This is a genomic window from Clostridioides sp. ZZV15-6597 (assembly GCF_020657815.1).
Lineage (GTDB): Bacteria > Bacillota > Clostridia > Peptostreptococcales > Peptostreptococcaceae > Clostridioides.
Genome location: NZ_JAGWCT010000026.1, coordinates 1 through 46,237, shown reverse-complemented (window position 1 = coordinate 46,237; position 46,237 = coordinate 1). Strand labels below are relative to the sequence as shown.

Genomic DNA, 46,237 nt, shown 5'->3' with positions numbered 1-46,237 from the left:
AAATTATATTGATTCTTCAACAAATAACTAATTTTATCTTTACTCATACCTTTTCCATCATCTTCAATAGTTATATAAAGTGTAGATGTCTAGATATGTTGAATTAAATTAGAGCTATAAAGAACTGTTGAGGAAAAGGTTTGGATTATAAAAGATACAAACGAATATTCAATAAACTAGCAAAATTTAATTGTATAAAGTGTAATTATTAAGACTGAGATTACAATATTTAAAATCGTAAATTAAGATTGAGATTACAGTATTTAAAATCGTAAATTAAAACTGATGTTGCAATATTTAAAATTACAAATTAAGATTGAGATTATAATATTTAAAATCGTAAATGATAGATTATTTTTTTAAAAGCTAGAGAAGCAATAAGTCAAAATTAAAAGAAGTAAGATTACTAAAATATAAATGCTTAAAATTAGAAAGAAAAATTTAAGAGAAGGGAGAGCTACTGAGACAAGTATCCAGAAGTATATAGCTGAGTACAAGACATTTCATAAAACTAAGCAATATAAAGTAATTTTGACACTATTTACATATGTTTATTATGTACAAATAGCTAACTTTAGAATTTAAGATTGAGAAAATCTTATAAAATCACAGTAATTTAAATGAATATAATATCAATTAAATTGATGAAAATTTTACTGTGGATATTGCTTGTCTATATTCTGAGTAGCAAAGGTTTATTATGCCGATAAAAAAGCTGCCACAATCAGAATTTAAGATAATGAAATTTATATGGAAAGTAGATTCCAAAATAACATCAAAAGATATTATTTTAGCTATGGAGCAAAAATATCAATGGAAGCAAACGACAACTTTAACTGTTTTATCTAGATTAGTAGTTAAAGGATTTTTAAATTCTAAAAAGATAAATAAACATACACAGTATGAGATTTTAATTGCTGAAAAAGATTACTTGAATTTTGAAACAAGAGAGTTTTTTAGTAATATTCACGATTCCTCTATAAAAAGTTTATTATTATCACTGCATGCAGATGATAATATAAGTGAAGAGGATATACTTTTTATTGAAGCGTGGTTAAGAAGTATTAAAGAAAAATAAGAAAAGAAGATTAAAGAAAAATAGTAGCTATTTGTAAAATAAAACATGATACCTAAAAATATGAAAACTTATTTTTAGAAATTTTTCGAGCTTGTATAATATAAACCTAAATCATATACAGTATATTTATGATATATAGTATATTTGACTTTGAAAATTATAAATGGTTTGTAATATGAACCAAAATAAAATTAAACATGAGTGTAAATTAATGATGGACAATTCTATTAATTCAATATAAAAAGCTACCTTTAGTTATCAATTAAATAACTATATTTAGGGTAGCTTTTTGTATGGAGATTGTAGTTGTGTAAAATACATAATCAAATAATTTTTGTAAATATGACATATAGCTTTCAAGTTTAAATTGATATAATAAAATAATAATAGAAATTAGGGGGTACATTTATGAAATATCAATGTTCATTATTGGCAGTAAATAATGTAGAAGTGTCAAAAAAGTTTTATGGAGAATTGTTTGACCAAAAAGTTGTGTTAGATTTAGGTAGAAATGTAACTTTTAGTGGGGGATTTGCAATACAAGAGGATTTTGCATGGTTAACAGGGCTAAATCCCGATACAGTTGTGCAAAAGTCACACAATATGGAACTTTATTTTGAAGCTGATGATTTTGATAAATTTATTGAAAAACTTAAATCATATAAAGATGTAGAGTATGTTCATCAACCACTAAAATATGAATGGCAACAGAGGGTAGTGCGTATTTATGACCCTGATAAACATATTATCGAGGTAGGAGAATCTATGGAAGTTATAGCTAGAAGATATTTAGATGAAGGGTATTCTGTAGAAGAAGTTTCTAAGATTATTCAACATCCAATTGAATTTGTGGAGGAATGTAAAAAAAGTGAATAATTTTGATACTAGTATTTTCAGATTAAAAATAAATCAAAAGTGGTGATTAAAATTGTATGAAAGAATGTTGAATAAAAGTGTCATGCCATCAGAAAAAGAGATTTCTGAGTATGTGGGCAAAAATCATTTTAACCTTATTTTGTATCTTGAGAATTTATTAGATAAAAAATATGATTTACGTAAAGAATTAAGATTTCCTTTTGGAAATAATTATGGCTGGGGATATAAGTATTCACATAAAACAATGCATCTATTTTATGTGTTTTTTGAGAAAGATTGCTTTACAGTAACTATTCAAATTGGAAGTAATGATGTAGATAAGCTATTAGATATACTGGATAACTTATTGCCAAAGACAAATGAATTTTGGGATAAGCGATACCCTTGTGGAAGTGGAGGATGGATAAATTATAGAGTGGAGAATGAGAAAGAGCTTGATGATATTTTAAAGATTATTGAAGTTAAAAAAAAGCCTCCTAAAAATTTAAAAAAAGTTTAGGTAGTTAGGAGCTTAATGATTAACAGGATTAGGATAATAAATGAGAGTAACTATAAGATAGTAAGTCAATAAGAATTAAGATAATAAGTAAATATAATTAGAATAATAAATAAATTGAGAATAGCTCATATAAAATAATAGTATTTGACAGGGTTAATAAAGTATATTAAAATAAACGGATATTTATAGGCAAGAGTATTGAGATAAAACGTATACTAGAAAAATAAACTATACTTTAAAATGAGTTAATACTCACAGTATTTTGAGATATAGTTGACTTTTAAAGTATAAGCATATTATAGAACTCTTGTATAAATATGTATCAGTTAAATATTATTATAAAGGAGTGATTAGTATTAAAGCAAAAGAACTTTATAAAAAGCTAGACATAGAATTTGATATTAAAAATATTGATGATGATTGGAGTTTTATGAATTTTGAAAATGATTTTATTACTCCAGAATTTAAGAAAAAATACATAGGATTAGTATTAGATAATGCTCAAGACATTAATAAAGTATATACAGCTACTTTTCCAGATAAAGAAATAGTTCAGCAAATCATAGATAAAGATGAAAGAGATATCTTACTTTTTTCACACCATGCAATGGGATATATAGCATCAGATGAAGATTTTCCATTTCATGATATTCCACTATCTTATATGTAAGACATCATTAAAGTCACTAGAAGAGATTAAGGAACTTGTTAAAAAAACAGTTGGACATGATGCGAAACTATATGATTATGGAGACTCTGTTTTAAAAGATGGTTTAGTAGCTATTGCAGCAGGTGGAGGAAGTTATCCATTTGTAGCAAGTGAAGTTGCTGAGCTTGGCATAAATTTATATATTACTGGATTTACCAAGCCTTTAAAACATTTTGAACCAGCATTAGAATTTCATAAAATTGCAAAAGAGAATTTAATTAATGTTATAGGTGCTACTCATTATTCTACAGAAAAATTTGCATGTATGTCTTTAGTTAATTATTTCAAAAATCTAGGTCTAGAATCAGAATTCTTGCAAGGAAAGTATTATTTAGAAGATTTATAATAGATATTAAACAAAAATAAGCAGTCAGTAAAAATTTATGTTTACTGACTGCTTATTTTATTGTTTTTAGAATAGTATCTTAATTAGCTTTATAATGTAGTATCGTAATGCTCTATGGAGAATTTAAAAAATTGTCTTGAAGTTAGATTCTTTTAGTTATTCTAAAGTTCATGTCTATTTGATTCTTTATTTGTTCATATTTTATAACTAACATATATCAAAGCTATTTTTACTATTCCTCTCTAGAATACTTATTTTTCGATGTTTTTTTATAGTATTATTATGATAAACTATATTTTATAAGTATTTATTTTAAATTATTATAAATATTTATTTTAAAATAATAGAATTATTATATTTATGAGAATAAATGGTATAATAAAAGGTAAAGTGTCAAATATCCGCTAAATTAAATAGATTAGTTAGTATATACATTAAAATAGGAACAATTTAAATAAATAATAATTTATAAGGAAAGGAAAGATAGAATGATATTTACGAAAAGTAATAAATATGACAAAGAGTTCCTCATGAAAAACATGATGGGGCCTAATTGTATAAAAATACTAGAGGAAATGACAAATAAGATAAAATTAGAAAAGGGAATGCGTATTTTAGATTTGGGATGTGGAAGAGGTATATCTTCTATATTTTTAGCAAATGAATTTGATGCAACTGTATTTGCAACAGATTTGTGGATAGAACCAACTGAGAATTATGAAAGATTTAAGGACTTTAACTTAGATAATAAAATATTTCCAATACAAGCAGAGGCACATGAATTACCTTACGCAGAAGGTTTCTTTGATGCAGTAATAAGTGTTCACTCTTATCACTACTTTGGAAACAAAGAAGGTTTTTTAGAAAATCATATATCGCCTCTTGTAAAAGAGGGCGGAATAATTGCAATGGCAATGCCAGGATTAAAACAAGATTTTGTAAATTGTATACCTGATGAACTTATTCCATTTTGGCAAGATAATATGAATTTTCATTCTCTTAAATGGTGGAATGAACTTTGGTCAGAATCCGAGTCTGTGATTTTAGAGAAATGTGAAGCTTTAAGTTGTCATGAAGAAGCATGGCAAGATTGGTTAAATTGCGAGAATTCTTATGCAAAAAATGATAAAAAAATGATGGAAGTAGAAGATGGTAAGTATTTTAATACAATTTCTCTAATAGCTAAAGTTAAATAAAGGTTGGAGTTAAATAAAAGTTGGAGTTAGATAAAGATTAGAGCTTGATAAATATTAGAATTAGATAAAGATTAGAGTTAGATAAAAATTCAAATACAAAGATAATTATTCAAATATAAAAATGATTATTTAAATACAAAATGATTTTTTAGAGGATTTATACCCAATTGGACTATTTAGGTTGATTGGGTATTTTTATTTTGTAATAATATACTGAAAATAAAAATTTTATGTCACAAAGTACTTTTTAAGTTGTCTAATTTAATAGGGGGTGAAATTATGAGTGAAAATACACAAAATAATGTAAAAAAAGATGAAATAGAAAATTTGATAGACAGAGCTATTTTAGGAGACAAAAAATCTCTTGAAATTTTGTTATTGGATGTACAGGATTTAGTATTTAATTTATCTTTAAGAATGTTAGGTACTGTACAGGATGCAGAGGATGCCAGTCAAGAAATTATGATACGTGTAATTACTCATCTATCTACATTTAGAAAAGAAAGTTCTTTTTCTACATGGGTATTTAGAATAGTATACAATCATTTACAAAATTATAAAAAAAGTATGTTTTCTAAACAGCATTTAAGTTTTGAATATTATGGAGCTGATATCAAAAATGGTAAATCAAAAGATATACCTGATTTATCTCAAAATGTTGAAACTTCTATTATTGAAGAAGAACTAAAATATTCATGTACAAATGTAATGTTACAATGCTTGGATGTAGAGAGTAGATGCATTTTTATTCTAGGTACAATGTTTAAGCTAAATAGTAAAGTTGCTGGTGATATTTTGGAGATATCTTCTGAAGCATATAGACAGAGGCTATCACGAACTAGGAAGAAAATGGCCTCATTTTTAGATGAGTATTGTGGATTAAGTGGAAAAGGGGTATGTCAGTGCAAGAAGCGTATTAATTATGCAATAGTTAATCACCGTATAAATCCTAAAAATTTGGAGTATTCTAGTCTAGAAAAAGATGATGATAATACTATATTTAAATTTAAATCTGCTATGGAAGAAGCTGAAAATTTTTCAACAGTATTTTCAAGACTTCCATCATATTATTCTAGTGAAAAATTAAAAAAATTTCTAACAGATTTTTTACAGTCAGACTGCTACTCAATAATTAAAAATTTATAAATACTTAAAAAGTTTTTGAAATATGATGAAAAACTTTAATAAGTATTAAGTATGGATATTAGAAGCTATTTAGATATGTAATTTTAAAAATAAATTAATGAGTATTTTAAAATAGCTATATGGTATTTGAGTATCAATCAAGTATTTAAATAATTTTTAAAAATATTAATAAAATTAATATAAAAGGGAGAGAAAATTATGAAAACAAATTGTATATTAGAGTTTTTAAATGCATTGAAAAAAAATAATTCAAGAGAGTGGATGATGGAAAATAAAGAATGGAAAAAGGAAGCTACATTACAATTTGAACAGTTGGTACAAGATATAATCAATGCTTTAGCTTATGAAGATAAATCTATTGCACATCTAAATGCAAAAGATTTAATATTTAGGTTGAACAGAGATACTCGTTTTAGTAATGATAAATCACCTTATAACCCATCATTTAGAGCACATATTTCATATGCTGGACGAGTACCAATCCCAGTAGGGTATTACATAGATATTTCTCCACAAAATATATTTTTAGGAGCAGGACTTTTTACACCACAGCTTTCAGATGCAACAACAAGAGTGAGGGATTATATACTTAAACATTCAGATGAATTAGAATCTATTTTGTATAATCACAAATTTTCAGAGAATTTTACTTTAGATGGCGAAAAACTAAAAAATATTCCAAGAGGATATCCAAAAGATTTTACTAAAGGAGAGTATTTAAAACACAAAAGCTGGTATATTGAATATCACTTACAGGATAGTGACTTAGACAATTTATATGAATTTTGTAAAGTGGTTACTGATAAATTCTTACTTATGAAACCTTTTAATGATTATATTAATAAAGCTTTAGAAGGCTACAAAATGCCTGAGAGAAAAGCTTAAACATAAGAAATATGAGTAGAGTATAATTGGGGCATAATATTAGTAAAAGTTTAAAATATAGTACAGTTAAAATTAATTAAATTATATAGAATTAATTGAATATGTTTATGTATAGTTGTAGTGGACTTAGAAGATAGTCCTAATAAGTAGAATATAGTACTAATAAATAAGAAAATAAAATAGATAATTTACTTAGTAACTTTAATAAGGGATAGAGTTTTATTAGTATAGATATTGGATTTTTTAGTTTGAAAAATTAAACTTAATTATTTATTTAAAGATATAATACAAGGATTTTATTATGATGCATAAAAAGAGTAATAAAGTGTTAAAATATTTGACAAATCTAAGGCTTGCTCTTATACTCAATACAAGTAAGGTACCTTTTTAAAGGACCTATTTGAAAAAAATTATATAATTAGTAAAGTGCATGATTACAAAATTAATAATTAATTTAGGAGGTAAAAATCATGAATGAAACTCAAGATGAAAATTTATTAGAGCAATTTTTTAAAGTACAATCATTACTACATAAATTTCACCTTCAAAATCATAAATCACATGGTTTTTTTAGAGGAACGCATAGAGGTCAAGGAAGAGTATTATCTATGCTAAAAATAAAGCCAGAAATTACTCAAAAAGAACTATCATATTTGCTTGATATGAGACCTCAATCTTTAGGTGAATTGCTTTCAAAACTAGAAAATCAAGGATTTATTACTCGTACCCCTTCAGAAAAAGACCGTAGAGTAATGGTAGTAAGACTAACATCAAAAGGTATGGATGAAATTAATAAAATTGAGCAGGAAGAAGACCCAACTAATAAAATATTCGATATTTTAGAAAAAGAAGAAAAAAGCATTCTAAGTGATATTCTTATTAAGATTACTAATGAGTTGGAGAGAACTATAAAAAATGATGATAATATTAATTTTGATGGGTCGCATATGGGACCACACTCAAGACCACATCCTGGTCAACGCTTAGGTTTTAATGGAAGAGAAGGTTTTGGAATGGGACATATGGATTCACATCCAAATCCACATGAGGAACCACATCCAAGTTCTCAAGAAGAAAAAGAATTTTACAATCCACGTATGGAAGCATTTCAAGAATTTTTTAATAGAGAAGAATTTTTTAATAGAGAAGAATTTTTTGAACAAATGACGAAACAGCATCCGGGATTTTTTGAACAGATAGTAAAACAACATCCAGAGTTTTTTAAGAATAAGAGATTTGATGAACAGAATGTATCTAAGGATGAAAAGTATAGCGAAAAGGATATTAATGAAGATTAGAAACTATTTATCTTTCTACTATAAAAATATGTAATCATAGATGAAGTACAGGATTACACTCCATTACAATATGAAATATTTTATAAACTCTTTAATTCTGCAAATATGACTATATAAAAGATTATAAACAGAAAAATTATAAATCTATTGGTATCATAACAAAGACAGTTCGTGAAACTAGAGAAGTATACGAGTTTTTAAAAGAGAATGATGTTGATGTACAATGTATAACAAAAGATGATGACGAGTATATAAACAGTGTGTTAATAATGCCTTCATATCTATCTAAAGGGCTTGAATTTGATGCGGTTATTATATATAATGCAAGCAATAAAAATTATAATAATGAAGATGAAAGGTTGCTCCTTTACACTTGTTGTACAAGAGCTCTTTATGTGCTAAACATATATTATTTAGACGAGATAAGTTCTTTATTAAAACATATTAAAGTAAGATTAAAGTAATACTAAAACGATATTAAAACAACATTAAAACAATATTAAAATAATGTTGAAGTAATATTAAAACAATGAAATTTTAATTCTTATATAATTTTTTTAGCTTATTATATATTTATTATATATTTATTATGTATTTGTAATGAATATTTAGATGAGTATTTTATGATAAAGTTAAAGCCCTTAAAATCCAAAATACATGGTTTTTAAGGGCTTTTTAGTAGTATTATTTAACTAGAATTTGTATAGCAGTTAAATAGCTAGAATCTGATATATAAATTCTAAAAAAAATATTAATATAAAAGAGATGGTTATGTTTACTAATAAATAAATTAAAGTCACAAATAATAGACTCATAAATAATTCAATCGTTAGCTATGTTTTATATTACTTATCTTTATTTTGTATCTATTACTTCATGAGCCATCTCTACTAAATCATTCATAGATAAACCTGAGTCTTCAACTATAAATGAGTAATAAACTCCATTTTGTTTCCAGCTTAAATATTTATATTCATTAACTTCCACTTTATCTGACCCTGTATTAAATGAATATTTACCTGATTTTTCATCAAGTTTATCCTGTTCTGTCATTTTATAACCTTCTGGTACATATTTTTGCTTGAACTCCTCATAAGAAATATTTATATCTTTGTACGTATCTACAACTTTTACGTTTTCAGAATTTTCTCCAAGTATATTATTTGCTGTCTTAAGAGATATTACATCACTACCATTTTCATACTCGATATCAAGTGATTTTAATTCTCCTAAAATATTACCTTGTTTATCAAGTCCTTTTTCCTTTTCAATATATCCTCCTTTAAATTTATATCCATTACTAAATTCAGAAACTATATTAGGAGAAAATTTAAAGTCTTTTTTTACTTGTTCTGTAGTTGGGACAGATGTATAGGTAGCCTTATTACTTGTACTTGAAAATAGACTAGATATTTCTCCTACTGCAAGAGCTGTTGTACTTAACAGTAGAGTAACAGCCAAAGTTGCGACTAAGCTCTTTTTGAATGAGAATTTAAATGGTGATTTATGTGTTTTATTATTAATCATGTTATAATTTTCCTCTCTTTCTGGTAGACTATTTAATGTTTTATTTAATCTATTATGAAAGCTTTCTGGAGCTTTCGGGAATGAATTATTTAACTTGTCTTTGTTCATACTTTACCTCCATATCTTCTAATTTAGTTTTTAATAATTTTCTACCTCTTGATAATCTGCTTTTTACAGTTCCTTGAGGTATATCTAATATTTCTTTAATCTCATCTATTGAATATCCCTCGATATAATAAAGAACTATTGGAATCTTAATTTTTTTAGATAAACCTTGAATAGCAATATATAAATCACTGTAATCATCTTTTTCTTCTACTTTTTTGTTATTGAGAATTTCTTCAAATGGTAGAATATTAAACTGTTTACGCCTTAATGAATTACATTCATTTATGACTATTCTAATCAACCAAGTTTTAAAATATTGTTGTTCTTTCAGTGAGTCTAGTTTTTCATATGCTTTTAAAATAGCATTGTTAACAGCATCCTCACAATCTTGGTCGTTTCCTAAAATAGACTTAGATACGCGATACAAAGTCTGTTCTGACTCAAGAATATTATTAATAAATGTAGTTTTATCCAATTGTATTCCTACCTTTCTATGCAAATCGTAGCGCTACTTTTTTACTTTATACTCATTAGATAAAATTTTACTATAAATGGTTCACTTTTTTAAAAATAATTATTTTTTATTTGAAGTTTAGGAAATAATTGGATAAATCTACATTTATATGAAGTAGCACTACTTTTTTGCCTTACACTCATTAGATAAAATTTTACTATAAATGGTTCACTTTTTTTAAAAGTAATTATTTGATAAATTAAAGTGTAGGAAACAGTTTAATAAATTTAAGCAATTTAATAAAAAATTATACATGGTAATAAATATGTGTTTTCCTATACAGCTTTTTCATGCCATAATTTTCAGGTTTAAAAGAAATTAAAAAAATGTAAAGGTACCTTAAAAATAGTATTGACAAAATCATAAGGTACCTTTATAATTAAAAATAAATAAGGTACCTTAATAAAAACTAAGAAAATAAATTAATAGAAAAAATCGAGTTAATTAGGAGGAGTTAATATGAATTATTACAAAGATAAAAGAGAAGGATTTAGAGGATTTGAAGATTTTGAAATGAGAGGACATCATAAACACCAAGAACATTATGGAGAACATAATAAATATTCGCAACATCATGGTCAAATGGGATATGGAGGTCCTCATAGACATCCATGGAATCATACATGTGAAGGATGTAAAAGATTTGAAATGATGCGTCAAGAAGGATTTGGGTCAAGAGGATATGAAGGAAATCATGGCAATAGAGAGTATAGAGGTCATGAGGGATTTGCCCCAAGAGGGTACGAAAGAGGAGAATATAGAGGTCATGAAGGAAGTCATGAGCATAGAGAGTGTAGAAGTCATGAAGGATTTGCCCCAAGTGGTCATGAAAGAAGTTACAGAGAATCTAAAGACAATGAAGAATTTGATGCTAAAAATTATCAAGAAAACAATGAATATCAGAAATATGGAAGATTTGAAAATCAAAATGTAGATGAAAAAATAATGTCTGAAAATAAAGAAGATGCTGAGAAAAATAATATAAAAGAATATGAAAAAATTGATGAATCTAAAACAGCAACTGATGAACAAATAGAATCTGTTCAAAAAAATCATACTAAAGAAGAAATGAAATGTGAAGAAAAAAAATGCGTTGATAAAAAGTAGAATTAGAAATTCAATAAATCAACAAATAAATATTAAAAAATAAACACCAGAATACAAATAAAAACATATTAGATTGACTAAATCAAAAAGGTGACAGCTTTAAAAAGACTGTCACCTTTAATTTTTTATAGCCATTTATTGGTGCAAGTATTTCAATAAATATGGGAGGTAAAGATTATTTTTATTAGCAAGGATAAAAGCCCTATAAATTTGAGTAGACATAAATTACAATTTACATTTTTATGATAACATTTTCTTTACAATTTTTTAGATATATGTTAATATTTAGAAAAATGCATATGTATTCATAAAATAGCCTAAAAACAAATAAAAAAGCTATAAAAGAGAAAACGTATGCAATCAAGAGTCAATAAAGTTAGATTATACTTTATAAATTTGGGAGGATATAATAATGGGAAAATATCAAGAATCAAAAAGAGTTGTAAGAAATTACTTTGAAGCATTAGAAAACGCCGATGGAGATGAAATTAAAAAAATTTTAAAACAGTACATGAGGTCAGACTATGACTGGAGAGGCGTATATCCATTTCGTGAACAAAGAGGAGTTGAAAATGTAGCAGATACATTTTGGAAGCCTTTAAAAAATTCATTGAGTAATATGCAAAGACGACAAGATATCTTTATTGCAGGTACTAATGAAATTGATAACAGTGAGTGGGTAATGAGTATGGGTCATTTTATGGGGCTTTTTGATAATGACTGGCTTGGTATTAAGCATACTCGCAAGATGATTAGCTTAAGATACGCAGAATTTAACTGTGTGCAAGATGGTAAAATTTCCAAGACTGGATTATTTGTAGATATAATTGGATTTATGATTCAGGCAGGTGTCAATCCATTGCCACCACAAACAGGTTCATATTTTGTATATCCAGGACCAATTGACCACAATGGACTACTTTTTGAAGATGCAGACGAAGTAGATGGGGTTAAGACTTTAGCATTAGTCAATAAAATGGTAGATGATTTATCTGAATTAAATGACAGTGGTTCTATGGGATGTCCACCAGAGATACTTGAAAAATCATGGGCTAAAGATATGATTTGGTATGGACCAGGGGGGATTGGAGCTTCTTATACTATACCTAGATATCAAGAACAGCATCAATTGCCATTTAGAAATAATTTAAAAGGAAAGACTTTTAATGGACATGTATGTAGATTTGCAGAAGGAAATTTTGCTTGTTTCTTTGGATGGCCTAACTTAAGCAATATCCCATGTGGAGGATTTTTAGGATTGCCAGGTGGAGAGGTTAAGGCAGATATGCAAGTTGTTGACGTTTACTATCGCAAGGGAGATAAACTTAAAGAAAATTGGGTGTTAATTGATATTCCTTACTGGCTAAAACAACAAGGTCTTGATATTCTTGGAAGAACTAAAAGTATTTTTAATGCTTAATTTTTAATAATTAATTGTGAATACGTATTCAAGAAAGGAATGAGATGCAAATTGAAATATATTGATAAAAATGATGTAAGAGAAAAAGATAAAGAGAAAGTAAAAGCAAAAGAAGTTGATATAAGTGAGCTTAAATTAAGTAATGTTGAAGTAAATAAAGCTAATACAGGTAAAATCAATGAGAATAATACTATTGAAAAAGCTGAAGAAATTACATTGAAGGGAGAAGCAAATATGGAGTCTACAAAAATTTACTATGGAGATTCGCTAGAAGTAACACCTGTTGGAGTAATGGATTATAATGATTTTTCAAATCAAACAAAAAGGGAGCAGAAATTACCTGGATTTGATTCCAAGTATAGAGACTTTGTAGACTATATTATGAAAATTACACATAATATTTGGGAAGAAAAAGGTATTGGAGTTATTTATGATACATATCACAATAATGTGACAATGCACTGTGGTTCTTCTAATTTAGTTGGTATAAAAGATGTTATCTCGAATACTCTTCAAACTCTACATGCATTTCCAGATAGAAGGCTGATTGGTCAAAATGTAATATGGTCTAATTTTGGTGCTGATGGTTTTTTGTCTTCTCATCGTGTTTTGTCTACAGCAACTAATTTAGGTGATAGTAATTTTGCTCCAGCAACTGGAAAGAAGATAAATTTTAGAACTGTAATTGATTGTGCTACAACGAATAATAGAATCCATGAAGAATGGCTAGTTAGAGATAATCTATGGATTGTTACTCAGTTAGGGTTAAATCCTCAAGAAGTGGCAAAAAATATGGCAAAGGCAAGTGCATCTAAAGTATTGAGCTTACAATCAACCTATGGTATTTGTGAGTCTATGGATGGCCAATTTATGCCAGCAAAGTATCAAGCTAAAGATGATTCTGTTGGTGAAATGATGCTTGAGATGACAAGTCGTATTTACAATTATAAATATATAAATGAAGTTAAAAAATATTATCACGATAATGCAGTAGTACATTTCATATGTGATAAAGATTTAAATGGGTATGATGAGATTCAAGGAATGATTGTAAGTTTACTTGCTTCAATTCCAAATGGAAGTTATGAAGTAGAAAGAGTAACTTGTAATCAAAAGGAAAAAAATGAAGGGTATGATGTATCTGTGAGATGGAGATTACGTGGAATAAATGAAGGCATTGGATTTTTTGGACAACCTTCTGGAAAGCATGTAGAGGTAATGGGAATTAATCATTATCATGTACTACAAGGTAAGGTAAAGGAAGAATGGATGACTTTTGATGGTATGGATGTTTTGAAGCAGATGTATATGGGTGTAGAAGAGTAAATGGGTTTATAGTATAAACATCTTTAGAAATTATATAAGTAAATATTCTTGTTATAAAGATTGAACAAGAAATATGTATAGAATTTAAACAAGAAATGTATATAAAACTTAAATAAGAATTATGTATGAAAAGTAAAAATTGAAAGCTTTAGGGATAGTATGCTTAACAGTAAGGGAGGGGTAATTATGAACAATATGAAAACAACAGATATGATAGAAAATGATATTATACTAGGAAAAGATTATTCAAATCTAAAAAGGGGAATTGCATTTTTTTCCATTGCATTAATATACTTTTTTTATTGCTATAATTTTATGGTAGGTACTTTTATTAAACCAACAATGATTTATACTTTGGCAGAAGGCGGGTTTGGTTTTTCATTAAAACAGACAGAAGAAATATTTGCTGTCATGTCCTTTGGTACAATTCCAGGTACATTCATTTTTGGAGTGATTTCTACAAAGCTTGGTAAAAAGAAAACTTTAATTAGTGTAGCTTTATTAATTGGGTTAACAACTTTTATTCCAATGTTATCTCCTACAAATATTATATTGTGGAAAATTGCACGTTTATGTACAGGGGTAGTATTGGGTGGTGTATTTGGAACAGCGATGCCTCTAGTTGCGGATATGTTTCCAAGTAAATATCGTGGTAAGTTAGCTGCTGTATTAACTGCTTTATTTTCGCTAGCCATGATTTTTGGCGGGAAAGTGTATGGATTTTTAGGTGATGCAAATTGGCAAATATTAATGTATACTGCGATTATACCGCCTATAATTGGAGCTATTTTAGCATTTTTCTTTGTACCAGATGATTCAGAGTATACAAAAGAATTGGTTAAAAAAGGAAAAGAAACAGGTGAAAAAATTAGCTATGTAAGTATGTATAAGGGGAAATATTTGTGGATTGGATTAGGAACAATTATTTTATCAGGTGCTAATTTTACAGCATACTCAGCATTTTCAAACAATGCAACTACATATTTGGTAACAGGAATGGGAATGACAGCAGCAGTAGCAGGTTCTATATATAGTTTACAAGGAATTGGGCAGTTAGTAGGATATTTATTCTGGGGTTCAATAGCAGATAAATTTGGAAGAAAAGTACCTTTTATAGGTATGGCATTAGCGGCAGTATTTGTCTTTATATATACAAAACTAGGAGGAAATAATACAACAGCATTTTATATGATATCAGTATTATTAGGTATTGCTGTTGGATATTCTGGAGCATGGGGAGCATACTATACAGAATTATTCCCAAGTAAATATCGTTCATTGTCCTCGGGAATGTCATTCAATGGAGGAAGAATTATATCTACATTTGCAATCCCTGCAATAGCTGGTACAGCTTCAGGTGCTTTAGGTATGACAACTATTTTTTATATATCAACAGCAGTATTTGTAGCAGGTGCTATTGTATGGCTGTTCTTACCAGAAACATTAAACAAGAAAGAATAGAATTCTAAGAACTATTTTGTTAGTTAGAAAGGGGTGGCTTATGATTTCAGTAATCGATGTGTGTATTATAGTAGGATATTTGCTGTTAATGTTGGTTATTGGTTATTATTCAGGAAAAGATAATAAAAATCAAGAAGATTATTTCTTAGCAGGTAGGTCAATGCCATGGATTCCAATCGCTTTGTCAGTTGCTGCTACTATGATTAGTGCTAATGGATTTATAGGGGGTCCTGGATGGGCATATATGGATGGAATGTATCCAGTGATGGTTAACATTACAGTCCCTTTAGCAATATTTTTTGCACTGAGCATTACCACCCCAGTTATTTATAGATTAAAAATAACATCTGTATATGAATATATGGGACTTCGTTTAGGCAATTATTCAAGAGGATTAACTATTATTCAATTTTTTATCAATTCATTGATTCAAGCAAGTTCTATGGTGTATATACCAGTACTTATTATTCAGATAATCACTGGTTGGTCACTTTATATTTTGGTTCCAATAGTTGTATGTGTAGCAATTATATATACACTACTAGGGGGAATTAAAGCAGTTATATGGACTGATAGTATTCAAATGGTAGTAGTAATAAGTGCTGTATTTATAGTAATTATAACAGCACTAAAAGGAATGAATCTCGGTTTTTTTGATACATTGCAAATTGCACAACAGAGCGGTAAATTAAATACATTTGATTTTAGTATGGATATTTCAATTACAAATACTTTTTGGGCTACTCTGCTTGGTGGAACTGTAATGTGGATAAGATATTTCTGCTTTGACCAATCTCAAGTTCAAAGAGTTTTGACATCTAAATCTTTAAAAGGTGCCAAAAATTCTTTTGTAGTTAGTGCATTTGTTATGAATTTAGCTTACTATTTTATGTTATTAGTAGGAGTGATTTTATTTGTTTATTATAAGGGAAGAGCATTTGAAACTACAAATGAAATAATGATTACTTTTATTTTGAATGAACTTCCAGTAGGGGCAATTGGAATTATTATTGCTGGTGTATTTGCAGCAGCGATGTCTAGTATTGACTCTATATTAAACAGTATGACAACTGTTTTTACAAAGGATATTTATGAGTTTTATTTTAAAAAAGATAATGAGGAATCGTCATTAAAAGTCACAATGATTATAACAATGATTATAGGTATTGTTATGACAGGTTTTATTATTATGGGATTTGGAGGAAGCATCAAATCAATTCTTGACCTTGTTGGTAACTATATTTCATATTTTGCTGGTCCAGCTACAGGTGCATTTATATTGGCTATGTTTACATACAAAGCTCATGATAAAGGGGTCTCTATTGGTTTCATCATAGGATTAGTTTTAGGCTTTTTTATTTCTAATAAATATAATGTGAGTTGGTTGTGGAATCCAGCAATAGGTGCTACAATAACATTAATATTTGGGTATATTTTTAGTATCATTTTAAAGAATAATCACAATATAGAAGATATTAAAAAATATACTGTATTTGGTATGAGAAAAGAACTTATTTCGCAAGGAATAGATAAAGTAGATGGAGTATCTGTATTGCCATTTTCTTTAGGGAAACAAGAGTTAATTGTGTTAGTTTTTTTCGTTGTTCAATATATAATCTTATTTTTAATACAATTTTAATAAGAAATGTAAGGTGTTTAAGAAGAAGTAAAAGATGCTAAAAAGAAATACAAGATATTTAAGGAGAAATACTAAATGAATCAAAAGAAAGTTCATTATAATAAATCGGCTACTTCAAAAGATGTTGCAAAACTAGCAGGAGTATCGCAGTCATCAGTTTCAAGAGCATTTGGTAGTGCAAATGGAAAAGGTGTAAAACCTGAAGTAAGAGAAAAAATTTTCCGTGTAGCAGATGAAATTGGTTATGTTCCCAATTTAGTTGCAAGAGGAATGATTAGTGGCAAAACAAATGTTATAGGATTGATAGTTGGTGATAATCTAGGTCCATTTTACAACAGAATTATTAACTTATTTGTGGAAAAGATTCAAGAAATAGGTAAACAATGTCTTGTTTTTAAGGTTTCTAGACAAGAAAGAATAGATAATATAATTTCAAGAGTAATTCAGTTTCAAGTGGAAGCTGTGATTATTACAGCTTCAGCTATGAATAAGGTAATGGCTGAGACATGTGAAGAAAATAATATTCCTGTGATTCTTTTTAATCGTTTTATACCAGGTATAAAAATAAGTACGGTCTATGTGGACCCAATTGAAGGTGGAGGAATGGCTGCTGAATACCTAATTGATAGGGGACATAAAAATATAGGATACATTCAATTTACAAGAGAAACAAGTGAGGAAATGGAAAAGAAAATTGGATTTTATTCTAAATTAAGACAAAACGGAATTCACAACCTTAAAGAAGAGTCTGCAAATTATGATTATGATTCTGGATATGAAGCTGGAAAGAGAATGCTAGCATTATCAAGTCCTCCAACAGCAATTTTTTGCACAAGTGATTTGATAGCTATGGGTGTAATGGATGCTGCAAGATTTGAGTATAAATTGAAGATACCAGAGGATTTATCAGTAATGGGATATGATGATATTCAGATGGCTTCATGGAAAAGTTATAGTTTAACAACGATTAGACAACCATTAGACTTATTAATTGGAAAAACGATTAATATACTTAAAATTTTATTAGAGGAAGATGATTGTGAGCCAGTAGTTGAAATGCTTAAGCCTGAATTGATTGAAAGAGATTCTACAGTTTAGTATAAAATTATATTAAAGATATGCTAATAATGTATAAACAAGAAAAGTATTCTTCAAATTCAAAATGGAGAATACTTTCTTGAATATTTGTGATTAATTCAGTAAATATATATTTATAGGATATTTTTTTATTTATATTATATTATTTGTTTAATAAGAGTCTTAATTTATTAAGTACAGATAATTTTATACCACCACCTACTTGATATACCTTTTCTGAGCTCTTTTTATCTAATATATTTTCTTGTTCTTTATTTAAACTATTTGTGGCTATTACAACTGGCATATTTTCCTTTGATGCAAATGGGCCTACTGATAAAGCATCAATCAGATTATTTTCCTTAGCTAATATCACACCATTTATGCTATTATCTTTATAGAAACGTTCAATAACACGAGCATTAGTTTCTTGTCTGTCATTTCCAGCAATTCTGTTTTTTGAGACATCATTTGAAGTTATATTATTAATTTGCTCTATAGCTTTCTGAGAGATTTTAGTTTCCCCACCTATAAAGTAAGAAGTTTTTACTTTTTTAGATTTAATATAATCATATGCGTCTTTATCTAATCCATCTTTTTGTGTAAGTATTATAGGAGAGTTATTTTTTCCTGCTACTGATGAAATAGATAGTGCATCAGCTTCTCCATCTCCAGCACTTACATATATTGTATCAATATTGTTATTACCAGACATTTCTTTAGCTATATTTAAAGACGTTTCATATCTTGATTTTCCACCTATTCTTTTTACATTCATAGATTTATTAACACCTTTTAGTTGGTTAACGACTGAATTAGAGATTGAAGCCTCTCCACCTACAACTATTATATTAGATGCTTTTAATCTTTTAATTTCATCCATTGTTGATTTATCTACATTACTTCCATTAGAAAGTAGCATTGGTGCATTTTTTGTATTTGCAAGTGGTGTAGCTGATAATCCGTCTACTAAGTGCTTATCAGTACCATTTACAAGTATTACAGTATTTGAAGTTTTCCAGCCTTCTTTAGATACTTTTACTGCTGTTTCAAATCTGTCATCTCCAGTCATTTTTTTAGATTTTACATTAGTATCTAGATTATCCCATAAATTTACTCTATCTTCAGGAGCTACATACATACCATCATTCTTTGTTATATTATACGTTTTATAGAATTCTTCGAAATTTGATAAGACACGATTTACTCTTAAAGTATTTGGACTATGCTCATCTCCTGTAGAACTCTTTGCATATTCTCTTGTGTATAATCTAATATATGACTCTGCATAACTCTTGAAGAACTTATCATAATTTGGATTTTCCATCTTTGATAAAATTCCCAAGGCAGCTCCTACACCACCTATATCTGCAATATTTTCACCTAAACTTATCTTACCATTTGCTTTTACACCTGGAGCTATTTCCCATCCATCATAGAAATTAACTACATCATTACAACGTTCCTGAAATTCTCTGTAATCATCCTTAGTCCACCAATCATGTTCTTTCCCACTTGAATCATATTTGGCTCCATTGTTGTCAAATGCATGAGAAATTTCATGTCCTATTACTGCACCTATTGCACCTAGATTTTCTTCTCTTGATGCATTTGGGTCATATAAAGGTGCTTGTAAAATACCTGCGGGGAAAGTCATTGCATTATCATACATTCCATACACTGCATTTACAGTAAATGTTGCTAGTCCAAATCTATCTTTTGGTATTACTTTACCTGTATTTTCAGCATCTTTTTTTAGACGTGCAAGTTTAAAAGCGGTTATATTATCAAAATGATTTCCACCATCTTCTTTACTTTTAATGTCTACATTTTCTGCATCAGATTCCCATTTATCAGGATATCCAACGACAAATGTCATTTTATCAAGTTTTTTTATAGCTTCTTTTTTGGTAGTTTCACTCATCCAGTCAAGTTTTTTAATTCTTTCTTTATATAATTCTACAAAAGATTTAACCATATCTTCAACGTCTTTTTTTGATTTTTCAGGAAAATATTTCTCTACAAATAATTTTCCAATATATGAACTGAACTTTTCAGATGTTAATGCTGCTGCATCTTTTTCAGTTATTTTACTTTGCGAAGCATCTGCACCAGGATTAGCATTGTCAGTCCAAACATTTAGATATTTTTGGTCTAAAAATTGTGCATTTTCTTCAGACAGTTTTATTTTAAAAAGAGTTTTTAAAGCTTCTAAATTATTATTAGTGTATGCCTTATTAAATAGTTCTAAATCTTTTGGATTCATTACCTTGATTTCTTTAGGAAGATTAGTATAGCCAGCAGCAGTAAGTGTTTTAGACAATTCTAAATTTGGCATTTTTTCTTCTATCTCTTTTAAAGTCATCCTCTTGTCAACACCTTCTTCACCTCCAGATACTTTTTTTACAAAGTTTATATACTCATCAACATGCTTACTAGCTTGTGCCTCACTTTCTCCACTTAAAATTAACAGCTTTTTAAAAAATGTTTTGCTATTTTCTATTGTCTCATCATTTGAATATGAACTAAATAAATGTGTATCAGCCATTGTTCCTATATATAAAGCATACTTTGCTTCATCTACATTATCTTGCATTAAAAAAAGACCAACCGAACCACCAGTTCCTATTTCTTCAAGTGATTTTTTTTGAATTTCATTAAGTTCTTTTACATTCTTTGCTTTGTCTATAGCATCAAGATATTTTTTTATTGGTTTATTTCCAAGCTCATTTCTGCTTTTCATGTCTAGTATATTAAGGTAGAAATCTTTAATTTTTTGTTCTTCACTACCTTTTTTATGATTTCCTTCTACTATTTCTTTAATAATAGCATTAATTTTTTTTGTGTTTTCATTTTCAATATCAACATAACCACCAGATACTGCTTCGTCACTTGGAAGCTTTGATTCCTCCAAAGATTTTTTATTTACAAAATTATAAAAATCATCTTTTGGATTACTACCTTTAAATGCCCAGATACGTCTAACCATAGTATCAACTTCTCCTACAGTCATAACTTCACTACCATTAAGTTTTTTGTCTTTAGTGTTAACCATAACTCCACCATTTATTAAGTTATCTATATCAGACTTAGCAGAAGCAGGTATATCTGTAAAACTTACATTTTTCTCTGCCACTCTTTCATTTTGACCTTTTGGAGCTGATAAAGTTCCAAAAGCTCTACTTATCATGATAAGACCATCTAGTCTATTAACTTTTTGATTTTCTTTCTTTTCGTATCCAGACATGATTTTCTTTTTATCTATGTTAGAATTATATGATTTAGCTGATTGCAAAAGAAAATCAGCTAGTTGACTATATGTAGTACTACTAGTTTTAATTTCTTTTCTACTTTTAGGTTGTGCTGTTTTTTCAGATTTTTCTATATTGGTATTACCTTGAGCAGTTTCTTGTGCCTGAGCAACTCCTGTAACAAGTGTAGTCATAACCATTCCTGTAGATATAATTTTTGCATTTAATTTTTTATTTATGATATGTTCCCCTTTTCATATGTATTATTTATGTGTTTAACATTTAAAATTTACTTTTCATTAGTGTCTTATATATTAGTCTATTGGTATTTATATACAAAACAATATCATAGTAATGTTAACCGTATGTTTACAGGAAGATAATTACAGTAAGGTAAAATTTTTGTGACGAATACTCAAAAAAATTTGCTAGCTTTTATGAGAAAAATGTATTGTTTATTTAAAAAGATATCAAAAACAAAAAAATAGAAAGTAAATTTAAATCAATAAGGTTAGTAGAGTCAATATTTAATAACAGAATGAAAGATAATAAACAAAAAATTAATAAAGAGGTTGTAAGTAAATTTGTTTCTACACAAATCTACCTACAGCCTCAATACCTATCATCTCAAAATATTTAAATTCTTTTTCAAATAATTATTAATTTTGATGTAGAAATTATTTAAAATATTATCAAACTAATTTACAGCTTCTTTTCCTATCAAATCTTTTAATTCTTCATGAGTCATAGTTTCTTTTTCAAATAGGAATTTAGAAACAGAATGTAAATCTTCAAGGTTATCCTTTAACATCTCTAAAGTTTCTTTATAACAACTTTCAACTATACGATTAGCTTCTTTTTGAACTTTATCACATAAGAAAGTCTTATCATTTCCATCAATAGTCATAAATCCTAAGTTACTCATACCATACTCACAAACCATTTGGTTAGCTATCTCAGTGACTTTCTTTAAGTCATCCTTTGCTCCTGTAGATTTATGATTAAATATTAGTTCTTCTGATGCTTTTCCAGCAAGTAATGTTTTTATTTTTCCAACCAATTCATCTCTAGTATAAATATATCTATCTTCATCAGGTAATTGAAGAACATAACCTAATGCTTGTCCTCTAGGTACTATAGATATTTTTTGTATAGGACAAATTCCAACTATATCACTTACAAGAGCATGTCCAGCTTCATGATAAGCTACTATCTTTTTCTCTTTTTCAACTAATGAAGAGTTTTTGGATTCTAATCCTGCAATAACTCTTTCAAGTGCTTTGTCGAAGTGTTCTGCTGTAATATATTCACTGTCATCTCTAACTGCAAATATAGCTGCTTCATTTGCTATATTTGAAAGATGGGCTCCGTTGAAACCGTGAGTTTTTTTAGCTAAAAGTTCTAGATTTACAGATTTGTCTATAGGCTTGTCATCTGTATGTACCTTTAGAATTTCAAATCTAGTGTGATAATTTGGTGCACCTATATGAATGTGTCTGTCAAATCTTCCTGGTCTAAGTAAAGCTTCATCTAATAAGTCAAGTCTATTGGTAGCACCTATTATTAATACATTGGAGTCTTTATTAAATCCATCCATTTCAACTAAAAGTTGGTTTAACGTTTGGTCTTTTTCATTGTTGCTTTCAAGATGTCTTTTTGCTCCTACAGCATCTATTTCATCTATAAATATTATACTTGGAGCTTCTTTTCTAGCTTTTTCAAATAGAGTTCTTACTCTTTTTGCTCCTACACCTACATATTTTTCAACGAACTCAGAACCTGTAACATTGAAAAATGATGAGTTTGTTTCACCAGCTACAGCAGATGCAAGTAATGTTTTTCCTGTCCCTGGAGGACCATAAAATAATACGCCTTTAGGTATTTTTGCACCCATTTTTTGATATTTTTGTGGAGACTTCATAAAATCAACTATTTCAAATAGTTCTTCTTTTACTTCGTCTAATCCAGCTACATCTCTAAATGTAGTTTTTGGTTTTGTAGAAAGCGAATCATCTGTTTGATTTTCTCTTTCCATTTTTGTCTGTGCAAAGACAGGAACTGGATTGTTAATTTTTTTAAAAAAGTTGTTTAGCATTTTCATATTCACACCTCAGGTAATTAATTATTGTTAATCAATTTTATATTTTCCATATTTACTATATTTTATTATTTATTTTTTATGGAAAAAATATACATGTAATCTAAATAAAAATAAATTCATAAATTTAACTGGAAAAAGTCATTTATGAATATGTGCAAATTACCTTTATATACTAAAAAATACTACAAATCAAGATAAAATTGAAATGATGAAAAAGCTATAATATGGATATTAAAGGATGTAAAGTAAAGTATTCAGTATAAAATTGGCTAAAGAAGTGTTTTTAAGTATTTATTATATAGAGTGATAGGGTAATAAAAGATTTTAAAGTTGAAGTTTGAATTTTTTTAATTAAATTTTGGAAAATGAGGGCAAAATAAATGGTATGAGCATATAATAAGTATTAGGAAGAAGAAATTAAATACAAATAATATGTAGTTTATAATAAATATGTGCAATTTTAAATAAAAAAGCAGTTAAGTTAGTAAAAATTTATTAAACTTAAAAAAATAGTTGCAAAAAATTTGATAAAATGATATAGTGGATAGGGTAAGAATAAAACAAAGAAGAAGTCCGCTTCTCACCTTACGCCGAGGGTTAGTAAGGTAAATATAAGTTAAAGCTTAGTAGTAATTTAAGCTTGTTTAAATTTGGTAACTTATATTGCGGATGATTATGTCATCCGCTTTTTATTTTATATTTTATAAAAAATTTGGAGGTGTCCTACAATTAGCAAAGAATTAGCAATCAATGAACAAATAAAAGACAAGGAAATAAGAGTCCTTTCACCTACAGGTGAACAACTTGGAGTAATGCCTACTAAAGAAGCTCAAGCAATGGCTACTAGTAAAAACTTAGATTTGGTTCAAATCTCGCCAAATGCAAATCCACCAGTGTGTAAGATAATGGATTATGGAAAGTTTAGATATGAGCAAGCGAGAAAAGACAAAGAAGCTAAGAAAAAACAAAAGACTATAGTTGTAAAAGAAGTAAGACTTAGACCAGGTATTGAACAAAATGATTTAAATACGAAAGCTAATAATGCTATAAAATTCCTTAAAAAAGGGGATAAAGTCAAAGTCGAACTTAGATTTAGAGGTAGAGAACTAGGACATAAGGATATAGGAAGAGAAGTTATGTTAAAGTTTTTAGATATAATAAAAGAGTTTGGAGAACCAACAAAAGCCCCTGCATTTGAGGGTAATAATATGGTTGTAATTATAGATCCAAAAAAATAGATGATTAACTGAGAGGAGGAATTTGTCATGCCTAAAATGAAAACTCATAGAGGTGCAGCAAAGAGATTAAAGAAAACAGGAACAGGAAAGTTAAAGAGAGCTAAAGCTTATAAAAAACATATATTAACTAAAAAATCTGCAAAAACTAAGATGAACTTAAGAAAATCAACTCTAGTAAGTGATGGAGATGCTAAGAGAATAGCACAATTATTACCATACTAGGATAGGATACGGATTATAAATAATAACTATAGAAGAGGGATATAAAAGGAGGTCATAACGATGGCAAGAGTTAAAAAAGCTATGAACGCTCGTAAGAAGCATAAAAAAATATTAAAACTTGCAAAAGGATTCAGAGGAGCTAGAAGCAAATTATATAGACCAGCAAATACATTCGTAATGAAGGCATTAAAAAATGCTTATATAGGAAGAAAGTTAAAGAAAAGAGACTTCAGAAAACTTTGGATACAAAGAATAAATGCAGCAGCTAGAATGAATGGAATATCTTATTCAAGATTAATGAATGGATTAAAATTATCTGGTGTTGAAGTTAACAGAAAAATGTTATCTGAAATGGCTATACAAGATCCAGATGGATTTGCTAAATTAGCAGAAGTTGCTAAAGCAAAATTAGCTTAGTATTAAATCATGAGATATAAAGTCTTTGAATTATGTAAATAATTCAAGGGCTTTTTTTATTTTTTGAGTATTATTTGTTTGTATAAAATTTTTAATAGACTTGATTAAATATTATCAACATGATAATATTATCTTAATGATAATAATGGGGAGGTAGTATAATATGAATGAAAAACTTATGGATTGCTTTATAAATCCAGTTAAGTGCAGGTTGTTACTTGAGATTTATTCAAATAAGCAAACTACAGCAAAGCAATTAGGAGAGAAGTTTAAGGATATATCACAAGCCACACTTTATCGTTATCTTGATAAAATGTTAAAGGATAATATTATAAAGGTAATTGAAGAAAATAAAATAAGAGGAACTGTTGAAAAAGTATATGCTGTTAAGTCAGATATTGATGATGATGCAAAAAAAATGATAAATGAAAACTCAGCAGAAGCATATGTACAGCTGTTTACTCAATATATGATGGTATTTATGAAGGAGTTTTATGATTACGCTAAAAGAGAAGAAAAAGATATTTTAAAAGATGGTTCTGGTTTTTCTGTCTTTCCAGTATATGCTAATCTAGAAGAAATAACTGAAGCAACTAGAAAGATTAGTGATATACTAGAACCTTTAAAAAATAACCCATCAGGAGAAGGACGCAAAAAGCACTCTATAGGATTGATAATTACACCTCCTAAAGAAGAATAATTGAAATTTTTGCTGTTAGGCAAGATATAACTATATTTTAAATAAAAGATAAAGTTGTGCTTTAAATAATAAATAAAGCTATTTATAGTCAAAAAAATAAGTTTTATGGGTATATATTGAAATGTATATCAAGCTGACATATAAAGTGATATTATATATTTAAGGAAAAAATTATAATATCTATAGGCATATATTTAAAGCAAAGGGGTTGAAACATAATGAGATTAATTACACGTTCTGATTTTGATGGATTAGTTTGTGGTGCATTATTAAAAGAAGCAGGTATTATTGATAATTGGAAATTTGCTCATCCTAAAGACTTACAAGATGGGTTAGTTGAGGTAACAGAAGATGATTGTCTTGCCAATGTACCATTTGTAGAAGGGTGTGGTCTTTGGTTTGACCATCATTCTAGTGAATTTGAGAGAAATGAGCTTAAAGGAAGGTATAAAGGAGAAAGTCGCATTGCTCCTTCTTGTGCAAGAATTATTTATGAGTATTATGGTGGAAATGAAAGATTTTCTCATTTTAATGAAATGCTAGAAGCAGTAGACAAAGTTGATTCTGGAAATCTTACTATAGAAGAGGTACAAAATCCAACTGGATGGATTTTAATTGGTTATCTTATGGACCCAAGAACAGGGTTGGGGCGTTGGAGAAACTTTACTATATCTAACTATCAATTGATGGAAAAGTTAATTGATGCATGTAGAACTTTAGATACAGAAGAAATTTTAAATCTGTCAGATGTAAAGGAACGTATAGAAGTTTATTTTGAGCAGACAAATAAATTTAAAGAAATGGTTGCTAAATACACACGTACAGAAGGAGATGTTATTATTTCTGATTTACGTGGAGTAGAGCCAATTTATACAGGTAATCGTTTCATGATTTACAGTATGTATCCAGAACAAAATATTTCTGCCTGGATTGTAAATGGAAAAGGTGGAAAAGGGTGTTCTGTAGCTGTAGGATACAGTATTTTAAATAGAACTTCAAATATTGATGTTGGTAGTCTAATGCTTAAGTATGGCGGTGGAGGTCACAAAGCTGTTGGGACTTGCCAATTTAATGATGAACAAATAGACGAGCTACTTCCAATGTTACTTGATGAACTTGTAAATCCTAAGAAGTAATGGTCTAATTTATAAATTGTATAAATAAAACAGAATTTCATTGTACCTTTTAGCATAAGAAAGTGAAGTGGTACAATGAGGTTCTTATCAGCATGCATGTTGAGGATGTTGATATCTATAACAATCACATCTGAGGATATAAAATTACTCCGTATTTCTATATTTTGAATATCAGATAAAATATAGGTAATACAGTCAAAAATACACAAAGCCTTTTATCAATTTTATTTATAAAGGTGTGGACATGTCACTTTTACAACCATTCTAGTTACTTAACTGTTTAAATAAGATTTTATACTCGATTTTCTTCATATATTTTAATATTGCTACAATCTTATCATATCTATTTGTATTGGATAAAAGTTTATTATGTGAAATATACATTTAAAGTTTTCTAATAGTATATTTAAATATTTTATTAAGTATGTTTAAATATGATGACATAATAAATGAAATGTATATCTTTAAATATGAATATCTTTAAAGATAATAATCTATTAATCCAATGAATGTTGCTCATAGTTCTATAACCTGCTATAGTTTAAAATAAAGCATGATATTAAATTTTATTATAATCTAAAAATTTGCGAGGGGGGCTTTTATGAAAATAAAATTTATTATAATGGCATTGATAGTGTTTTTAGTGGGATTACTTGTGGCATGTCAAAGTACAAAAGATACAAAAGATAAAGTATCAGATACAGAAGTAAAAATATTAGGAACAGGTGATTTACATTCAGTTGTGACAGATTCTCTGGTTTCATATGTAAATGAAGAAAGAGCAAAGAATGAAAATTTACTTATGGTAGATGCAGGAGATTTTTTTGGTGAACAAAGTAGAGAAATGTGGGAATGGTATTCTGGAAAAAAACTAATTAAGATTAAAGGTGGGCTAGCAGAATATGAAGATATAGTTAAGAATGCTCAAGATGAGGTACCTATAGTTAAAGACTTAACACAGTTGAAATATGATGCTGTAGTACTTGGGGATAATGAATTTATTTCAAATGATAAGAAAAATCTTGATAAATTAGTTTCTGATTTTAAAAATAATAATATTCCATTAGTATCAGCAAATGTATATGAACAATCTGGAAAAAACTATGTACAACCGTATGTGATGAAAAATGTTAAGACAGATAAAGGTAATGTAAAAGTTGGAATATTAGGTCTTACTATAAAAGAAGTAGGAAAAATTTCAGGATTTAAAGATATTAAAGACGAGGCTAAATCAAGAGAACTTGGAGAACAATCTGAGTACAAAGGTAAATTATATGCAAATGATTTAGTAGAAGATGCAACGAAATGGATAAAAGTGATGAAGAAAGAAAATCCAGATATAATAGTTGCAGTTGTACATTCAGGGGAAGAACCTAAAAATTCTAATAATACAGGAAATAGAATAAAGGAACTAGCAACTACAGTAGAGGGGATAGATGCAATTATAGCTGGCCATACTCATGAGAAAATAAAGCAACATACATATAAAAATAAATCTGGGCAGGAGGTAATTGTAACACAACCAGGTTCATATGCAGATAGTGTATCAGAGATTAACTTTAAATTAAATAAGAAAAATGGTGAATGGAATATAAAGGAAAAGAATAGTAAATTAAAAATAATTGATAAAGAAATAAATATAGTTGCCACTGCAGATTTGCATTCACATTTTTCTGATGAATTAGCAGCTAGTCTTGTCAATGAACAAAGTAGTCAAATTGCACCTGTTGTAGTAGATGCAGGAGACTTTTTAGATCCTCAGACAGAAAAAATGATTAAATGGTATAACAAGTGGAAAACTATAAGGGCTAATAATACTGATACAGAGATTAGCAGATGCCCGATGGTCAATGATATGAAGCATGGTAGGTATGATGCAGTAGTACTTGGAAATCATGAGTTTGTATCTGAGAAAGATGAGTATTGGGCAGATGAGCGTCTTTTAGATGCTGTTATAGAAGATTTTAATAATGTGGCGATTCCTGTGCTATCAGCAAATATATATAAGAAATCTGGAGAAAACTATGTTAAACCATATATTATAAAAGATGTAGAGACAAATGAAGGTAATGTAAAAGTTGGAATATTGGGTCTTACAATAAAAGAGGTAGGTAAAGGTCTTGAAAATGTAAATTTACAAGAGCAATTTCAATATAAAGATAAATTGTATGCAAATGATTTAGTAGAAGATGCAAAAAAGTGGGTAAAAGTGATGAAAGAAGAAAATCCAGATATAATAGTTGCAGTTGTACATTCAGGAGAAGAACCTAAAAATCCTAAGCATCCAGGAAATAGAGTAAAAGAATTAGCAACTACAGTAGATGGGATTGATGCTATTGTTGCTAGTCATACTCATGAAAAGATAGATGAACATGACTATAAAAATAAGTCTGGAGGTAAAGTTATAGTGACACAACCAGGTGAACATGGTAAATATTATTCTAAAATTACTTTTAAAGTGAAAAAAGAAAAGGGTTCATGGGTTATTAGTGATAAATTTAGTAAAACAATTGAGGTTGAGTAACTTTATAAAGTTTATAAATAATATAAGGTATTTAATATTAGTATGATAGATAAGATGAATATATAAGACTATTTCCATATTCCATATAGTAAAATATTGTGAGTATACTATATTAAACCCACTTGAAGATTTGAGTATATTAGAGTAAGTCTTGTTTTGAAACTAAAAAATATAAAGAACTATATGTAGATTTATTTAAAAAGGAATTTACATATAGTTTTTTTCGTATAATAAACAGTAACAAACTTAGATAGTAAAGATAAGGTATAAGAGTAAATTTTATTATCATCAAAAAAATCAAGGGGGAAGCTTTTATGAAAATAAAATTTATTATAGTTACATCAATAATAGTTCTAATAATATTATTAGTGGGATGTGAAAGCACTAAAGATATAGAAATCAATGTACTTGGGACAAGTGACCTACATTCAATAGTCCCAGAAAACCTAGTTTCTTATGTGAAAGAAGAGAGAAAATACGATGAAAACTTGCTAATGGTTGATGCAGGCGATTTTTTTGACATACAAAGTATTGATATGAATGGATGGTCTACTGGTCAAAAACTAGTACGATTTAATGATGGTATGCCAGAGTTTAAAAAAATAGCTGAGCCACGTGAAGGAGAAGTTCCTATAGCTAAAGAAATGGCAAAATTAAAATATGATGCAGTTACATTTGGAAATCATGAGTTCGTTTCTAATGATAAGCAAGGTCTTGATAGGTTAGTTTCTGATTTTAGAAATAATAACATACCATTGGTGTCTGCAAATATATATGAACAATCTGGAAAAAACTATGTAAAACCATACATAATGAAAGATGTCAAAACAGAAAAAGGGAATGTAAAGGTAGGAATACTAGGACTTACTATAAAAGAAGTAGGAGAACGTTCAAGATTTAAAAGCTTTGAGCAAGATAAAAAAGCTAGAGCACTTGAAGAACAAGCACAATATAAAGGTAAATTATATGCAAATGATTTGGTGGAAGATGCTAAAAAGTGGGTAAAGGTCATGGAAAAAGAAAGTCCAGATATAATCGTTGCCATTGTACATTCAGGTGAAGAGCCTAAAAATCCTAAAAACCCAGGAAATAGAATAAAGGAGCTGGCAACAACTGTAGAGGGAATAGATGCTATTGTAGCTGGTCATACGCATGAAAAGATAGAGCAACATACATTTAAAAATAAATCTGGTGAAGAAGTGATAGTGACACAGCCTGGAGCTCATGGCGATAGTGTATCAAAGATTAACTTTAAGTTGGGTAAGAAGAATGATAAGTGGTTTATAAAAGATAAGCACAGTGAATTAAAGGTATTTGGAAAAGAAGTAAATATAATTACAACATCTGGTTTACATTCAAATTTTTCAGATGAAATGGCAGTTAGTTTATTTAATGAAAGATATAGAGCTGTACAGCCAATCTTTATTGATACTGGAGACTTCTTTGATGCAGATACAAAAGAAATGACTAGATGGTCTAAAGAATGGCAGTATAATACAAAAAAAGGTATTCATAAAAGAATAAACGAATGGCCTATTGTTTATCTAGGTTATGATGCTGTAGTACTTGGTAGTCATGAACTTATATCTGAAAAAAATGATTTTGAAGAAAAAAAGTCTACATTGGATTCTATTATAGAAAATTTTGAGGAAATGAAAATTCCTGTTTTATCAGCTAATATATACGATGAGTCTGGAGAAAATTATGTAAAACCTTATATAATGCATAAAGTTGAAACTAAAGAAGGCGACATAAAGGTTGGAATATTGGGGCTTACTATAGATAAAGATGAAAAAAATATTAATGATTCAAGTTCAGAAAAAAATTCTGAAAAAACAAATAGATTATATACCAATGACTTAGTTAAGGATGCAAATGAGTGGGTAAAGGTTATGCAAAAAGAAAATCCAGATGTAATTGTTACAGTTGTACATTCAGATAGTAATAATATAAATTTAAAAAATCCAAGTAGCGAGATAAAAAAACTTGCTACTACGGTAGATGGAATAGATGCTATTGTAGTTGGGCATACAAAAAATAAGATAAAAGAACGTAGCTATAAGAATAAGTCTGGAAATAAAGTTATAGTGACACAATCTAGTGAAAATGGAGATTATTATTCAAAAATAAGCCTCGAATTAAGAAAAGAAAATGGTACATGGAATATTATCAATAAATATAGTAAGGCAATAAAAATGAAGTAGAGCAATAAAGATTAAGTGAGACAATAAAGATGAATTGATACATAAGTAAACTAATAAAGTAGTAAATCAATAAAAATAAAGTAAATTTATACCATAATTATACAATTAGGTACATTGTAATATTAGATTTATTAGTAAAAATATGTTTATATAAAAATATGTCTCGATATAGTTAAAATACTAAAGAATAGTATATTGAAATAAAAGAGAAGAACCTTTATATTTGAGGTTCTTCTTTCTTATTTTTATTTACAAACAAGTAAAATTATCTATAAAGAATCGAATGTATTTTTCCTTTACATTTTTTTGATATGCAATACCATACTCGATGATAGCTTCTTCAATGATTGGACGAATAATAAAACCATCACTTTCTGTTGGTATGCAATGTTCAGGTAATATTGCTATACCATATCCACAATTTGCAAGAAGTATACTTGCTTGGTCATTTTCACATACAATATTAAAATGGTTTTGAGAATGTAATGCTATTTTTTCCTGCAATATGTTTCCATGTTGAAATGGTATAAACTTAGGATTTAATATAATTAAGCAATTTGTCTTTAAATCATCAAAAGTCAGACTATCTTTTTCAGCAAGGATAGATTGTGAGGACATAATAGCATAATTTTTAGTATTCTTTAATTTCTTAAAAGTGCACTCTTTCATATCTCTAATCATTTCTCTTGTTGAAAGCATAATGTCTAAATGTTTATTATTGAATAAATTTTTAAGCTTAAAATAATCCTCCATAAATATTAAAGGGTACACCTGTGGAAAGGCAATTCGTAAGTCTGACAATATGCCTTGTAATTTATTGAGTTCAGCATGACTAGAACATCCAATACGCAAAAAAGAAGTATTCTGAGAAGTAGCTTTTGCTATCCTTTTCTGTGATACCTCTATTTTGTTGAGTATGTCTTTGGCATCACTGTAAAACATATTTCCCATTTCTGTCAATCGAACCATTTTTGAATTTCGTATAAATAATTTCGCTCCTAATTCTTCTTCTAGATTTTTGATATGGTGAGTAACTGTAGGAGTAGATAAAAAAAGTTCTTCTGCTGCTTTTGTGAAATTTAACTTGTCAGCAACACATACGAAACATTCTAATTGTTGAGTATTCATAAAGCACCTTCTTTCCATATCAAAAAGTATAATTGTAAGATGAGATAATTTCAATATAATATTAGATTTTATCTAATGTTATTAAGGTTTTTGAAATTCTCATTCAACACAGATAATGATAAAATTTTAAATATTAGGCATCTGAGTATATTCATTTCTATACAGAACAAATAAAAGTTAGGTAAGAAAATTATAGATAATTAAAGTTGTCTGATAAAACTTAGAGTAAATCAACATCTTAAAAATTAGTTAGAAAAGGAGATAGAATATGATTAAAAAATTAGCTTGTTCCATTAAAGAGTATAAAAAAGCTTCCATACTAACATCAGTATTTGTTGTATTAGAAGTCTTAATGGAAATTTTGATTCCTATGATTATGGCAGAAATGATTGATGTAGGAATCAGTGGAAACAATACACAGACCCTAGTACAACTTGGTACCATTTTGATTGTTTGTGTATTTTTAGGATTATGTTTTGGAATACTGTCTGGAAGTTTTTGTGCTACTGCATCTGCTGGGTTTGCACAAAATTTAAGGAAGGATATGTATTACAAAATACAAGGCTATTCTTTTGCTAATATTGATAAGTTTTCAACTTCCAGTATTGTAACAAGATTAACCACAGATGTTACAAATGTCCAAAATGCTTATATGATGATTATTCGTGTGGCTGTACGTGCTCCACTTATGCTTGTATTTTCATTGATTGCTGCATTTATGGTTAATGCGAGTTTATCCTTTATATTTTTAATTGCAATCCCAATTCTTGGAGTTGGTTTATATTTAATTGTAAGTCGTTCCCATCCATATTTTGAAAGAGTGTTTAATATTTATGATGACTTAAATGGAGTTGTGCAAGAGAATCTCACAGGTATACGAGTAGTTAAATCTTTTGTAAGAGAAAAATTTGAAGTCAAGAAATTTAAACATGTTTCAGAGAAAATATACAAGACATTTGGAAAGGCTGAAGGAATTGTTGCTTATAATATGCCATTAATGCAGTTTTCTATGTATTGCTGTACACTACTACTTTGTTGGTTTGGTTCAAAAATGATAGTTTCAAGCAATGCAACTACAATGACTACAGGAGAACTTTCCAGCTTAATTACATATGCCATGAATATTCTTAATTGTCTTATGATGTTATCTATGGTTATGGTTATGATTAATATGGCAAAAGCTTCTTGTGAACGAATTATAGAAATAGTAGATGAAGAAAGTTCATTAAAAAACGGTGATACTCCTGTATATCATATGGAAAATGGAGAAATAAGTTTTGATAATGTATGTTTCAGTTATGTAGATGATAAAGAAAAAGAATGTCTAAAAAATATTTCATTTCATATAGAAACTGGTTCAACATTGGGGATTATAGGTGGGACTGGAAGTGGAAAGAGTTCACTAGTTCAATTAATACCACGTCTTTATGATGTGACAGAGGGAAAAATTACAATAGGAGGCGTAAATGTAAAAGACTATGATTTATTTACACTTCGTAATGAAGTAGCAATGGTTCTTCAAAAAAATGAGCTATTTTCTGGAACAATTAAAGAAAATCTACTTTGGGGAAATAAATATGCTAGTGAAGAAGAAATGATACATGCTTGTAAATTGGCACAGGCAAATTCTTTTATTGAAACATTTCCAGATAAATACGACACATATATTGAACAGGGAGGGACAAATGTTTCTGGTGGTCAAAAGCAAAGACTATGTATTGCAAGAGCCTTGCTAAAAAAACCAAAAATTTTAATACTTGATGATTCTACAAGCGCAGTAGATACAAAAACTGATTCAATGATTAGAAAGTCATTCAGTGAAGAAATACCAGACACTACAAAAATTATTATTGCACAGCGTATTTCTTCAGTGGAAGATGCTGATTATATTATAGTTATGGAAGGCGGTAAAATCAATGGGTATGGTACACACGAGGAATTGCTAAAAACAAATGTAATATATAGGGAAATCTATGATTCACAAACGAAGGGAGATGACAAGTAATGGAAACAAAGGTATTTAGCGTATGGAAACGACTGTTATCTTATATTGTAGGGCGACATAAAATTTTGTTTAGTACGGTTGTCGTATGTATTCTTTTTAGCTCTTGTACTATTGTTATAAGTTCTTTGTTTTTGCAAACATTGATTGATGATTATATAACTCCACTTTTGCTTGAAGATAATCCATCTTTTAGTGGCTTATTATATACAATTATTTTAATGGCATGTATTTATATCTTAGGTGTTGTCGCGACATTTCTCTATAATCGAATTATGGTAAAGATTTCTCAAGGAACTTTGAAAGAAATTAGAGATGACATGTTTGTACATATGCAAAAACTTCCTATTCGTTATTTTGATACTCATACACATGGAGATATTATGAGTCATTATACCAATGATACAGACACATTGCGTCAGTTTATTTCACAGGCATTACCACAATTTATTTCGGCTATTATTACAGTAGTTGTTATATTGATTTCTATGCTTATAAGTAATGTACCTTTGACGCTTTTAGTTTTAGTAGTTACAGTCATCATGAGCATAGTTACTAAACAAATTGGTGGTGCAAGTGCAAAGTATTTCATAAAGCAACAAGAGACATTAGGAAATATTACAGGATATATTGAAGAAATGATAAATGGTCAAAAAGTCATTAAGGTATTCTGCCATGAAGAAGATGCAAAACAACAATTTGATAAAAAGAATAAAGATTTATGTTTAGATTCTACACAAGCAAATAAATATGGTAATATACTTATGCCAACTATTATGCAACTTGGCAATCTGCAATACGTGTTAATTGCTCTTTTTGGAGGACTTATGGCATTGCATAGTGTAGGCTCTATTACAGTTGGAATGATTGTAGCTTTCTTGAGTTTGTCGAAAACATTTTGTATGCCTGTCTCACAGATTGCACAGCAAATTAGTATGATGGCTATGGCATTGGCAGGAGCAGAGCGTATATTTGAATTGATTGACGAAGAGCCTGAGCAAGATAATGGATATGTTACATTAGTACATGCTAGATTCAATAATGGGGAAGTAATCGAAACAACTGATAATACAGAAATATGGGCATGGAAACATCCTCATCATGATGGTACAATAACATATACTCCTTTAAAAGGTGATATTCAGTTCTTTGATGTAGATTTTGGATATACAGAAAAGAAATTAGTATTACACAACATAGTTTTGGAAGCAACAGCAGGAGAAAAAATAGCATTTGTCGGTGCAACTGGAGCTGGAAAAACTACCATAACAAACTTGATTAACCGTTTTTATGATTTAGCAGATGGAAAAATTAGATATGATGGTATCAATATCAACAAAATTAAAAAGACAGATTTACGCCATTCCTTGGGAATTGTCTTGCAAGATGTCAACTTATTTACAGGAACAATTATGGATAATATCCGATATGGTAAAATGGATTCTACAGATAATGAATGTATTGAGGCTGCTAAATTGTCAAATGCACATGACTTTATTACTAGATTGCCAAATGGATATCAGACTATATTGACACAAAATGGTTCCAGTCTTTCACAAGGTCAACGACAATTAATCTCGATTGCCCGTGCAGCAGTTGCAAATCCACCAGTAATGATTCTTGATGAAGCTACATCTTCTATTGATACACGTACAGAGACACTGGTACAGAAAGGTATGGATAATCTTATGAAGGGTAGAACTGTTTTTGTAATAGCACATAGATTGTCTACTGTTAGAAACTCAGATGCAATTATAGTTCTTGAACAGGGACGTATAATAGAGAGAGGTACTCATAATCAGTTAATAAATAAAAAAGGAGTTTATTATAGTCTTTATACAGGGGCATTTGAGTTGGAATAGAAATTATAGGTTATAAATTTTTATATAATATATAAATAAAGCAAGGCACTTTAACATAATATGAGTGCTTTGCTTTGTTATTTTATACATGTAATTGTCTGTTATTTTTTATAAGTTTTATTTTTAATATTTTTCTACATACTTTTATTATCATATATACTTATTAGATAAATTTAATTCCATATATTGGATATGTAAGCTATTATTTAAACATACTTATTATATGATATAATATTATAATATAATTAAATTAAAATATCTTAATAAAGAAGGAGATAAATATTTGTCATCTATACAACAGTCTATTAAAAAATACATGGAGACGTATTTAAATAAAAAATTAAACTTACAAGAAAGGCTTTTTTATCTTTTTTGTTTTGCTGGAGTTATTTGTTCATTTTTAGCTTTTGTTGCAGCTCTTTTTAGTAGCCTTCCTAGTATATCTATATGGGGAAGTTTTTCTTGCTTTTGTATCATGTCAATATTGGCAATCTATTCTCTTAAAACACAAGATATTGATAGAGGGTGTCTAGTAATTAATATAGGGCTTAATATATTCTTATTTCCAGTACTCTTTTTTATAAGTGGTGGAGTGGATAGTGGTATGATGCTTTATTTCTTGTTGGGAATATGTGTTATATCATTGACTCTTGATGGTCTTAAGAGAATAGTTATGATATCTGTATCTATATTTGTGTATTGTATATCTATATTTTTGGCATTTAATTACCCAAACTTAATTGTATCTATAGGCGAATCTCGTGCATCAGATACGATAAGTAGTTTTATTATAGTTTCATTGTTTTTATGTATAGTAATGATTGTAGTATTACAAGAGTATTCTCATGAGCGTGATAAAGTATATAAATTGAACCAAAGACTTGAAAGGCAGGCAATTATAGATGATTTGACAAATTTGTATAATAGAAGATATTTAATACAATATATGTCCAATATATTAAAAAAGCCACTGCAAGAAAGAGTTATGTCCATTGTATTGTTTGATATAGATGATTTTAAAAAAATAAATGATAAATATGGTCATCTATGTGGAAATAATGTATTAATTCGATTTAGTGAGATTTTAATTGAAGAGGTTGGAAATGATGGGATTGTTTCAAGATACGGAGGAGAAGAGTTTATAGTTGTAATGCCTAGCTTTACTAAATCTAAAGCAATTGAGGTAGCAGAGCGTATTCGCATACATGTTTCTAGTGATAAAAAATTATTTGATTTAGTAAACAAAATTACAGTCAGTGGTGGTGTAGAGGAGTACGTTGAAAATATGACTATTGAGAAGCTAGTAAAGGGAGCGGATACAAAGCTTTACATAGCTAAAAATAATGGAAAAAATAAGATTGTAAGTTAGAGAAAATTCGGTTTAATAGTGTCATCATGGTAGATGTATTTGACATAATGACACTATTGTTTTAGTTAATAATACTAAGCACTATTTGTATGTTTCCATTTCCTAATATTTCATTAAGTTTACTGGTATCTTCAATGTATCCCAGCTTAGTGTAGTTATATGAGGTTTGAAAATCTTTATAAAATAGTACCAAACAATCAGAGCCGTATAGCATAAAATCACCAGTCTTAATATTTTTTACAGATTCTGAACTTGATGGCAAATCTTTTGTAAAGTAATTATATTTTTCGTTTTTATTTAAATCTTTCATATCTAGTGTAAGTGGCATTTTTTCTAGTAGTGTTTGTACAGAGGCATTATTATAAAGTTTCAATACAAAGTCTTTATCTCCAATTTTAAGATTGGCAATTATCATGTTATTTTTAGTTGATGTTATCACTTCTTTTTCTTTATAAGAAATAGGAGTTGCAGTTAAAGTATTATTTTTAGATTCTTGATTAATTGTTTGTTGTGAGGCTGGAATATTTGTACAACCTAATAATGCAAAGCTATAAAGTGCAGTTAACATAAGGCTTATAATCTTTTTCATAGGCTTATACTGCCTTTCCCATTTGATATGCTTTACTTAATATATCTTTTGCCCATTTTAAAAACATATCTGCTAATATTTCAGAATTTCCATCTCTGCGAAAACTTGTAGATATAATTAAGACTTTTTTGTTCATTTATTTATTCCTCCTCAATTTTTTTTATAAACTTTGCCGGTACACCTCCCACCAACGTATTAGGTGCCACATCTTTTGTTACAACAGCTCCAGCTGCTATGATTGCTCCATCTCCCACTTCTACACCAGGAGTTATTGTGACATTAGCACCGACCCAGACACTTTTCCCTATTTTAATAGGTTTTGGGTGCATAGTACTTCGTTTGCTTGGTGCAAAATCATGATTTAAAGTTGCCAATACTGCATTATGACCAATTAACGAATTGTCTCCAATAGTAATACCACCTTGGTCTTGAAATCGACATCCTGAATTTATAAAAACATTTCTACCTATTGTTATATTTTTTCCACAGTCAGTATAAAATGGAGGGAACATGTTGAATGTTTCATCTACATGTTTTCCTATTAACTCTGAAAACAATGTTCTAATTTCTTCTGGCTCATGATAATGATTGTTTAATTTAGAGGTAATTTTCATGGCTTCATTGCTGAGTTCACTCATAAATTTATGTAACTCTGAGCCTCCAACAACAGTAAGTCCTTGATTAACGTGTTCTAAAAATGTATTTAAGTTCAAGTTCATTTCACACATCCTTTCTGATTAACTGTAAGATTTTTTCAATACTTCTACACAATCCTCATGTGTCATTTCACAAGGATTTGCTGTAAATAAACCACCCATTGTTTCTCGTGCACTTTTTGCTATTAGATTAAAATCTCCTGGTGTAATTCCATAATCGGACATTTTTAAATCTGCAACGCCACAAGCTTCTTGTAATTTGCTAAGAGCTGTAATAAAATCTTCTGCTTTGTTAGCATCCTTCATTCCCAATGCCTGTGCCATGCGTACAAAGCGTTCATCACAAGCATGTTTCTCTATAAAAAATCCAAAGAAAGCTTTAGAAATCATAATCAAACCTGCACCATGAGGAAGTCTTGGGTAATAACCAGACATAGCCTGTTCTAAAGAATGCTGTGCTGTAGTGACACTGATTGTCATGACAATTCCTGCAATCGTATTTGCAAAAGCCATGTGTTCTCTTGCTTTCATATCACTACCATTTTTTACTGCATGTGCAAGATAGTTGCCTACATTTTCGATAGCAGTTAAAGCATACATATCGCTCATAACACTGGAAAAAGAAGATATATAGCTTTCCACAGCATGGAATAAGGTATCAAATCCTTGATAAGCAGTAAATTCAGGTGGTACAGATTTCATCAATTCTGGGTCAATTATAGACAAAACAGGGAATAAAGAGTCATAACCACCAACACCAATTTTCTCATGGGTTTCTTCATTTGTAACAACTCCCCATTGGTCAGCTTCACTACCTGTTCCAGCAGTGGTTGTAATACAAACAACTGGTAGTGGTTCATTTTGTAATGGTTGTGCTTTTCCAGTACCTCCATTTACATAATCCCATAAGTCACCATCATTTGTTACCATCATTGCAATTGCTTTTGAAGCGTCCATGACACTTCCACCACCTAAGGCAATAATAAAATCACATTCTGTTTCACGAGCACAGGAAGCCCCGTTCATGACAGAATTTTTATTAGGATTTGCGTCTATTTCACTGAATAACACAAACTCTACTCCTGACATTTTTAACTGCTTTTCTGTTCGGGCAAGTGCACCATTTTCTTTAGTTGATTTTCCACTTGAAACAACAAGCAAGGCTTTCTTTCCAGGTAGTTTTTGTTGATGTAATTCATCTAAACGTCCATTTCCAAAGATAAAACGAGTTGGTATATACATATTAAAATTCATATTTTTTCCTCCTTTTTATGTCCTCTTTATGTTATTGTTCTTATTAAAATTTATATCATAGTTTCTATACGTTTATTATATTAACGAAATAATATAATAGCAAATACTTATAAAGAATACCTTCCCATAGTTGACAGGAATAGTAGAGGAAACTACACTATAAATAGGAGGGATATACAAATGGAACTTAGAGTATTGAGATATTTTTTGGCAGTTGCAAAAGAGGAAAGTATTACAAGTGCAGCTCAATCACTTAATGTGACACAACCTACACTTTCAAAACAACTTATGGAACTTGAGGATGAACTTGGGAAAAAGTTGTTTTTGCGTGGCAACAGAAAAATCACACTTACAGAGGATGGCTTATTTTTACGTAAACGTGCACAGGAAATAATTGATTTAGCAGATAAAACTATTTCAGATTTTAACAATGATTATGATGACATACGAGGAAATGTTTATATTGGTGGGGGAGAAACAGATGCTATGCGTTTTATTGCCAAAACTGTGAAAGAATTGCAGAAAGAATACCCTAATATACGCTATCATCTATTTAGTGGAAATGCTGATGATGTAACGGAAAGACTAGATAAAGGACTTTTAGACTTTGGAATTTTAATTGAACCTGCCAACATGGAAAAGTATGATTATATCAAACTTCCTGTTAATGATGTATGGGGGTTACTTATGAAAAAAGATTGTGAACTTGCTCAAAAGAAAATGATATGTGCAGAAGATTTGAAGGGAATTCCTATATTAACTTCACGTCAAACATTGGTTCAAAATGTAATTTCTGGTTGGTCTGGGCAAGATTTTCAAACATTTAATATAGTGGCAACCTATAATCTTGTCTACAATGCTTCTCTTATGGTAGATGAAGGGGTTGGATATGCTCTTTGCTTGGATAAGCTAATCAATACAACAGGTAATAGCAATCTTTGTTTTAGACCTTTAGAACCGAGATTAGAAGCACACTTAAATATTGTCTGGAAAAAGTATCAGGTTTTTTCTAAGGCAACTAAAAAGTTTTTAAATAAATTGCAAAGCGAAATTAATAATTTTGTATCAGAATAGAAAGATAGCTATTTAATTTATAATATTGTTTATATGAAGGTGGTGAGATTTATGAAAAGAGATTTATATGTAATGAGAGATAAAATAAAGCTTTTTTATGCTGAAGATTCTGATAGAAAACTAATATATGATATGGTATTTGAGGAAGATGAGATATGGAAGTCAATGTTTGATAATAAAGAGGATTTTGACTGGTCTGACATTCATGATGAAGAATCTTACTTTTTTAGTAGTACTCCTGGTCTTAATAAATACTTGCTTATAGAATATGATAATCAAATTGTGGGGACCATTTCTTATGCATACAATGATGGGAAGATACCTAATATGGAGCTAGATATGTGGTTGCGTTCAATGAAATGTACTGGTAAGGGGATTGGTTCAAAAGCTATGAAGTTGTTAATTGACAGCTTGACTAGAGACTATGAGATAGGCACATTTATTATTCGACCATGGATTAAAAATCCTCGTGCTATAAAGGCCTATGAAAAATGTGGTTTTGTAGTAAGTGATTGTTTTAATCCTAAAGATTATTATGGGAAATACTTCGATAAATGGGGTCAAGGTGATTATCCAGAAGGTGAGAATGTGAATATGGTACTTTCAATAGAGTAGTTAACAATGCTATGAAAAAATATACTTTTGCTATTAGTAGTTCGATGTTTGGAAAATAAGAGATTAGAATAAAAATAAATATTATTCCCTAGGTTGTAAGTTTAACAAAGGATATTTATACTCAGTGAAGAAATAAAATGTGAGGTCTAACAAGTTCCTATTAGTTAGGAAGCTTGTCAGACATTCTAGCAAAATTTGAAAAAACGAAAGAATCTAAAGCCGATTGTAATTGATGGTTATAGCAATTTCTTATTCATTAATTGAGATGCTTATTCAAAGGTAGTACTAAAGTATGAATCTATGTTTAAAAGACTTATAAAGAAGTACAACAAGAGCTAGAATACAAATATTACATAAATAAAACATCATTGAAACTTATTTTTTTCTAACTGGAAAGCATACTTCTGTTACCCAATTATCAGAATTACTGTCTTGACCAGGTCCTATATGATAAATATTAAACATAGGGCCATCTACATCATAGTTATTGTCAGATATCCAATTACCAATAGCCTCACAAGCATCTGTAAGTTGATTGAAGTTTCCTTTTACAATAGCAGTTGCAGCAGTTACACTTGGAACAGTTCTAAACTTAACATTTTCAGTATCTTTATAATTTCCAGATACAGCAAGTTGTATCTCAACATCAACATAATTTTCTTTATACTCAACATCATAAAAGACTGCTTTAGAATAGTTAGGAACATCAACTTGTACATTATGCCCTTTTGTTTCTGAGCATAATTGATGCCATAGCATTCCTTCATCTTGATAAGTAGGTATAGTTCTTCTTAAAGTCATCATATATTTTGGAGCAAAGTCTTTTATAGTTACATCATAATTTTTCATAATATCAATCCTTTCAATTCTCTCAATAGTAGTTTCTATTTTTAATAGTTTTTTTTGCGTGTCTTCTAGATGTTCTCTTACTTGAGAATGGTGGATATTTAAATACCTTATCAAGCTTTCTCTATCATTGTATTCCGTCAAAATTTCTTTGATAGAAGATAAGCTAAATCCCATATCTTTTAAGGCATGGATTCTATTTGTAGTGGAAAGTTGATTTGCACTGTAGTATCTATAACCATTAATTTTATTTATATGAGTTGGTATTAAAAGTCCAATTTCATCATAGTGACGTAGCATGCGAATACTAATTTTACTAAGTTTTGAAAAATCGCCTATCTTAAACATATTTATATCTCCTTTATAAAGGTATTATTTTTGAGCTCAATATCAATATAAACCATATCATAGTGGTAGAGTCAACTAAAAATTATATATTGACATATAATAAAAAACATTATACTGAACATGTTTAGAACGAAAAATGTTCAGTATAATGTTTTGGAGGTAGGTTATGATAAGGTACTACCTTTTATATTGAATCAATGTATAATCAATGGAAATATGCAGGCACAACTTGCTATCATTCCTATACTTCGTAATATATTTGGGGACGAAAAAGACGAAATGAGTTTAAGAACTATTGCCTTACAAATTATTTTACCTATACAAATGGCGGCTTTATCACCAGAATCATTTCAATTATATAGTGGTACAAATATAAAAGTTAAACATCAGAGAGAGAATTTTATTGATATTTTAATAGAAAATATTATCAAAGGGGATGATGTAAAATGAAACTTATAACTATTGGTGCAAGTATTATTACTGCTTTATTTTTTATTTCAACTATGATTTGTGGTTTTTGGATTAGAAATAACAAGGTAACAGATACAAGTTCTATTAAATTTCACATGAATAGTGCTATTTTTACAGGTGTGTTTTTATTGATTACTATAATTCTTTTAATTATGTACATAAAAAAATATTAATCTAATTGGGCAAATATACAAAACGTCAGAAGAAATAAAAGCAAAGGCTTATAAAATTTCTGACGTTTTTATTATTAAATGTTAAGAAGCATTTTCTAATTCAAGAGGGTTCTCTATACCAAAATAATCGTATAGAGCTGAGCTTATTTCCTCCAAGTTTCCGCTTTCAAAAGGAGATTGTAGATTAACTTTTTCTACTACATCTTTAAATCCTGCATCTGTATTTTGATTTAAAAAATCCATGTATACATCAACAGCTTTTCTATAGTCATCTTGTGATAACTCCCATATTTGAAGAGATACATCAGATGCAAGGCCATAACTTAAATAGTAAAAAGGAACTTGGAAGTTATGAGATACAAGTATCCAAAATGGAGCATTTTTGTTTTTAAGTATCTTATTAGATACTCCATATTCTTCTTCCAAGTCAAAAAATAGTTTATTGATATCATTTAAGCTCATATATGGGTTTTTATATATAATTTCTTGAAACTCATCGTAAAGACAAGCATCAATAATAGTATTTAAAACAATCGATAAGTGTTCCTTTTTTATGGCTTCAGATTGTTTCCCAAAGAATTCATCAAAATACTTGTAAAATAAAATTTCTAAAGATGTAGAATGAACTTCGCATATATCAATACTTGGCTGTATCGTATTATTTAAGTTAATACTGTTGTAGTAATTATAAAAATGACCAAACTCATGGGCAAAGCTAGTAACACCTAAAAAAGAATTGTCCCATGTATTAAATAAAAAGGGTGCTTTGTACTTGTTTATATAAGTAGTATAACCTCCAGGTGATTTGTTCTTTCCAGAAGAATAATCGTATAAGTCATATTTTTTCATGTAATTAAAACATTCTTTTAATTTTGGAGATATATCTTCAAGTACTTTATCAAATTTTCTAAATGAACGATTCTTATATGCCTTAATATAAATAGAAGAGTCAGAAGGTTGTGATGTAACTTTCATATATAATGGAACTATGTACTCTTTTACCTCACTTCTAAATTTTCTTGCATCCTCTTGGGAGTAATCTTTATTTAAATTTAAATAAGCATAATCGGTATAATTCTTAAAGCCTAGTTTAGTTGCTATCTCAGTTCTCGTCTGTACAAGCTCTAAAAAAATATTACCAAATATAGGGTTGTATTTTTTTAAGTAATCTGAATAAATTTTTACATATTCTTCATAACTAAGATTGGGTTTTGACATAGCTTCTTCAAAATCTATTTCCATTCCATCTACTGATACAGTAGACTTAGATAATAAGTCTTCATATCTAACAACTAAGTCTTGCTCTTTTTTAAGTAGGTTTTCGACTTCTTCTGAATTAAGCTTTCCAATGTTTTTTAAATAATTAAATCCATCTTTTCCAATTTCTTTTTTTAGTTTTTTAGAAAACTTAGAATTTACAAATGTATCCTGAAAATCTTTGTATGCCATGTCAACATCCACAGATTTACTCATAAGGTACTTGTATTCCTTAGAGTAAAATTCATCTGATGAATCTATATTGTTTCTAAGTTTTGCTATAGTAAGTGTACTATAGAAGTCTTGGTAAATCTTATCGACATTATTAAATACGTTCAATTGCTCTTTGGCATTTTTACATGTTAAAAGTTTGCCGTTGTATGTGTTAATATTTTCGCATACTGACTTTATATCAGGACGCTTATATTCCATTTTTTCAAAAGGAATAGTTCCTCTAACTGAATCTTTTTTTGAATCATTAGTATAATTTTTTATGTATAATGCAAATATAATAAAAATTACAATTAAAATTAGAGAAATAAATAATCTTTTCTTGGATTTAATCATAGAAATCCTCCAATCATGGAT

At 28.8% G+C, this 46,237-nt stretch carries 41 protein-coding genes and 1 other annotated feature; of the genes, 30 read left to right on the top strand and 11 right to left on the bottom strand.

What is annotated here, in order from left to right:
• The first annotated feature begins 700 nt into the window (after positions 1-700).
• The 10 genes from KGF52_RS08250 (at position 701) to KGF52_RS21610 (ending at position 8,497) form a co-directional block, all read left to right on the top strand.
• Positions 701-1,078, top strand: a complete 378-nt coding sequence (locus tag KGF52_RS08250) for a BlaI/MecI/CopY family transcriptional regulator (RefSeq protein ID WP_227839774.1) — start codon at positions 701-703, stop codon at positions 1,076-1,078.
• Positions 1,079-1,486: 408 nt separating this feature from the next.
• Entirely contained in the window at positions 1,487-1,954 is a 468-nt protein-coding gene (locus tag KGF52_RS08245; protein ID WP_227828710.1) for a VOC family protein, read from the top strand.
• Positions 1,955-2,006: 52 nt separating this feature from the next.
• Positions 2,007-2,453, top strand: coding sequence for a DUF3788 family protein (locus KGF52_RS08240; RefSeq protein ID WP_227839773.1), 447 nt, complete (start codon positions 2,007-2,009; stop codon positions 2,451-2,453).
• A 346-nt stretch (positions 2,454-2,799) separates the two neighbouring features.
• The gene (locus KGF52_RS08235; RefSeq protein ID WP_227839772.1) at positions 2,800-3,123 is read left to right on the top strand and encodes a hypothetical protein; all 324 of its coding nucleotides are present in this window, start codon (positions 2,800-2,802) and stop codon (positions 3,121-3,123) included.
• Complete coding sequence (locus tag KGF52_RS08230; protein WP_227839771.1) at positions 3,080-3,508, top strand: Nif3-like dinuclear metal center hexameric protein; 429 nt, start codon at positions 3,080-3,082, stop codon at positions 3,506-3,508. The genes KGF52_RS08235 and KGF52_RS08230 overlap by 44 nt, the downstream gene beginning before the upstream one ends.
• Positions 3,509-4,038: 530 nt before the next feature.
• The gene (locus KGF52_RS08225) at positions 4,039-4,704 is read left to right on the top strand and encodes a methyltransferase domain-containing protein (RefSeq protein ID WP_227839770.1); all 666 of its coding nucleotides are present in this window, start codon (positions 4,039-4,041) and stop codon (positions 4,702-4,704) included.
• A gap of 279 nt (positions 4,705-4,983) precedes the next feature.
• The gene (locus KGF52_RS08220) at positions 4,984-5,850 is read left to right on the top strand and encodes an RNA polymerase sigma factor (protein WP_227839769.1); all 867 of its coding nucleotides are present in this window, start codon (positions 4,984-4,986) and stop codon (positions 5,848-5,850) included.
• A 198-nt stretch (positions 5,851-6,048) separates the two neighbouring features.
• Entirely contained in the window at positions 6,049-6,735 is a 687-nt protein-coding gene (locus tag KGF52_RS08215; protein WP_227839768.1) for a DUF2461 domain-containing protein, read from the top strand.
• A 470-nt stretch (positions 6,736-7,205) separates the two neighbouring features.
• Complete coding sequence (locus tag KGF52_RS08210) at positions 7,206-8,033, top strand: MarR family winged helix-turn-helix transcriptional regulator (RefSeq protein ID WP_227839767.1); 828 nt, start codon at positions 7,206-7,208, stop codon at positions 8,031-8,033.
• Positions 8,034-8,302: 269 nt separating this feature from the next.
• Entirely contained in the window at positions 8,303-8,497 is a 195-nt protein-coding gene (locus KGF52_RS21610) for an ATP-binding domain-containing protein (protein WP_413927390.1), read from the top strand.
• A 391-nt stretch (positions 8,498-8,888) separates the two neighbouring features.
• On the opposite strand, the gene KGF52_RS08200 is transcribed toward KGF52_RS21610, so the two are convergent.
• Both KGF52_RS08200 and KGF52_RS08195 read right to left on the bottom strand, forming a co-directional pair.
• Entirely contained in the window at positions 8,889-9,668 is a 780-nt protein-coding gene (locus KGF52_RS08200; protein WP_227839766.1) for a hypothetical protein, read from the bottom strand.
• Positions 9,646-10,143: an RNA polymerase sigma factor gene (locus tag KGF52_RS08195; RefSeq protein WP_227839765.1), complete on the bottom strand. Its 498-nt coding sequence runs from the start codon at positions 10,141-10,143 to the stop codon at positions 9,646-9,648. The genes KGF52_RS08200 and KGF52_RS08195 overlap by 23 nt, the downstream gene beginning before the upstream one ends.
• Before the next feature lie 498 nt (positions 10,144-10,641).
• Here KGF52_RS08195 and KGF52_RS08190 point away from each other — a divergent pair, with 498 nt between their 5' ends.
• From KGF52_RS08190 to KGF52_RS08165, 6 genes are all read left to right on the top strand, one after another.
• Positions 10,642-11,289 carry a hypothetical protein gene (locus KGF52_RS08190; protein ID WP_227839764.1) on the top strand — a complete coding sequence of 216 codons (648 nt, stop codon included), beginning with the start codon at positions 10,642-10,644 and terminating at the stop codon, positions 11,287-11,289.
• A gap of 412 nt (positions 11,290-11,701) precedes the next feature.
• Positions 11,702-12,709 (top strand): nuclear transport factor 2 family protein, encoded by a 1,008-nt coding sequence (locus KGF52_RS08185; RefSeq protein WP_227839763.1) that lies wholly within the window; start codon positions 11,702-11,704, stop codon positions 12,707-12,709.
• A 51-nt stretch (positions 12,710-12,760) separates the two neighbouring features.
• Positions 12,761-14,035 carry an ester cyclase gene (locus KGF52_RS08180; RefSeq protein WP_227839762.1) on the top strand — a complete coding sequence of 425 codons (1,275 nt, stop codon included), beginning with the start codon at positions 12,761-12,763 and terminating at the stop codon, positions 14,033-14,035.
• Between the two features lie 186 nt (positions 14,036-14,221).
• On the top strand, positions 14,222-15,496 hold the full coding sequence (locus KGF52_RS08175) for an MFS transporter (protein ID WP_227839761.1): 1,275 nt from the start codon (positions 14,222-14,224) through the stop codon (positions 15,494-15,496).
• A gap of 40 nt (positions 15,497-15,536) precedes the next feature.
• On the top strand, positions 15,537-17,135 hold the full coding sequence (locus KGF52_RS08170; RefSeq protein ID WP_227839760.1) for a sodium:solute symporter: 1,599 nt from the start codon (positions 15,537-15,539) through the stop codon (positions 17,133-17,135).
• 75 nt (positions 17,136-17,210) lie between these two features.
• On the top strand, positions 17,211-18,233 hold the full coding sequence (locus tag KGF52_RS08165; RefSeq protein WP_227839759.1) for a LacI family DNA-binding transcriptional regulator: 1,023 nt from the start codon (positions 17,211-17,213) through the stop codon (positions 18,231-18,233).
• Positions 18,234-18,375: 142 nt separating this feature from the next.
• Here KGF52_RS08165 and KGF52_RS08160 read toward each other — a convergent pair whose 3' ends face one another.
• Both KGF52_RS08160 and KGF52_RS08155 read right to left on the bottom strand, forming a co-directional pair.
• The gene (locus KGF52_RS08160; protein ID WP_227839758.1) at positions 18,376-21,657 is read right to left on the bottom strand and encodes a cell wall-binding repeat-containing protein; all 3,282 of its coding nucleotides are present in this window, start codon (positions 21,655-21,657) and stop codon (positions 18,376-18,378) included.
• Positions 21,658-22,160: 503 nt separating this feature from the next.
• A complete protein-coding gene (locus KGF52_RS08155) occupies positions 22,161-23,564 on the bottom strand; it encodes an AAA family ATPase (RefSeq protein WP_227839757.1) in 1,404 nt (467 codons plus the stop codon).
• A 557-nt stretch (positions 23,565-24,121) separates the two neighbouring features.
• Positions 24,122-24,264 (top strand) — a sequence feature (ribosomal protein L20 leader region).
• A 28-nt stretch (positions 24,265-24,292) separates the two neighbouring features.
• On the opposite strand from KGF52_RS08155, the gene infC reads away from it, so the two are divergent.
• From infC to KGF52_RS08120, 7 genes are all read left to right on the top strand, one after another.
• Positions 24,293-24,802, top strand: a complete 510-nt coding sequence (gene infC, locus KGF52_RS08150) for a translation initiation factor IF-3 (RefSeq protein ID WP_227828813.1) — start codon at positions 24,293-24,295, stop codon at positions 24,800-24,802.
• Positions 24,803-24,829: 27 nt separating this feature from the next.
• Positions 24,830-25,024 carry a 50S ribosomal protein L35 gene (rpmI, locus tag KGF52_RS08145; protein ID WP_003418222.1) on the top strand — a complete coding sequence of 65 codons (195 nt, stop codon included), beginning with the start codon at positions 24,830-24,832 and terminating at the stop codon, positions 25,022-25,024.
• A 60-nt stretch (positions 25,025-25,084) separates the two neighbouring features.
• The gene (gene rplT, locus KGF52_RS08140; RefSeq protein ID WP_227828695.1) at positions 25,085-25,441 is read left to right on the top strand and encodes a 50S ribosomal protein L20; all 357 of its coding nucleotides are present in this window, start codon (positions 25,085-25,087) and stop codon (positions 25,439-25,441) included.
• A gap of 163 nt (positions 25,442-25,604) precedes the next feature.
• Positions 25,605-26,141, top strand: a complete 537-nt coding sequence (locus KGF52_RS08135) for a hypothetical protein (RefSeq protein ID WP_227839756.1) — start codon at positions 25,605-25,607, stop codon at positions 26,139-26,141.
• A 218-nt stretch (positions 26,142-26,359) separates the two neighbouring features.
• Positions 26,360-27,277: an exopolyphosphatase gene (locus tag KGF52_RS08130; RefSeq protein WP_227839755.1), complete on the top strand. Its 918-nt coding sequence runs from the start codon at positions 26,360-26,362 to the stop codon at positions 27,275-27,277.
• 601 nt (positions 27,278-27,878) lie between these two features.
• Positions 27,879-29,801 (top strand): metallophosphoesterase, encoded by a 1,923-nt coding sequence (locus tag KGF52_RS08125; protein WP_227839754.1) that lies wholly within the window; start codon positions 27,879-27,881, stop codon positions 29,799-29,801.
• 314 nt (positions 29,802-30,115) lie between these two features.
• Positions 30,116-32,005, top strand: coding sequence for a metallophosphoesterase (locus KGF52_RS08120; protein ID WP_227839753.1), 1,890 nt, complete (start codon positions 30,116-30,118; stop codon positions 32,003-32,005).
• A 249-nt stretch (positions 32,006-32,254) separates the two neighbouring features.
• Here the strand turns inward: KGF52_RS08120 and KGF52_RS08115 are convergent, their stop codons facing one another.
• Complete coding sequence (locus KGF52_RS08115) at positions 32,255-33,133, bottom strand: LysR family transcriptional regulator (protein WP_227828691.1); 879 nt, start codon at positions 33,131-33,133, stop codon at positions 32,255-32,257.
• Positions 33,134-33,401: 268 nt separating this feature from the next.
• Between KGF52_RS08115 and KGF52_RS08110 the strand changes: the two genes are divergently transcribed.
• The 3 genes from KGF52_RS08110 to KGF52_RS08100 all read left to right on the top strand — a co-directional run bounded on the left by KGF52_RS08110 (position 33,402) and on the right by KGF52_RS08100 (position 38,366).
• Positions 33,402-35,138, top strand: a complete 1,737-nt coding sequence (locus KGF52_RS08110) for an ABC transporter ATP-binding protein (RefSeq protein WP_227839752.1) — start codon at positions 33,402-33,404, stop codon at positions 35,136-35,138.
• Positions 35,138-36,997: an ABC transporter ATP-binding protein gene (locus KGF52_RS08105; protein ID WP_227839751.1), complete on the top strand. Its 1,860-nt coding sequence runs from the start codon at positions 35,138-35,140 to the stop codon at positions 36,995-36,997. Before KGF52_RS08110 ends, KGF52_RS08105 begins: the two co-directional genes overlap by 1 nt.
• A 283-nt stretch (positions 36,998-37,280) precedes the next feature.
• Positions 37,281-38,366 (top strand): diguanylate cyclase, encoded by a 1,086-nt coding sequence (locus KGF52_RS08100; protein ID WP_227839750.1) that lies wholly within the window; start codon positions 37,281-37,283, stop codon positions 38,364-38,366.
• 61 nt (positions 38,367-38,427) lie between these two features.
• Here KGF52_RS08100 and KGF52_RS08095 read toward each other — a convergent pair whose 3' ends face one another.
• Genes KGF52_RS08095 through KGF52_RS08085 form a run of 4 tightly spaced genes read right to left on the bottom strand, consistent with a single transcriptional unit; the run spans position 38,428 to position 40,865 of the window.
• On the bottom strand, positions 38,428-38,955 hold the full coding sequence (locus KGF52_RS08095) for a cyclophilin-like fold protein (protein WP_227839749.1): 528 nt from the start codon (positions 38,953-38,955) through the stop codon (positions 38,428-38,430).
• Positions 38,956-38,959: 4 nt separating this feature from the next.
• Positions 38,960-39,091 carry a hypothetical protein gene (locus tag KGF52_RS21430; RefSeq protein ID WP_255642483.1) on the bottom strand — a complete coding sequence of 44 codons (132 nt, stop codon included), beginning with the start codon at positions 39,089-39,091 and terminating at the stop codon, positions 38,960-38,962.
• A gap of 4 nt (positions 39,092-39,095) precedes the next feature.
• On the bottom strand, positions 39,096-39,668 hold the full coding sequence (locus KGF52_RS08090; RefSeq protein WP_227839775.1) for a DapH/DapD/GlmU-related protein: 573 nt from the start codon (positions 39,666-39,668) through the stop codon (positions 39,096-39,098).
• A 24-nt stretch (positions 39,669-39,692) separates the two neighbouring features.
• The gene (locus KGF52_RS08085) at positions 39,693-40,865 is read right to left on the bottom strand and encodes an iron-containing alcohol dehydrogenase (protein WP_227839748.1); all 1,173 of its coding nucleotides are present in this window, start codon (positions 40,863-40,865) and stop codon (positions 39,693-39,695) included.
• 180 nt (positions 40,866-41,045) lie between these two features.
• On the opposite strand from KGF52_RS08085, the gene KGF52_RS08080 reads away from it, so the two are divergent.
• Positions 41,046-41,939, top strand: a complete 894-nt coding sequence (locus KGF52_RS08080; RefSeq protein ID WP_227839747.1) for a LysR family transcriptional regulator — start codon at positions 41,046-41,048, stop codon at positions 41,937-41,939.
• A 51-nt stretch (positions 41,940-41,990) separates the two neighbouring features.
• Entirely contained in the window at positions 41,991-42,554 is a 564-nt protein-coding gene (locus KGF52_RS08075; protein WP_227839746.1) for a GNAT family N-acetyltransferase, read from the top strand.
• Between the two features lie 375 nt (positions 42,555-42,929).
• Here KGF52_RS08075 and KGF52_RS08070 read toward each other — a convergent pair whose 3' ends face one another.
• Positions 42,930-43,748 carry a MerR family transcriptional regulator gene (locus KGF52_RS08070; RefSeq protein ID WP_227839745.1) on the bottom strand — a complete coding sequence of 273 codons (819 nt, stop codon included), beginning with the start codon at positions 43,746-43,748 and terminating at the stop codon, positions 42,930-42,932.
• 120 nt (positions 43,749-43,868) lie between these two features.
• Here KGF52_RS08070 and KGF52_RS08065 point away from each other — a divergent pair, with 120 nt between their 5' ends.
• Both KGF52_RS08065 and KGF52_RS08060 read left to right on the top strand, forming a co-directional pair.
• On the top strand, positions 43,869-44,198 hold the full coding sequence (locus tag KGF52_RS08065; RefSeq protein ID WP_227839744.1) for a hypothetical protein: 330 nt from the start codon (positions 43,869-43,871) through the stop codon (positions 44,196-44,198).
• Positions 44,195-44,392: a hypothetical protein gene (locus tag KGF52_RS08060; RefSeq protein WP_227829444.1), complete on the top strand. Its 198-nt coding sequence runs from the start codon at positions 44,195-44,197 to the stop codon at positions 44,390-44,392. Before KGF52_RS08065 ends, KGF52_RS08060 begins: the two co-directional genes overlap by 4 nt.
• 81 nt (positions 44,393-44,473) lie before the next feature.
• Here KGF52_RS08060 and KGF52_RS08055 read toward each other — a convergent pair whose 3' ends face one another.
• Positions 44,474-46,216: a peptidase M3 gene (locus KGF52_RS08055; RefSeq protein WP_227839743.1), complete on the bottom strand. Its 1,743-nt coding sequence runs from the start codon at positions 46,214-46,216 to the stop codon at positions 44,474-44,476.
• Positions 46,217-46,237 lie beyond the last annotated feature (21 nt).

Bases quoted from the DNA above. Each gene is read 5' to 3' on its own strand.
- KGF52_RS08250 (WP_227839774.1), top strand. From the start codon at position 701: ATGCCGATAAAAAAGCTGCCACAATCAGAATTTAAGATAATGAAATTT.
- KGF52_RS08245 (WP_227828710.1), top strand. From the start codon at position 1,487: ATGAAATATCAATGTTCATTATTGGCAGTAAATAATGTAGAAGTGTCA.
- KGF52_RS08230 (WP_227839771.1), top strand. From the start codon at position 3,080: ATGAAGATTTTCCATTTCATGATATTCCACTATCTTATATGTAAGACA.
- KGF52_RS08225 (WP_227839770.1), top strand. From the start codon at position 4,039: ATGAAAAACATGATGGGGCCTAATTGTATAAAAATACTAGAGGAAATG.
- KGF52_RS08220 (WP_227839769.1), top strand. From the start codon at position 4,984: ATGAGTGAAAATACACAAAATAATGTAAAAAAAGATGAAATAGAAAAT.
- KGF52_RS08215 (WP_227839768.1), top strand. From the start codon at position 6,049: ATGAAAACAAATTGTATATTAGAGTTTTTAAATGCATTGAAAAAAAAT.
- KGF52_RS08210 (WP_227839767.1), top strand. From the start codon at position 7,206: ATGAATGAAACTCAAGATGAAAATTTATTAGAGCAATTTTTTAAAGTA.
- KGF52_RS21610 (WP_413927390.1), top strand. From the start codon at position 8,303: ATGCCTTCATATCTATCTAAAGGGCTTGAATTTGATGCGGTTATTATA.
- KGF52_RS08200 (WP_227839766.1), bottom strand. From the start codon at position 9,668: ATGAACAAAGACAAGTTAAATAATTCATTCCCGAAAGCTCCAGAAAGC.
- KGF52_RS08190 (WP_227839764.1), top strand. From the start codon at position 10,642: ATGAATTATTACAAAGATAAAAGAGAAGGATTTAGAGGATTTGAAGAT.
- KGF52_RS08185 (WP_227839763.1), top strand. From the start codon at position 11,702: ATGGGAAAATATCAAGAATCAAAAAGAGTTGTAAGAAATTACTTTGAA.
- KGF52_RS08175 (WP_227839761.1), top strand. From the start codon at position 14,222: ATGAACAATATGAAAACAACAGATATGATAGAAAATGATATTATACTA.
- KGF52_RS08170 (WP_227839760.1), top strand. From the start codon at position 15,537: ATGATTTCAGTAATCGATGTGTGTATTATAGTAGGATATTTGCTGTTA.
- KGF52_RS08165 (WP_227839759.1), top strand. From the start codon at position 17,211: ATGAATCAAAAGAAAGTTCATTATAATAAATCGGCTACTTCAAAAGAT.
- KGF52_RS08160 (WP_227839758.1), bottom strand. From the start codon at position 21,657: ATGACTACACTTGTTACAGGAGTTGCTCAGGCACAAGAAACTGCTCAA.
- KGF52_RS08155 (WP_227839757.1), bottom strand. From the start codon at position 23,564: ATGAAAATGCTAAACAACTTTTTTAAAAAAATTAACAATCCAGTTCCT.
- rpmI (WP_003418222.1), top strand. From the start codon at position 24,830: ATGCCTAAAATGAAAACTCATAGAGGTGCAGCAAAGAGATTAAAGAAA.
- rplT (WP_227828695.1), top strand. From the start codon at position 25,085: ATGGCAAGAGTTAAAAAAGCTATGAACGCTCGTAAGAAGCATAAAAAA.
- KGF52_RS08135 (WP_227839756.1), top strand. From the start codon at position 25,605: ATGAATGAAAAACTTATGGATTGCTTTATAAATCCAGTTAAGTGCAGG.
- KGF52_RS08130 (WP_227839755.1), top strand. From the start codon at position 26,360: ATGAGATTAATTACACGTTCTGATTTTGATGGATTAGTTTGTGGTGCA.
- KGF52_RS08125 (WP_227839754.1), top strand. From the start codon at position 27,879: ATGAAAATAAAATTTATTATAATGGCATTGATAGTGTTTTTAGTGGGA.
- KGF52_RS08120 (WP_227839753.1), top strand. From the start codon at position 30,116: ATGAAAATAAAATTTATTATAGTTACATCAATAATAGTTCTAATAATA.
- KGF52_RS08115 (WP_227828691.1), bottom strand. From the start codon at position 33,133: ATGAATACTCAACAATTAGAATGTTTCGTATGTGTTGCTGACAAGTTA.
- KGF52_RS08110 (WP_227839752.1), top strand. From the start codon at position 33,402: ATGATTAAAAAATTAGCTTGTTCCATTAAAGAGTATAAAAAAGCTTCC.
- KGF52_RS08105 (WP_227839751.1), top strand. From the start codon at position 35,138: ATGGAAACAAAGGTATTTAGCGTATGGAAACGACTGTTATCTTATATT.
- KGF52_RS08095 (WP_227839749.1), bottom strand. From the start codon at position 38,955: ATGAAAAAGATTATAAGCCTTATGTTAACTGCACTTTATAGCTTTGCA.
- KGF52_RS21430 (WP_255642483.1), bottom strand. From the start codon at position 39,091: ATGAACAAAAAAGTCTTAATTATATCTACAAGTTTTCGCAGAGATGGA.
- KGF52_RS08085 (WP_227839748.1), bottom strand. From the start codon at position 40,865: ATGAATTTTAATATGTATATACCAACTCGTTTTATCTTTGGAAATGGA.
- KGF52_RS08080 (WP_227839747.1), top strand. From the start codon at position 41,046: ATGGAACTTAGAGTATTGAGATATTTTTTGGCAGTTGCAAAAGAGGAA.
- KGF52_RS08075 (WP_227839746.1), top strand. From the start codon at position 41,991: ATGAAAAGAGATTTATATGTAATGAGAGATAAAATAAAGCTTTTTTAT.
- KGF52_RS08070 (WP_227839745.1), bottom strand. From the start codon at position 43,748: ATGTTTAAGATAGGCGATTTTTCAAAACTTAGTAAAATTAGTATTCGC.
- KGF52_RS08065 (WP_227839744.1), top strand. From the start codon at position 43,869: ATGTTTAGAACGAAAAATGTTCAGTATAATGTTTTGGAGGTAGGTTAT.
- KGF52_RS08060 (WP_227829444.1), top strand. From the start codon at position 44,195: ATGAAACTTATAACTATTGGTGCAAGTATTATTACTGCTTTATTTTTT.
- KGF52_RS08055 (WP_227839743.1), bottom strand. From the start codon at position 46,216: ATGATTAAATCCAAGAAAAGATTATTTATTTCTCTAATTTTAATTGTA.